We start from the raw sequence: 57,671 nt of genomic DNA, 5'->3' as shown, positions 1-57,671 counted from the left end.
TAGCACATTTAACAGAACGCTCTTTCTTTCTGGGCTTAATGTCTGTAAACTGTGCTTATATAGTGTATTTTTAAAAAGATTATTTTCTTTTTTCACAATCATTTTATATACTTAAGAATGTTGATTAATAATTTACTATAAAACATAAGCAATTGTTTTAAAAGGGGCTTGATGTAACGATAATGTAGGTATACCCTTTAAATTGTTAGATTTATGGTTTCGGAGGATATTATGCGGAAGAACGGAAAAGAAAGAAGAGCTCCAAGTAAAAATATGAAGTTTGAACAATTTCAAAAAGAAACAGGTTTTCGTTTTACTAATGAACGATTATTAAAGCAAGCATTTACACATTCATCTTATGTGAATGAGCATCGTCGTAAGCCATATGAAGATAATGAAAGGCTTGAATTTTTAGGAGATGCTGTTTTGGAGTTAACAGTTTCTCAATACTTATATAAAAAATATCCATTAATGAGTGAAGGAGAATTGACTAAATTACGTGCAGCAATTGTATGCGAGCCGTCACTAGTTAGATTTGCTCATTTCATGTCATTTGGTAAGCTTGTTCTTCTTGGAAAAGGAGAAGAATTAACAGGTGGTAGAGAACGTCCGGCATTGTTAGCTGATGTGTTTGAAGCATTTATCGGAGCTCTCTATTTAGATCAAGGTATGGATATGGTATATAAGTTTTTACAATTAACAGTATTTCCTAAAATTGACGAAGGTGCTTTTTCTCATGTGATGGATTTCAAGAGTCAACTTCAAGAACTTGTTCAGCGTGATGGAGCTGGAGTAATTGAGTACAAAATTCATCAAGAAAAAGGACCAGCCCATAATAAAGAATTCGTTTCAAAAGTTGCATTAAATGGTGAAACGATGGGGACTGGTATTGGTCGCTCTAAGAAAGAAGCGGAACAAAAAGCTGCCGAGCAGGCATTAACAAACTTAAAAAACATCGAGAAGAAATAAATGTAGAGTATTGAAAGGGGAAATATACTTGTTCCTCAAGCGTTTAGATGTCATTGGATTTAAATCGTTTGCCGAAAGAATATCAATTGATTTTGTAGAGGGAGTTACAGCGGTTGTAGGACCTAACGGTAGTGGCAAAAGTAATGTTACGGATGCCATCCGTTGGGTTTTAGGTGAACAGTCTGCAAAATCGTTACGCGGCACAAAAATGGAAGATATAATTTTTGTTGGAAGTGATTCGAGGAAATCACTTAACTTTGCTGAAGTTACACTAACATTAGATAATAGCGATCAGTTTTTAAGTTTTGATTTCCAAGAAGTGAGCGTTACAAGAAGGGTGTATCGCTCAGGTGAAAGTGAATTTTTCATTAACAAACAAGCATGTCGTTTAAAAGATATCGTAGATTTGTTTATGGATTCAGGACTTGGGCGTGAAGCCTTTTCTATCATAAGTCAAGGGAAAGTTGAAGAGATTCTTAGCAGTAAAGCGGAAGATCGTAGAACAATTTTCGAAGAAGCTGCGGGTGTGTTGAAATATAAAACACGCAAAAGGAAAGCTGAGCAAAAGCTTACTGAAACTCAGGACAATTTAAATCGTGTACAAGATATTGTTCATGAGTTAGAGGGGCAAGTCGAGCCTTTAAAGATTCAAGCTTCGATAGCAAAAGATTATTTAGAGAAAAAAGAAGAATTGCAGCAATATGAAGTAGCTCTTACAGTACATGATATTGAAGAATTGCATGACAATTGGCAAACACTGACGCAAAACTATAAAGAGCATAAAGATACTGAAGTGCAAATGAATACTGATGTACAGTCGAAAGAAGCAGAAATTGTTAAGCTGCGAGATCAAATTACAGCGTTAGATGAGTCGGTTAGCGACTTGCAAGAGGTTCTTTTATTAACTACTCAGGAATTAGAGAAGTTAGAAGGACGCAAAAATGTATTACAAGAAAGAAAGAAAAACGCTACACAAACGAGACAGCAAGTAGAAGATGCAATACGAGAAGCTACTAATCAAATTCAGCGATTAGTAGAAGAACAAGCAACACAACAAAGTATTTTAGAAAATGTAAAAAAAGATGTTGCTGTTATTAAATCTCAGCTTGCTGAAAAAGAAAATGTGTTAGGTGCGTATAGCGAAGATTTAGAAACAGAGATTGAAACATTAAAAAGTGATTATATTGAATTGCTCAATACACAAGCAGCGGCGAATAATGAATCGCGTATGTTAGAACAACAAATGCAACAAACTATGCAACGTAATAATCGCTTAGACCAAGAAAATCAAGGCTTGCTTGAAAAACGCTCAGAAATTATCGAAAAAAGAACAGAATTATTAGAGCGTTTACAGCAATTAGTAGAAAAAATAGATCAAACAGCAACAAAGTATTTTGAAAGTAAGACTCAGCTCGATAAACTTCAAAATAAATATCAGTCGCAAGAATCTAAACTATATCAAGCTTATCAATTCGTACAACAAAGCAAGTCTAGAATTGATATCCTGCAAGGTATGGAAGATGAATATGCTGGGTTCTTTCAAGGTGTTAAAGAAGTTCTAAAGGCGAAAAGTTTACAAGGTATTGAGGGAGCGGTCGCTGAATTAATGACTGTTCCAAAAGAATATAATACGGCTATTGAAATTGCATTAGGCTCTGCTATGCAACATATTGTCGTTCAAACAGAAGAAAATGCTAGACGTGCGATTCAGTTTTTAAAACAACATTCTTTTGGTCGAGCTACTTTTCTGCCACTATCAGTAATGAAAGAAAGAAATATTCCTTCTAATCAACTACAAACTATTGAGCATCATCCTTCTTATGTCGGCGTTGCATCTAAATTAATACAGTTTGATGCAAAATATACATCAATCATGACTAATCTTCTCGGTACGGTAATTATTACAAGAGATTTGAAAGGCGCCAATGAAATGGCGCGTCAACTTGGGTTTAAATATCGCATTGTTACCGTTGATGGAGATGTTGTGAATACTGGTGGAAGTATGACAGGTGGAGGCACGAAAGGGAAAAATTATTCTTTATTGTCTCGTAAAGGTGAGCTAGAAGATTTGAAGGCCAAATTGCCAGTTATGGAAGAAAAGACTGCAAAGCTAGAAAGTGAAGTGAAAAGTATTAAAGTTGCGATACAAGAGCATACAGAGGCTTGTGATACGATTCGAAAGCAGCAGGAAGAGCTTCGTTTCAAAGAGCAAAGTTTGAAAGGAGATTTACGTGAAGTAGAGATAGAAGAGCGTAATATGAATGATAGACTCTCGCTTTACGATCATGAAAAATCATCGTTTCAAGCAGAAAAACAACAAAAAGAAAAGCGTATGCTAGAATTGCAGCAGTTTTTAGCAAATTGCCGTAAAGAGATTGAAGAACAAAAGACAATTATTGAGGAGCTAACAGCGAAGAAACAAGATCAACAATTGTCTAAGGATGTTGTTCTTCAAGAAATGAATGAATTAAAAGTACAGTATGCATCTAAAAACCAACAATTACAAAATCTCGAAGATAAATATGAGCGAATTCTTCAAGATTTACAGCAGTGGCAAACGAAAGAAACTGAAGCAAAAGAAAATATGGCTTTATTGTTTGATGATTTGGAAAGCCATGATAGTGGTGAACAGCAACTTGATATTGCAGTTAAACAAAAGCAAAAAGAAAAGCAAGAAACTGTACAACTTATTTCAAAACGACGAGAAGAAAGAAGCAAGCTTCAACTTGTTCTTGATGATGGCGAAATAGAGTTAAAAGAATTAAAACGTGTATATAAAGGTCATTTCGAATCGTTAAAAGATGAGGAAGTAAAAATAAATCGTCTAGATGTTGAACTAGATAATCGCTTACAACAATTGCAAGAGGAATATGTTTTAACTTTTGAAGCGGCTAAAGAGCAGTATTCTTTAGTGTATTCTCCAGAAGAAACGAGAAAGAAAGTTAAGCTTATTAAGTTAGCAATCGAAGAGTTAGGAACGATTAATCTGGGTGCAATTGATGAATATGAAAGAGTGCATGAACGTTTTAGTTTTCTGACAGAGCAACGAGAAGACTTATTAGAAGCGAAGGAAACATTATTCCAAGTAATTGATGAGATGGATGTTGAGATGAAGCGGCGTTTTGAAGAGACGTTTAACGGTATCCGCGATCAATTTGAACGTGTGTTTCAACAATTATTTGGTGGTGGTAGAGCGGAGCTAAGATTAACCAATCCAGATGATTTATTAAATACTGGTGTTGAAATTATTGCTCAGCCACCCGGAAAGAAATTGCAAAACCTGAATTTGCTTTCCGGTGGAGAACGTGCGCTAACAGCAATTGCCTTGCTGTTTTCTATTCTAATCGTACGCCCTGTGCCGTTCTGTGTGTTGGATGAAGTTGAAGCAGCATTAGATGAAGCGAATGTCGTTCGTTTTAGCGAATATTTAAAGAAATTTAGTTCCGAGACACAATTCATTGTTATTACGCATCGTAAAGGTACAATGGAATCGGCAGATGTTTTGTATGGTATAACTATGCAAGAATCTGGCGTATCAAAACTAGTGTCAGTTAGATTAGATGATAAAGAAGTTACAGAACAACTGAAATAGGAAGTGAAAGTATGAGTTTCTTTAAAAAATTAAAAGATAAATTTACAGCGACAACGGACCAAGCAAGCGAAAAGTTTAAGCAAGGTCTTACAAAAACGCGTGATTCATTTGCTGGTAAGGTAAATGATCTTGTAGCAAGATACCGTAAAGTGGACGAGGATTTCTTTGAAGAGCTAGAAGAAATCTTAATTACGGCAGATGTGGGCTTTGACACGGTTATGGCGTTAATTGAAGAGTTAAAGATGGAAGTGAAGCGTCGTAACATCCAAGATACAAAAGAAGTACAAGCAGTTATTTCTGAAAAGCTAGTAGAGATTTACCGTAATAAAGAAGAAGTAGATGCGAATATTGCTATGCAAAATGATTTAACAGTTATTCTTTTTGTTGGTGTTAACGGTGTTGGTAAGACAACGACAATCGGAAAGCTAGCGCATAAGTTTAAGAGTGAAGGTAAAAAGGTTTTATTAGCAGCAGGTGATACATTCCGTGCTGGAGCTATTGAGCAGTTAGAAGTGTGGGGAGATCGTGTTGGTGTGGATGTCATTAAACAAGGTGCAGGCTCAGACCCAGCTGCTGTTATGTTTGATGCAGTGCAAGCAGCTCGTTCACGCGGTGCGGATGTCTTACTTTGTGATACTGCAGGTCGCCTTCAAAATAAGGTTAACTTAATGAAGGAGTTAGAAAAGGTAAAGAAGGTCATTGAACGTGAAATACCAGGTGCTCCTCATGAGGTACTTCTTGTATTAGATGCGACAACTGGACAAAATGCATTAATTCAAGCCAAGACGTTTAAAGAGGCTACAGACGTATCAGGAATCGTTTTAACGAAGCTAGACGGTACAGCTAAAGGTGGGATCGTCCTTGCGATTAAAAATGAATTAGACATTCCTGTGAAGTTTGTTGGGCTTGGTGAGAAAATGGATGATTTGCAGCCGTTTGATGCAGAGAAATATGTATATGGATTATTTGCTGATTTAGTGGATAATGAATAAAAATGAAAAACAACGAGTGTTCATTAGAATGCTCGTTGTTTTTTTGTATAAAAAGTGTGTTTGTGGTAATTGTAGTTGAGAGGTGTAATCGTTGAATTAGCTGCATTATCGTTTAGTAATTGGTATACAGATTCTTCAAGTAAACTAAGCTGTGTTGTTTTTTTCTAGATGTCAAGATATTCTCTTGACATCTAGGTGTGTACACGGTAAACTATGGTTTGTAAAGGTGTTTTACTTAACAAGAGGGGGGTAGTGACATGTCGCTTGAAAAAACAACGAGAATGAACTATCTATACGATTTTTATCAATCGTTGCTAACTGAGAAACAACAAAGCTACATGGCGCTATATTACTTAGATGATTTCTCCCTTGGTGAAATAGCCGAAGAATATCATGTGAGTCGTCAAGCAGTATACGACAATATCAAAAGAACAGAAGCGATGCTTGAGGAATATGAAGCAAAGCTGTTACTATTTGAAAAGTTTCAAAAGCGAAGTACTCTAATTGATGAGCTGAAAGAAGACGTAAATACATCTTCATTTGACACAATAAAAATGCTTGATATAATAGCAGAGCTTGAGAAATTAGATTAGGAGGCGGCATGTATGGCATTTGAAGGATTAGCCGACCGACTGCAAGGTACAATACAGAAAATTCGTGGCAAGGGAAAAGTTAATGAAGCAGATGTAAAAGAGATGATGCGTGAAGTAAAGCTTGCTCTTTTAGAAGCGGATGTTAACTTCAAAGTTGTTCGAGAATTCGTTAAGCGCGTAAGTGAGCGCGCAGTAGGTCAAGAAGTTCTCAAAAGCTTAACCCCTGGTCAACAGGTCATTAAGGTTGTTAAAGAAGAATTAACAGACTTAATGGGTGGTGAGCAAAGCAAAATTGCGGTTGCAAATCGTCCCCCAACTGTCATTTTAATGGTAGGTCTTCAAGGGGCTGGTAAAACAACCACAACAGGTAAGCTTGCAAACCTTTTAAGAAAAAAATATAACCGTAAGCCGTTACTTGTAGCTGCCGATATATATCGTCCAGCAGCCATTAAACAGTTAGAAACGCTAGGTAAACAGCTAGATATGCCTGTATTCTCACTAGGAGATCAGGTAAGTCCGGTTGAAATTGCTAAGCAAGCTATTGAAAAAGCGAAGGAAGAACATCTTGATTACGTTCTAATCGATACAGCAGGTCGTCTTCATATCGATGAAGAGTTAATGACTGAGCTGAAAGATGTGAAAGAAGTAGCAAAGCCTGATGAAATCTTCTTAGTTGTTGATAGTATGACTGGTCAAAGTGCTGTAGACGTTGCTGGTAGCTTTAATGAGCAACTAGGCCTTACTGGCGTTGTATTAACAAAGCTTGATGGTGATACAAGAGGTGGGGCAGCGTTATCCATTCGTTCTGTGACTAACACTCCAATTAAGTTTGTTGGTCTTGGCGAGAAATTAGATGCGCTTGAAGTTTTCCATCCTGAACGTATGGCGTCAAGAATTCTTGGTATGGGTGATGTACTAACTCTAATCGAAAAAGCACAAGCGAATGTCGATGAAGCAAAAGCAAAAGAGTTAGAACAAAAACTTCGTACTCAAACATTTACATTTGATGATTTTCTAGAGCAACTAGGGCAAGTTCGTAATATGGGACCGCTCGATGACCTTTTGAAAATGCTTCCTGGAGCTAACAAAATGAAAGGCTTAGACAATTTGTCTATTGATGAAAAACAAATTGGACATGTTGAAGCCATCATTCGCTCAATGACAGCTAAAGAAAAGTCGAATCCAGAGATCCTAAACGCTGGCCGTAGGAAACGTATTGCTAAAGGAAGCGGAACTTCAATTCAAGAAGTTAACCGTTTATTGAAGCAATTTGATGAAATGAAAAAAATGATGAAACAAATGACAAACATGCAAAAAGGGAAGAAAAAAGGCTTTAAACTCCCTTTTATGTAAGGTTTTTAACACTGTTAAGAAAAAAACCTTTACAAACTATAAATAACTTTGATAATATATTATCTTGTTGAAACTAATCGGAAGAGGTGCTTTATAAAATGGCAGTTAAAATTCGTTTAAAACGTATGGGAGCAAAAAAATCTCCTTTCTATCGTATTGTTGTAGCAGATTCTCGTTCACCACGTGATGGACGTTACATTGAAATCGTAGGAACTTACAATCCAGTTGCTCAACCAGCTAAGGTTGAAATCAACGAAGAGCTTGCTCTTAAATGGTTACAAGACGGTGCAAAACCATCTGATACAGTTCGTAACTTACTTTCTAAACAAGGCATTATGGAAAAATTCCACAATGCAAAAAACGCTAAGTAATTAGCAAACGATGATGAAAGAACTCATCGAAACAATTGTAACGTCTCTTGTTGATCATCCAGAAGCTGTTGTAATTAAATCAGAAGAAGATGATAACCGCATTACATTTTACTTATCTGTTCATAAAGAAGATATGGGTAAAGTAATCGGTAAGCAAGGGCGTGTAGCTAAGGCGATTCGAACTGTAATATATGCAGCAGGATCATCACAGCAAAAGAAAATCTATCTAGAGATTTCCGAATAGGAGGGCTAAAACCCCTCCTTTTTTGGTATGATAAAATAAGAACGGTATATATGAACATTTTGTAAAATGTGAAGAAATTTATACATAATCAAGAAATTAGTTGAAAAATAAACTGGGAGGGGTTGCAATGAAGATTCTGCAAACAATAACTGTGAATCAAGTTTTAACTGTTACCAGCAAGAATCAACTCCTTGAAAAATATAAAAAGCAATATAGTCAATTACAAAAGGAAATTGACCAATTGAAATTCGAAATGAAAAAGCTTGAGAAAACAAAAAAATTTCAGCCGACGACTTTAAAAAAGCATTTTGAAAAAGAAATATCAAATCGTTCGGAAAAAATCAAACTTCTTGACTTTCAAATGGAACAGCTTGATATACTACCAATTGGAAGTGAATTAAAGGAGCGAGACGTTCAAGCTATTATAGATGTTGAAATCGGAACTGATTGGGACGAGTTAATGAAAACAAAAACAATTGTCGTTACTGATGGAAAAGTAACTGAAATTCGTTAGAGGTGTAAAAAGTGGAAAAGTGGTTTAATGTTGGGAAAATCGTTAATACTCATGGTATTAGAGGTGAAGTTCGTGTCATTTCTCGTACGGATTTTGCAGATGAACGATATAAAGTAGGAAATTCATTATTTTTATTTCAAAATAATCAAGAGACGCCAATTGAATTAAAAATCACATCGCACAGAAAGCATAAAAATTTTGATTTGCTAACATTTGAAGGCTATCAGAATGTAAATGATGTAGTAGGCTTTAAGGAAGGCTTATTAAAGGTTCCAGAGTCGTATTTAGAAGCATTAGATGAAGACGAGTACTATTTCCATGAAATTATCGGCTGCAAGGTATTAACGACTGCTGATGAGGAGCTTGGAACGATTCGTGAAATATTAACACCTGGTGCAAATGATGTATGGGTTATTCAAGCGAAGAAAGGTAAGGATATATTAATTCCTTACATAGAAGAGATTGTAAAAGAAATTAATATCCCAAATAAGACAATCATTATTGAACCAATGGAAGGGTTATTATAATGAAAATTGATGTATTATCACTGTTTCCTGAAATGTTCACTGGGGTCTTTGGATCTTCTATCTTAAAAAAAGCAGAAGAAAAAGGTGCAGCATCTTATAATGTTGTTAACTTCCGAGACTTCTCAAACAATAAGCATAACACAGTAGATGATTATCCTTATGGTGGCGGCGCAGGAATGGTTTTGAAGGCACAGCCTATCTTTGATGCTGTTGAACATTTAAGAAATGAGAATAAATCAAAGAAACAACGAGTTATTTTGTTATGTCCTCAAGGTGAGAGGTATACACAAAAGAAAGCGGAAGAGCTTGCAAAGGAAGAGCATTTAATTTTTGTGTGTGGTCATTATGAAGGTTACGATGAAAGAATAAGAGAGCATGTTGTGACGGATGAAATTTCATTAGGAGACTATGTGTTAACAGGTGGAGAATTAGGCGCTATGGTTGTGATTGATAGCGTTGTAAGGCTATTACCAGGTGTATTAGGCAATGAAGACTCGCCTGTTAAGGATTCTTATTCTTCTGGTTTGCTTGAGCATCCTCATTATACTCGTCCTTACGATTATAAAGGGTATAAGGTACCGGATACATTAATGTCAGGTAATCATAAACTCATCGAAGAATGGCGTATGAAAGAAAGCTTAAGAAGAACATGGACTCGCAGACCAGACTTACTAGACCATATTGAATTAACAAAGCAAGAAGAAAAATGGCTGGAAGAAATTAAAAAAGAGAATGAGCTATTGCAATAGTAACGGTAATATGATAAGATAATTTTTGTGATTTGGGGAATAAATCTTCAAATTACAGATAACGATGTTCCGCTGTAGGCAAATAGACTTGCAAGAGCGTCCGTATAAGGAGAGAAAAAACATGCAACAATTAATTCATGACATTACTAAAGAACAATTACGTTCTGATCTTCCATCTTTCCGCCCTGGTGACACTGTACGTGTACACGTTAAGGTAGTAGAGGGAACTCGTGAACGTATTCAGATCTTTGAAGGCGTTGTAATCAAACGTCGTGGTGGTGGAATCAGCGAAACTTTCACAGTACGTAAGATTTCTTACGGTGTAGGCGTTGAGCGTACATTCCCTGTACACACACCAAAAATTGCAAACCTTGAAGTGATTCGTCGCGGTAAAGTACGTCGTGCGAAACTTTACTACCTACGTAGTCTTCGTGGTAAAGCGGCTCGTATTAAAGAGATTCGCTAATTTTCCTAAACTAGCAGCTTAGGCCGTCTAGATGGAAATTAACTTGTGTTAAGAAAAGAGCTTGTTTAACAAGCTCTTTTTTAACATTTATAGAGCTTTAATTAGGGTAAGTCTAATCGTTAAAATAGTTACATATACATGGTTTTATATTCAAGAATGCCGTTTATTTGTTATAATGAATGGTACAAGTATAGTCAAAATTGAGATTTAATACCTTTTTGGAGTTGGTGAGGAACAAATGACAAAGAAAAAGAATGAAGTTTGGGAATGGCTAAAAGCATTAATAATTGCCGTACTGCTTGCTGCTGTCATACGCTATTTCCTTTTAGCACCTATTGTGGTTGATGGTCAATCGATGATGCCAACTTTACATAATCAAGACCGTATGATTGTAAACAAAATTGGCTATACGATTGGAGAACCAGAACGATTTGATATTATTGTTTTCCATGCACCTGAGAAAAAAGATTATATTAAAAGAGTAATCGGTCTTCCAGGGGATAGAATAGAGTATAAAGATGACACTTTATATGTAAATGGAAAAGCTTATGAAGAGCCTTATTTAGATGAATATAAGAAACAAAGAGATGAAGAAATTGATGGGCCATTAACCGAATCATTCACATTAAGTGAACTACCTTGGGGAGAAGAAACCGTACCAGAAGGTCACTTATTTGTAATGGGTGATAACAGAAGATACTCGAAGGATTCTAGACAGATTGGATTCGTATCTCTGGATGATGTTATAGGAAAAACAAGTATGGTTTATTGGCCAATAAAAGATATAAGAATTGTAAAATAGAAAGGTGGATACCAGTGACAATTCAATGGTTTCCAGGCCATATGGCCAAAGCGAGACGAGAAGTAACAGAAAAGCTAAAGCTAATCGACATCATATATGAATTAGTGGATGCAAGACTACCACTATCTTCACGTAATCCGATGATTGATGAAATCATTCAACATAAACCAAGGTTGATATTATTAAATAAAGCAGATATGGCAGATCCACAAAAGACGAAACAATGGTTAGAGTATTTTTCGTCTAAAGGGTTAACGGCACTTGCAATTAACTCACAAGCTGGAAATGGTTTATCGCAAATTACAACAGTATCTAAAGAGTTATTAAAAGAGAAATTAGACCGTTTAAGAGCAAAGGGCGTTAAGCCAAGAGCTATTCGAGCTATGATAGTTGGAATCCCGAACGTTGGTAAATCGACATTTATCAATCGTCTAGCGAAGAAAAATATTGCTAAGACAGGTAATACACCAGGTGTAACAAAGGCGCAGCAATGGATTAAGGTGGGAAAAGAATTAGAATTATTAGATACACCAGGAATTCTATGGCCGAAGTTTGAAGACCAAGAAGTAGGGAAGCGTTTGGCTGTGACAGGTGCTATTAAGGATACATTATTAAATCAACAAGAACTAGCGATTTATGCTTTACGTTTTTTAGAAGCGGAATATCCAAGTATGCTAAAAGAACGCTATCAGCTTACTGAAATTCCGGAAGATGTGGTAGAGTTATTTGATGCAATTGGTACGAACCGTCGTGTACTGGCGAGTCGAGGTATGATTGATTACGATAAAACAGCCGAATTAGTCATTCGTGATCTTCGAGCTGAACGTTTGGGAAGATTAACATTTGAACTTCCGCCAAAAGAAGAAGATTTTGCTTAAGCTCCTATTCAGGGGCTTTATTTTTTTTTACAAAAGCCGATAAATGAATTGATGGAAAGTGTGGAAAAGATGACAAAACAAAAAAGTATTAAAGAAATTACAGAAGTATTGCAAACGATCGATAATCCTAATGATCCATTTCTACTATTATGTAGTCAAGATAATCGTAAAGGTGTAATAAATGCAGTAAATAAGTGGAAGAGAGCGTATGCTCAGCAGGAAAAGTTAGAAAGCAAATGGGACTTAATGACGGAATTTGAGCGAAATGTATACAATAAAGGCTATCAATTTGTAGCTGGAGTAGATGAAGTTGGTAGAGGCCCATTAGCTGGTCCAGTAGTGGCAGCAGCTGTCATTCTTCCGAAAGATTACAAACTCCTTGGATTAGATGATTCGAAGAAAATAAATGAAACAAAGCGTAATCTATTTTTTGACCAAATCATGCAAAATGCAATAGCTGTTGGGATTGGAATTATGGAACATGATGTAATAGATAAAATAAATATTTATGAAGCAACGAAGAAAGCAATGGAAGCAGCGATTGAGAGCTTAGAAGTAAGGGCTGATTATCTGTTAATAGATGCCATGAAATTGCCGGTTTCATTACCGCAGGAATCTATTATTAAGGGTGATGCAAGAAGTGTATCCATTTCTGCAGCCTCGATTATTGCGAAAGTGACTCGAGATCGCTTAATGAATGAATATGATGTATTATATCCACAGTTTGGCTTTAAGAATAATATGGGATATGGGACGAAGGAGCACCTAGAGGCTTTGCGTCAATGTGGGCCAACTCCTTTGCATCGTAGAAGCTTTGCACCAGTAAAAGAAGTTATTCATTCGAAGAATTAAACAATTTATTTCAAAGTAGTTGAAAGGATGTGTTGCTTATGCAATCAACAAGTATTGTTCAAAACTTAATACCACAGCAAACAGCTTCAGCTACGAATGCATTAAAAGATGGTCAAATGATTACGGGTAAAGTCGTAAAAATACATGGAAATAACACAGCTGAAATAAATATTGGACAAACCAAAATAACCGCAGTAATTGATGCGCCAATTACTGTGGGTGAAAGATATTTATTTCAAGTGCAAAATGGGGGAGAAGTTACTTCCTTAAAGGTAGTTCCTTCAAATGGAACAAATCAAAGTGTAAAGGAATTAGCCATGCAATTATTGCAGCATTTTTCTTTAACTCAAACGAAAGAAAGTATTACTTTAGCGCAATTTTTTTTGAAAAATGAATTACCATTAACGAAAGAGAACTTCACTCAAGCATTGCAATGGGTTCAATCAAATGGAGAAGTATCAAAAAGCTTACATATCATGAAAATTATGCGAGATCTTTCGCTTCCATTTTCTCATGATGTGTTTAAAGCGATTGCTGCTTTTGAAAATAAGGTCCCCTTAAGCACGTTGTTCTCGTCACTATCACAATCAGTAATGAATGGTGAAAGTAAAACAGAGGTGTCATTAAAGGCCGTGTTGTCACAGTTACTTTTATCAAATGTAGATAAAGCAGCCGAAAAAGTACTGCATAAGATGCTCTCCACTTGGCTTTCATCAGGGGGGAATGTTAAAGATAGTATGTTTAGACTTTTACAAGAAATAGGGTTGTTTTCAAAGCAAACTAGACCCTCCGATGTATTGAACCAAAGTTTACGTTTGTTAAATGAAAATAATACTATTGTGCAGGATCCATCGATAAGAAATGCTGTTGATTTATTGGTAAAGATGCAAACAACAACTGATGCTAATGTAGTAAAACCCATACAGGAATCCTTTCAACAATTAGTAAAAAATAAAATTTTAGAGTTATCTGACAATAATAAAGAAAGTGGCGTTTGGAAACAGATACAACAAGAACTAAAAGTAAGTATACCCAATCGTAGTACAATTAATGATTTACAAAATCAACCGAAAACGAATGCTGAGCAAAGAAAACCTGTTGTTGAGAACATAAGTACACTAGGACAAAATTCATATATGAAAATAGCAAAACATCTATTGTCATATATTATGAGAACTGATCAAAATATTGTACGTTCACATGAGTTATTACAATTGTTTGCAAAAGCGGGTAAAACGTTAAATTCAGCTACAAATAATCTAGACCAAGCAAGACAGTATATTGCGAATCAATTATTACAAGCGGTAGAGGGCAGGCAAGAATCTATTATTAAATATGATAGCTATGATAAACAACTTCTTCAAACACTCATTCAAGAAGAAGTAACAGCTTTGAGTGCCTCTAAATCATCCATTTTTGCTAGTGAGATGAAAAGTGCCCTTCGTATGCTTGGTGTTGGCTTTGAACATCATTTAGCAAATTTGGATCAATCGACGACTATTAAGGAGAGTGAATTGCTTTCTTTAAAACCATTACTTTTAAAAATCATAAATGAAACTCAGTCTATGAATGTAAAAGACCACGCCGAGCAGTTGTTGAATAAAATTTCAGCACAACAAATTTTATCACAGGCCTCAGGTCCGATTCAGCATATTATTACTCAGTTTCCTATTACATTTCATCAATTTCAAGCAGAAGTAACAATGCAATGGAGTGGCAGAAAGAAAAAAGATGGTGTAATCGATCCTGCTTTTTGTCGCGTTTTATTTTATTTGCAGCTAGAAAATATTGATGAAACGATTATTGATCTTGTAGTACAAAACAAAGTGATGAAAATTTCGGTTATAAATGAAAGAGCTAATATATTGCAAAATATTGCTAAGTCATTAATGCAACAAGTAAAAGAGCGATTGGAAGCGATTGGATTTAAAATTTCTTCTATATTATTTGAGCAGCCAAACTCAATGAATCATCCAGCTTTACAAATAAAAAGGGAGAGTGCTGTCTATGATACATCACCGTACAGTGGGGTGGATATAAAAATATGATAGAACGAAGAAAAGAGGCAATAGCTCTTAAATATGACCAAGAGAAGGATGCTGCTCCAAAAGTAATTGGAAAAGGAAAAGGCAAAATTGCAGAAAACATCCTTGAAGCTGCTAAAGCTAATGATATTCCCATTCAGGAAGATCCTTCTCTTACAGAGTTGTTAGGCAAGCTGAATATAAATGAATCAATACCAGCTGAGTTATATGAAGCGGTAGCTGAAGTATTTGCATTTATTTATCAAGTGGACCGAGAAGTAGGTAAAAAGTAAGTATTCATTTTTGATAAAAAAATTTAATTTCACAATGAAAAAGTGATATTGAGTTTTTTTAATATAAAAATGTAAGCGCAATCATTTTTTCTTTAATAGTATTCAAGCTTACTCAATACTCGTAATAATTTTTTGTAATAAAAAAATTATTAGATATAAAGTTTTTTTGATAAAACAATCACGATAATATTGCGAAGGAGAAAAAAATAGTATAAAGCAGAAAAAACACGTATTGAAGTTTATAAAATCTAGTTTTGCTAAATGGTTATTTCTTTAGGATTTTATGTAAAAATTTGGCTAGTTAATAAATAATGATATTATATTAGAATATCATTATTTATTGTGAAAAAAGTAGCGTAATATTATAGAAAAAAATTGTAGTGATTTAATGGACTTACTATTTTTTATAAAATGCAGGAAAATAAGTTTAGTTCTTAGCAGAATATTGTTGGATAATCCAGTTATTATAGTGCATGAAACAAGTAATATAATTTGATAGGAAGTTCAGGTTGTAATGATTGCTAGATGGGGTTAAATGATGAATTTATAGCTGTTGTAGCTGTGTTAATACACAATTTTGTGTATTAATTTTTATATTTTGATAATATTTTTTTGGAGTTTTTTAGAAGATTTGCTAGACAAGTTTTGACACTTTTTATACAATGAAAGCGCAATCTATTTTTTATTGATGATTGAATTTGAAACAATTTAGTTTTAAATGACGCAATATTTCAAAAATTGTGAGTGTTAATTAGGAGGATGGGACATGAATATCCACGAGTATCAAGGAAAAGAGGTCCTCAGAAAATATGGTGTTGCTGTACCAAATGGTAAAGTAGCATTTTCTGTGGAAGAAGCTGTTGAAGCGGCAAAAGAGCTAGGAACACAAATCTGTGTTGTTAAAGCTCAAATACACGCTGGAGGAAGAGGAAAAGCTGGCGGTGTTAAAGTGGCAAAAAATCTTGATGAAGTTCGTACATATGCCGATGAGATTTTAGGCAAAACACTCGTAACACATCAAACAGGTCCTGAAGGTAAAGAAGTTAAACGTTTGCTAATTGAAGAAGGTTGCGACATCAAGAAAGAATATTATGTAGGTTTAGTTTTAGATCGTGCAACTTCTCGAGTGGTTCTAATGGCTTCTGAGGAAGGCGGAACAGAAATTGAAGAAGTAGCAGCAAAAACGCCTGAGAAAATTTTCAAGGAAGTAATTGATCCAGTTGTAGGATTAACTGGCTACCAAGCAAGAAGAATTGCATTTAATATTAATATTCCGAATGAACTTATTGGTCAAGCTGTTAAGTTTATGACGGGTCTTTATACTGCATTTATTGAGAAAGACTGTTCTATTGCAGAAATTAATCCATTAGTAGTAACAGGTGATGGCAAAGTAATGGCACTTGATGCGAAGTTAAACTTTGATTCAAATGCTTTATATCGTAATAAAGACATTGTAGAATATCGTGATTTAGAAGAAGAAGATGCTAAAGAAATCGAAGCATCTAAATATGATTTGAGCTATATTGCGTTAGATGGCAATATCGGTTGCATGGTAAACGGTGCAGGATTAGCTATGGCAACTATGGATATTATTAAGCATTATAATGGCGACCCAGCAAACTTCCTAGATGTTGGGGGCGGTGCGACTGCTGAGAAAGTAACGGAAGCTTTCAAAATCATTTTGTCTGATTCTAAAGTAAAAGGTATTTTTGTAAATATTTTTGGTGGAATTATGAAGTGTGATGTAATCGCTGAAGGTGTAGTAGAAGCAGCAAAACAAGTAGGTCTTTCTGTGCCATTAGTTGTTCGTCTTGAAGGAACTAATGTTGAATTGGGTAAAGAAATATTGAAAAATTCTGGTATCGACATTACACCAGCTGAATCAATGGCTGACGGCGCACAAAAAATCGTTTCATTAGTAGGTTAATAGTTAGGGGGGTTCAAAATGAGTGTATTTATTAATAAAGATACAAAAGTAATTGTACAAGGTATTACAGGAGCTACAGCACTTTTCCATACAAAACAAATGCTTGAATATGGTACGAAAATTGTAGGGGGAACAAGCCCAGGCAAAGGTGGTCAGGTAGTAGAGGGAGTACCAGTATTTAATACAGTAAGTGAAGCAGTGGCAGCCACAGGTGCTAATGCATCCGTTATTTATGTACCAGCACCTTTTGCGGCAGATGCGATTTTAGAAGCAGTAGATGCTGAGCTAGATTTAGCCATCTGTATTACAGAACATATTCCAGTTCTTGATATGGTAAAAGTGAAACGTTATATGGAAGGTAAGAAAACACGTTTAGTAGGTCCTAACTGTCCTGGTGTAATTACTCCAGGTGAATGTAAAATTGGTATCATGCCAGGATACATTCATACAAAAGGCCATATTGGCGTCGTATCTCGTTCAGGTACATTAACATATGAAGCGGTTCATCAATTAACACAAGCTGGCTTAGGGCAAACAACAGCAGTTGGTATTGGTGGAGACCCTGTTAATGGCACGGACTTTATTGATTGCTTAAAGGCATTTAACGAAGATCCTGAAACATATGCTGTTATTATGATTGGTGAAATCGGTGGAACAGCAGAAGAGGAAGCTGCGGAATGGGTGAAAGCAAATATGACGAAGCCGGTTGTTGGTTTTATCGGTGGACGTACAGCACCTCCAGGTAAGCGTATGGGTCATGCTGGCGCTATCATTTCTGGCGGAAAAGGAACTGCTGATGAGAAAATCCGTGTTATGAATGAATGCGGTATTGCAGTAGCTGAAACACCTTCTGTAATGGGTGAAACATTGATCACTGTTCTGAAAGAAAAAGGTTTATTTGATAAATGTAAAACTCATGAAGCTTCTTCAGTTCTTTAATTTAATATATTGTCTTAAATGGGTTGAAAAAGTCACCTCCTACTAGAAAGGAGGTGTCTTTTCTATATTTTTTAGAGGAGGAGTATCGTTGCAAGAGTGTGAAAAAAGATTAATATTATTACATCATTGTCGAGGCATTGGTTGGAAATCTATTAAACAAATTTTACAAATTGATAGACAGCTACACACGATATTCACTAGAAGTATCCATGACTGGCAAGTTATTCTCCCAAAGCTCTCTTTCCATCAATTAACTCTTTTCTATGAAGATCTCCATACCATCTCCATTGACAAAAAAATCAAAGAATATCATTCGAATTCTATTATTATCTTAACAATTTTTAATGATGACTATCCAGAACGTTTAAAGCATATATATAATCCTCCATGGGTCTTATATATGAAGGGAAATAGAAACCTTTTATATCAAGAGAGAATACTAGCTATTGTAGGTGCGAGAAAGCCATCTCAGTATGGATTAGATGCGATGATTTCCATTATTCCTAGACTTATTAATGCGGGGTATGTTATTGTAAGTGGTCTAGCAAGTGGTATTGATACAGGTGCGCATCAATCAGCTATTCAATCAAAAGGGAATACTATTGCCGTATTAGGTGGAGGCTTATATCATATCTATCCAAGAGGAAATACTTCTTTAGCGATGAAAATGATGAAAGAACAATTAGTACTCACGGAAACACCTCCTATGCAGAAAAGCGAGCCATGGATGTTTCCACTTAGGAATAGAATTATTAGCGGATTAAGTGATGGTGTATTTATAATAGAAGCAAAAGAAAGAAGTGGCTCATTAATAACTGCATCACAAGCTTTAGAACAAGGAAGAGAAGTATTTGCATTACCAGGAAATATTAACAGCAAGTTGTCTATAGGTACGAATAAGCTCATTCAAGAGGGAGCAAAGCTTGTATTGACCGATGCAGATATCATTAATGAATTACCGTATAAGATGAAACATTGATTAGTGAGAGCATTTCTACTAAATGTAAAGGAATGTCATTCGTTTTCATGGGAACTATCACTGGAAATTTGAGGGGTAGATTGATAAAAATGAATTTTCTTAGAATTTTAATTATATAAGGGAATTTTGTATGGAATATATAAGGATAGTGAAGTAAAATAAAAAGTTGTGTGAAGTAAAGAAAAAAATGCAAATTTTTTAATGGAAATATGAAAAATGTAAGAAATATACAAGAAAAATTTCGAAATAGCTTGAAATATCTTTAGATATATTATAAATTGAGCTTCATACATGTTTTTCATTTGTCTATTTTATTATTCACTAAGTATATTTTATGTATCATAATGAATATGTTTTATAATACGTATGCGCTTTCATAATTTGTCGGGTATTTTATACGATAAAGAAGTTATGGAGAAAGCATTTAATTGTATATTGCTCTAGCAAGCATTAGAAGTTGAAAATATTAAGATTGACAAATCGAATTTTTATGATTAATAATAATGAAGATTTAAATAACCTCTTAAGGAGGATTTTGCATGTCAGATTATCTTGTCATTGTAGAGTCACCAGCTAAGGCTAAAACGATTGAAAAGTACCTTGGTAAAAAATATAAAGTAAAGGCGTCAATGGGCCATGTTAGAGATTTACCAAAAAGCCAAATGGGCGTTGATATAGAGCATAATTATGAACCAAAATACATTACAATTCGCGGAAAAGGTCCTGTTTTAAAAGAATTAAAAACAGCTGCGAAAAAAGCTAAAAAAATCTATCTCGCAGCTGACCCCGACAGAGAAGGGGAAGCAATTGCTTGGCATCTTGCTAATTCATTAGATTTAGATACAACTTCCGATTGTCGAGTAGTCTTTAATGAAATTACAAAAGATGCGATTAAAGAATCATTTAAACATCCAAGACCAGTCAACATGGATTTAGTAGACGCTCAGCAAGCTCGTCGCATATTAGATCGTCTTGTAGGCTACAATATTAGTCCGATTTTATGGAAAAAAGTAAAAAAAGGTTTAAGTGCAGGTCGTGTACAATCGGTTGCTGTAAGACTTGTAATTGAGCGAGAGAGAGAAATTCAGAAATTTATTCCGGAAGAGTATTGGACGATTAGTAGTGAGTTCGTAAAAGGTAATGACGTTTTTGAAGGTAGCTTTTTCAGTGTTAATGGAGAAAAAGTGTCTCTAAAAGCTGAAGAAGATGTACAAAATATTCTTTCTACTCTTCAAGGTAATGAATTTAAGGTTACCGGGGTAACGAAAAAAGAAAGAAAAAGAAATGCTGCTCTACCATTTACAACATCTTCTCTTCAACAAGAAGCGGCTCGTAAACTTAATTTCCGAGCGAAGAAAACGATGATGCTAGCACAACAATTATATGAAGGAATTGATTTAGGTAGTGAGGGAACGGTTGGATTAATTACATATATGCGTACTGATTCAACTAGAATATCTGATATTGCTGTAAGTGAATGCGCTGAGTATATACAATCTCATTACGGGAAAGAATTTATTCTTTCAGAGAAAAGAAAAGAAAAAAAACAAGGAAAAACACAGGATGCGCACGAAGCAGTTCGCCCAACGAGTACGTATAAAGATCCAGCTTCGGTGAAAGAGTTTTTATCGAGAGATCAATTCCGATTATATAAGTTGATTTGGGAACGATTCGTATCTAGCCAAATGGCCCCAGCGGTATTAGATACGATGAGTGTAAATCTAGAAAATAATCAAGTAATGTTCCGAGCAAATGGATCGAAAGTGAAATTCCCAGGATTTATGAAGGTGTATGTAGAAGGTACAGACGATCAAATAGAAGAGAAAGATAATATTCTTCCAGAGTTTGTTGAAGGAGATATTGTATTCTCGAAAGATCTAGAGCCTAGTCAGCATTTTACACAGCCACCACCACGTTATACGGAAGCTAGGCTTGTTAAGACGCTTGAAGAGTTGGGAATTGGTAGACCATCTACATTTGCGCCAACGTTAGATACCATTCAAAAACGTGGCTATGTAACACTAGATAATAAGCGATTTGTTCCGACAGAGCTCGGTGAAATTGTATTTGAATCCATGATGGAATTCTTTCCAGATATCATTGATGTGGAATTTACAGCAAAAATGGAAGAAGAATTCGACAATATTGAAGATGGGGAAACTCCATGGCGTAAGGTTATTGATGATTTCTACGAGGATTTCGAAGTTCATTTGCGAAAAGCAGAAGAGGAAATGGAGAAAGTAGAAATCAAAGATGAACCAGCAGGTGAAGATTGTGAAGAATGTGGAGCACCAATGGTTTATAAGATGGGTCGCTATGGGAAATTTATGGCTTGTAGTAATTTTCCAGAGTGTCGCAACACAAAAGCAATCGTCAAGGAAATCGGTGTACCTTGTCCGAAATGTGAAAAGGGTTCTATAATAGAAAGAAAAAGTAAGAAAAAAAGAATCTTTTATGGATGTAACTTATATCCAGAGTGTGATTTCATTTCTTGGGACAAACCACTAGCAAGAAAATGTCCTAAATGTAATAAACTACTTGTTGAGAAGAAACTCAAGAAAGGCATACAAGTACAATGTACTGAATGCGATTATAAGGAGAGTCAACAAAAGTAGGTGGAAAATCGCCTACTTTTTTCCTGTTTTAAAATACAAATTTTTGTGAAATGTCTATGGACAAATAGCGAACAAAAAAGATATAATTGCATCTGGTTAAGGCTTTTTCTTGATAGAAATAGATTTGTGAAAAAAACTTAGCGATGCTGAGTTTTTTTATTAATATTATTTGCGAAGAATATAATGATCATCAAATATATTTCTTCATTTGGAGGTTTTAATATGACAAACATAACTGTAAATGTAATTGGTGCAGGTCTAGCTGGAAGTGAAGCAGCCTGGCAGCTTGCCAATAGAGGTGTAAAAGTAAAGCTTTATGAAATGAGACCAGTAAAGATGACACCAGCTCATCACACTAATCAATTTGCTGAATTAGTCTGCAGTAATTCATTGAGAGCAAATACGCTTACTAACGCTGTTGGAGTATTGAAAGAAGAGATGAGACACTTAAACTCGCTTATCATGTCAGCAGCAGATGAAAGTTCGGTACCAGCGGGTGGAGCATTAGCTGTTGATCGTCATGAATTTGCTGGGAGAATTACAGAGGCTTTAAAAAACCATGAAAATGTTACAGTTGTGAACGAGGAAGTTACGAAAATTCCTGAAGGCCTAACAATTATTGCTACAGGTCCACTAACTTCACCTGAATTATCTGCTCAAATAAAAGAATTAACAGGAGAAGAGCATCTATACTTTTATGATGCGGCAGCTCCAATTATTGAGAAGGATAGCATTGATTTTGACAAAGTCTATGTCAAGTCAAGATATGATAAGGGTGAAGCGGCATATGTAAACTGTCCAATGAATGAAGAAGAATTTAACAAATTCTATGAGGCACTGATTTCAGCAGAAACGGTACCGTTAAAAGAATTTGAAAAAGAAATTTTCTTTGAAGGATGTATGCCGATTGAAGTTATGGCTTCAAGAGGAAAGAAAACAATGCTATTTGGTCCACTTAAGCCGGTTGGATTAGAAGATCCGAAAACAGGTAAGAGACCATATGCAGTAATTCAACTACGCCAAGATGATGCTGCAGGTACTTTGTATAATCTAGTTGGATTCCAAACGCATTTAAAATGGGGAGCTCAAAAGGAAGTGTTGCGATTAATTCCAGGTCTTGAGAACGCAGAAATTGTTCGTTATGGAGTAATGCATCGTAATACATTCATTAGTTCACCAAAGGTTTTAAAGGCTACGTATCAGTTAAAATCACGCCCTGATTTATTCTTTGCGGGACAAATGACAGGTGTAGAAGGATATGTGGAATCTGCTGCGTCAGGATTAATTGCAGGTATAAACGCTGCGAGACTCGTTAATGGACAAGAGCCTCTTGAATTCCCTGCTGAAACAGCAATTGGTAGTATGGCAAGATACATTACTACAACGAATGCGAAAAACTTTCAACCTATGAATGCAAACTTTGGGTTGTTCCCTGAACTTCCAGAGAAAATTAGAGGTAAGAAAGAACGTAATGAAATGCACGCTAAACGAGCACTAGAAACTATTCAGAACTTTGTGACAAATCAGCAATAATAATTGCAAGGGCTACTAAAGTGTGTTACGATTTAGTAGCTCTTGTGAGGTGTAAATATATGCAAAACAGAGATCAAATAGTATTAAATTTCTTACAGTACTTACAATTGGAAAAAAATTATTCGGATTATACCGTCGAATTCTATCATAAGGATATCGACGAGTTTTTCATGTTCATAAGTGAACAAAGTATAGAAGACTTACATACTGTATCATATTTTGATGCACGCCTTTATTTAACAAGATTATATGATAAGAATTTAGCAAAGAAGTCAATTGCCCGTAAAACATCTTGTTTACGAAGCTTTTATAAATGGTTAATGCGAGAACAATATGTTCAAGAAAATCCATTTGCGCTCGTATCTTTGCCGAAAAAAGAACAAAGACTTCCACAATTCTTATATGAAGAAGAATTAGAAACTTTGTTTAAATCGGTCAAAACAGATACATCTCTTGGAAAAAGAGACTTAGCTTTAGTAGAACTATTATATGCAACCGGAATTCGCGTAAGTGAATGCTGTGGTTTGCAATTAAAAGATGTTGATTTTTCCTTAGAAACCATTCTTGTTCATGGTAAAGGGAAAAAAGATCGCTATGTACCTTTTGGGAAATATGCTAGTCAGGCTTTGCATACATATATTAGTAGTGCGAGAAATGATTTAGTAAAAGGTGTTAAACATGATTGTGTATTTGTGAACTACCGTGGTGAACCATTAACTGTGAGAGGGGTAAGGTATATTTTAACTAGAATGTTTAATAATGCTTGTAGTGACGGAAGTTTGCACCCGCATATGCTACGTCATAGTTTTGCAACACATCTTTTAAACAATGGTGCTGATTTACGATCAGTCCAAGAATTATTAGGGCATTCAAATATATCTTCTACACAAATATATACCCACGTTACAAAAGAGCAACTTCGTAAAGTTTATCAATCTTCACATCCACGAGCGTAAGCTCATTACGAAAGGAGAAGTATTATGGGAAACTTCCATGCGACAACAATATTTGCTGTACAACATAAAGGAAAGTGTGCTATGTCAGGTGATGGGCAAGTAACATTAGGAAATTCAATTGTAATGAAACATACTGCAAGAAAAGTAAGAAGGCTATTTAGAGGGAAAGTGCTAGCTGGTTTTGCAGGGTCAGTAGCTGACGCTTTTACATTATACGAAATGTTTGAAGGGAAACTTGAGGAATACAACGGTAACCTTCAACGAGCAGCTGTAGAGCTCGCTAAACAATGGAGAGGCGATAAAATGCTAAGACAACTAGAGGCAATGTTAATTGTTATGGATCAAGACAATTTATTGCTTGTGTCTGGTACTGGAGAAGTTATTGAACCTGACGATGGGATTTTAGCAATTGGTTCAGGGGGAAGTTACGCTTTAAGTGCAGGTAGAGCCTTGAAAAGATATTCAGGTGATAACCTTTCAGCACGTGAAATTGCTGAAGCTGCACTTAATATTGCCGGTGAAATATGTGTATTTACAAACTCTAATATTATAATTGAAGAATTATAAGTCAAGGAGGATACAAGGATGAAAACAAATCGTGCAAATTTAACCCCTAGACAGATTGTTGAAAAGCTAGATCAATATATAGTTGGACAAAATGATGCAAAACGTGCAGTTGCCATAGCATTAAGGAATAGATATCGCAGAAGCTTATTAAAAGACCAACTGCGAGATGAAGTAGTTCCGAAAAATATATTAATGATTGGACCAACTGGTGTTGGGAAAACGGAGATTGCTCGACGAATTGCAAAGCTCGTTAATGCACCATTTGTAAAGGTAGAAGCTACTAAGTTTACAGAAGTAGGATATGTTGGTCGTGACGTGGAATCCATGGTTAGGGACTTAGCAGAGACGGCTATTCGAATTGTAAAAGAAGAAAAAATCCTAAGTGTAAAAGAATTAGCAGAATCGAATGCAAATAAACGACTTGTAGAGTTATTAGTGCCTTCAAAGAAAAAAACAACTCAAATGAAAAATCCATTTGAAATGTTTTTTGGAGGTAATGATTCAGATGAGCAATCTGAAACGAAGACTTCTGAAGAAACAAATATCAAAGAAAAACGAGCAGCTATTGAAACTAAATTAGCAGCTGGTGACTTAGAGAATGAGTTTGTAACTATAGAAGTAGAAGAGCAACCACCGTCCATGTTTGATATGCTGCAAGGCTCAGGCATGGAACAAATGGGCATGAATATGCAAGATGCATTAAGCAACTTAATGCCAAAGAAAAGAAAAAAACGTAAATTAACAGTAGCAGAAGCGAGAGTAGTATTAACAAACGAAGAAGCTTCAAAACTGATTGATATGGATGAAGTAACACAAGAAGCAGTTGAAAGAGCAGAACAAACTGGTATTATTTTCATCGATGAAATTGATAAAATTGCAAGCAAATCTTCAGGGGGCTCATCTGCGGATGTTTCAAGAGAAGGTGTACAACGAGATATTCTACCTGTTGTTGAAGGATCGACAGTTGTAACGAAGTACGGAGCTGTTAAAACAGATCACGTATTGTTCATTGCAGCAGGTGCGTTTCACATGGCAAAGCCATCTGATTTAATTCCGGAACTACAAGGCAGATTCCCGATTCGTGTGGAATTGAAGAAACTAACTGTAGAAGACTTCCAGCGAATTCTTCACGAGCCAGATAATGCCCTTTTGAAACAATATGTAGCTCTTTTAGAAACTGAAGGTATACAAATAGAATTTTCTGACGATGCTATTCGTAGGATTGCAGAAGTAGCGTATGATGTGAATCAAAATACAGATAATATTGGAGCCAGAAGATTGCATACTATATTAGAGAAGCTTCTTGAAGATTTATCATTTGAAGCTCCTGATATAACGATGGAAAAAATTCTTATTACACCACAATATGTTGAAGATAAACTGGGTACAATATCTAAAAATAAAGATTTAAGTCAATTCATTTTATAAAGTAAATGAATTAAGGTTCACAATACGTTATTTTCAAGTGATGAAGTAAACTTTCAACAAATCGACATAAAACTAAATATAGCACCTATTAGGAGGAACACAAATAATGAATTTACTTGAAAAAACTAGAAAAATTAATGCAATGCTTCAAAGAGCGGCTGGGAAGCCAGTTAACTTTAAAGAGATGGCAGAAAGCTTAAGTGAAGTAATCGATTCAAATGTATATGTAGTAAGTAGAAGAGGTAAGTTACTAGGTTTTTCGATTAGCCAACAAATTGAAAACGAGCGTATGAAGAAAATGTTTGAAGAGCGTCGCTTCCCTGAAGATTACACAAACAGCTTATTTAACCTTCAAGAAACATCATCTAACTTAGATGTAAACAGTGAATATACAGCATTCCCTGTTGAAAACAAAGACTTATTCATGAATGGTTTAACAACAGTTGTACCTATTATCGGTGGAGGAGAAAGATTAGGTACATTAATTCTTGCACGCTTACAAGAACAATTCAATGACGATGATTTAATTCTTGCTGAATATGGTGCAACAGTAGTAGGAATGGAAATCTTACGTGAAAAAGCAGAAGAAATTGAAGGTGAAGCTCGTAGTAAAGCCGTAGTACAAATGGCTATCAGCTCATTATCATATAGCGAATTAGAAGCTATTGAGCATATCTTTGAAGAATTAAACGGTAATGAAGGTTTGCTAGTAGCATCTAAGATTGCTGATCGTGTTGGAATTACACGTTCTGTAATCGTAAATGCATTACGTAAATTAGAAAGTGCTGGCGTAATTGAATCTCGTTCATTAGGAATGAAAGGAACTTATATTAAAGTATTAAACGATAAGTTCTTAGTGGAATTAGAAAAATTAAAAATCATTAATTATTAATAAACAAAACCCTACCGTTATTTGGTAGGGTTTTGTTTATTTTGAAAAAAACATAGGCTAATATTCTTATTCCGTAATATTAATAAAATGCGAATTATGAAAAAAGAGTGAAGTGAATGAAAATATAGTTTTGAAAAAGTTCAAAAAATTTACCGAAATTCGTGACTTTAAACCTATTGTATTTGTATACAAAAAATAATTGGTTTTTGTATTTTTTGCAATAATTGCGAAAAATGTCAAAAAACCAGTTGATTATAGTAGGAATGAGACTTAAGTAAGGTGTTTACAACATAAACATAGTGTTTTTGTAAAAAAGAACACATTTGTAAAAATATATAAAATAGGTATATAGTAGGCGTTGTTTTTTCGAAAAATTCATTATTATGTATATAGCGACAAAATGATACAATTTTTTCGTGGCAAAATTAGTAAATATATAGTTGTTATAAAATTACTAGTTGTAAAAATACATAATTACTTTTTCCTGCTTTATGTATAACTTTTTTTTGGATTATAGGCAATCCTGCATAGATATAGATTTTATTTATAATTGATGAATGTGGTTAGAACGGATTACGTATATTTTACATATTTATATGAATGTAATTGAGGTGGAGAGAAAGTGGCGTTAATATCGGGAACTATAAATTTGTTAGAGCAGGCAATGAATTATTCAGCAACTAAGCAAAAAGTCATTTCAGACAATATTGCGAACAGTGATACACCAAATTATAAAGCGAAAAGTGTTAGTTTTAGCAAAATGCTAGAGACTGAAAAGCAAAACTCGTTTGTTGCAAATCGTACAGATCGTAGACATTTTAATCTCACATTGAGCAATCAATCATCTTCGGGTGTATATGTAAATCAAAATGTCGCGTATAACCATAACGGTAATAGTGTTGACGTTGATAAAGAAATGAGTGATTTGGCAACGAATACGATTTACTATAATGCCCTAACAGACAGGATAATTGGTAAGTTTCAGTCGTTGGAAAATGTAATTAAGGGAGGTAAATAAGAATGACGATGTTCCATAGTATGAACACTACAGCATCGGCTCTGACGGCTCAAAGATTGAGAATGGATGTTATTTCTTCCAACATGGCTAATGTTGATACAACTAGAGGAAAGTATGTAAATGGTGAATGGGTGCCATATCAACGGAAGATGGTTGTTTTACAACCGAAAAATTCTGGGTTTTCTAATTTTTTGAATAAAGCAATGGGGAAAAGTAATCAAACGGGTCAAGGAGTTCAAGTATCAAAAATTATTAATGATGAAACACCAGCTAAAATGGTATATGACCCAGATCATCCTGATGCCAATAATGATGGGTATGTAGCAATGCCAAATGTTGATCCATTGAGAGAAACAGTAGATTATATGAGTGCTACACGTTCTTACGAAGCAAATGTTACTGTGTTCAATGCTGCTAAGAGCATGATGATGAAGGCACTTGAAATAGGAAAATAGATTGGAGAATGAATTATGAACGTGTTTGGCATAAATTCTAGTAATATTTCATCTATAGATCAGTCATCTAGAAGTAAAGTTACTCCAGGGGAAGCCCAGGAACAGTTTTCAACACTATTAAAAGAATCTATCAACAAAGTGAATGATTCTCAAATAGAATCAGATGTTTTAACAGAGAAGATGGCAAGAGGAGAACAGGTAGACTTACATAATGTTTTAATCACTTCGAAAAAAGCTAGCATAATGCTTTCAACAACTTTAGAGATAAGAAACAAAGCAATTGAAGCATATCAAGAAATTATGAGAATGCAAGTATAACATTCATCCCTTCCTTAATTAGGATTATGTTTGACAGGTTCTAAATTGCATAGAGAGAAAACAAAGTAGTTGGGGGATCAAGATGAATGAAAAATTAATGAACTATAAAAATAAAATTGTCGCTATCTGGGGAGGACGAACAAGAAAGCAAAAAATTATATTTATAGGGACAATTTTAGCGGTAATTGCATTTGTAGCGGGCACATCTTGGTATTTAAGTAGACCGACAATGGTGCCATTATATTCGGACTTATCTCCTGCTGAAACAGGGAAAATTAAAGAAAACCTCGATTCTAGAGGTGTACCATATGAAATTGGTGATGCTGGCAAAACAATTTTAGTTCCTCAAGAACAAGTAGATACATTAAAAGTAGATTTAGCAGCGGAAGGAATCCCTGAATCAGGAAGCATTGATTATAGTTTCTTCGGTCAAAATGCTGGGCTAGGTATGACTGACAATGAATTTGGTGTTTTGCAATTAGAAGCAACGCAAACCGAACTGGCAAATCTTTTAAAAGGAATTGATGGTGTTAATAAGGCTAAAGTAATGATATCACTTCCTGAAAAAGGTGTTTTTGTAAGTGATACTGATGAGCAAGCGTCTGCATCGATTGTATTAGATACAAAACCAGGATATAAGTTTCAAGATGACCAAATAAAAGCATTATATCACTTAGTTTCTAAGAGTGTTCCTAATCTGCCTACAGAAAATATTGTTATTATGAATCAGGCATTTGAATACTTTGATTTAGAAGAAAATAATAATTCGACAAATGCTGGTCAGATTTCTAATCAATTAGGAATTAAGAAAGAAATTGAACGCGACATTCAACGCCAAGTTCAAAATATGCTTGGTACGATTATGGGTAGAGATAAAGTAGTTGTTTCTGTGACAGCAGATATAGATTTTAACCAAGTAAAGTCAGAGCAAAATTTAGTAGAGCCGGTTGATCCTGATAATATGGAAGGAATTGCGATAAGCGCTCAACGACTGAATGAAACTTTTACTGGTAATGGTGCAGCTGGTGGAGTTCCGCAAGCCGGAGAACCTGCTGATACATTAGCACCGGGATATCAAGAAGGTGCTAATGGTAATGGAGACTATGAGAAAACGGATGAAACCATCAATTATGAGGTAAATCGAGTTCGCAAAGAAATTGTTGAAAGCCCTTATAAAGTAAGAGATTTAGGTATTCAGGTAATGGTAGAACCACCAACTGCGGATGACCCCAATTCACTACCTCAAGAGCGTGTGGATGATATTACAAAAATACTAAGCACAATTATTAGAACAACTGTGGATAAAGGGGCAAATCCAGAAGGTTTAACAGATGATGATTTAAATAACAAAATTGCTGTTTCTGTTCAGGAGTTTAACGGAAAAGTAAAATTTGATACGGATGAGAAGGGTGTTATACCAATTTGGGTATACATTGTTGGCGGAGTTCTAATTGTGGCTTTAATAGCTGCCATTATACTATATCTTCGTGCTCGTAAACGTAAACAAGAAGAGGAAGAAGAACAACTTCTATTCGAAGAAGTAGAAGATGAGATACCAGATGTCAATGAAGAAGTCTTGACAGAAGGAGCTCAAAAAAGAAAGCAGCTTGAGAAATTGGCGAAAGAGAAACCGGAAGAGTTTGCGAAATTACTGCGAACTTGGTTAACACAAGACTAGGGGGAAATGCAGTTGTCAAAGAAAGATAAAAAAGGGGGATTAACGGGTAAACAAAAAGCTGCCATTCTACTTATTTCCTTAGGTCCTGATGTGTCAGCTTCCGTTTATAAACATCTTTCAGAAGAAGAAATTGAAAGATTAACTTTAGAAATTTCCAGCGTTAGAAAAGTTGATTCTAGTGAAAAGGAAAATGTATTAGACGAATTTCATAATATTGCTTTAGCTCAAGATTATATTACTCAAGGTGGAATTGGTTACGCAAAACAAGTATTAGAGAAAGCACTTGGATCTGAGCAAGCGGCTGCCATAATCAATAGATTAACATCATCATTACAAGTTAGACCATTTGATTTTGCGCGAAAGGCAGAGCCAGCACAAATTTTGAATTTTATTCAAAATGAGCACCCGCAAACGATTGCTTTAATACTATCTTATTTAGATCCGTCACAGGCGGGACAAATATTATCGGAACTGCCGCATGAAGTACAAGCGGATATAGCTCGACGTATAGCGATAATGGATAGTACATCTCCAGAAATTATTAATGAAGTTGAACAAATTCTTGAAAGAAAACTATCGGCAACAGTTACACAAGATTACACGCAAACAGGTGGCGTAGAAGCAGTCGTTGATGTGTTGAATGGTGTCGATCGTACGACAGAGAGAACGATTCTAGATGCTTTAGAAATTCAAGATCCAGAGTTGGCAGAAGAAATTAAGAAAAGAATGTTTGTCTTCGAAGATATTGTTACGTTGGATGGCAGAGCAATTCAACGTGTTATCCGTGACTCTGAAAATGAAGATCTTAAGTTGGCATTGAAAGTTGCGAGCGAAGAAGTGAAGAGTGTCCTATTTAAAAACATGTCCAAACGGATGGTTGAAACATTCGAAGAAGAGATGGAATATATGGGGCCAGTGCGTCTTAGAGATGTAGAGGAAGCTCAATCCCGCATAGTTGCAGTCATCAGAAGATTGGAAGAGTCTGGTGAAATCGTAGTGGCTCGTGGCGGAGGAGATGATATTATTGTCTAGAATTATTAAATCTCCTTGGACAAAAAATGAGTCGACTGAAGGAAAAGTAATAGAAATTAAAACTTTGCATAATTTTGAACTCACTTCAAATGAACAAGAAGAGGAAAAGCTAGTAGTTAATCAAATTGCGATTGATGAAATATTACAAAAAGCTAATGGTGAAGCAGAAAAGATAATTCAAGTAGCTAGTGAGCAAGCAGATACTATTAAAGCTGAAATTGAAGCGGAAAAACAACATTGGCATGAAGTTGAACGTCGTCTTTTAGAAGAAGATGCGAGAAAAGTTGGTTACGATGATGGTTATACTATGGGAAAGCAGCAAGGCTACGAAGAGATGCATGGAGAAATAGAACATGCAAAAGGTATTGTTGAGCTTTCTAAGCAGGATTATCAAAATTACCTTCAATCATCTGAGGAAACAATTTTAGAATTGGCTGTTCATATTGCAGAGAAAATCATAAATACAGAAATCGTTACTAGTGAAGATGCATTTCTTTCCATCGTCAAAAAAGTGATCAAAGAAGCAAGGGAATATCGTGAAGTTAGATTAATTGTACATCCAAACAAATATGAGTATCTGTTACTACAAAAAGAAGAATTACTAGGAATTTTTCCTAAAGAAACAGATTTTTATATTTTTCCTGATGATGAGATTAAAGAAACAAGCTGTATTATCGAATCAGCAAACGGACGTATTGATGCGAGTATCGACAGCCAGCTTAATGAGTTAAAACAAAAGCTAATAGAAATTATGGAAGGGGAATAATATTTTGAAGGCAAAAGAATTATTACCTTTCATTTCTGAGTTAGATACATATAAGAAATATGGTCGAGTTAAAAGAGTAGTTGGTTTAATGATTGAATCACAAGGGCCTGAAAGTTCAATTGGCGATGTTTGTCATATTCATGTTGGGGTAAAGAGTAAAAAAAAAATAATCCGAGCTGAGGTTGTTGGATTTAAAGAAGAGAATATTATATTAATGCCTTATACAGAATTGAATGAAATTGCTCCCGGATGTCTCGTTGAAGCTACGATGAGGCCATTAGAGTTTAAAATCGGTTCAGCTATGATAGGTAGTGTCATAGATCCTTTAGGATTGCCGTTAGACGGATCAGGATTACCTAAAGGCTTAGCAACTGTTGGTACAGAACGAGTTCCTCCTAATCCTATGGAAAGACCACCTATCAATGAAAGTATTGAAGTTGGAGTACGATTAATAGATAGTTTACTTACTGTAGGTAAAGGTCAACGTGTTGGAATATTTGCTGGTAGTGGTGTAGGAAAAAGTACACTTCTTGGTATGATTGCTCGTAATACGACGGCTGATATAAATGTAATCGGATTAATTGGTGAGCGTGGACGTGAAGTTCGTGAGTTTATAGAACGTGATTTAGGACCTGAAGGATTATCACGATCAATTGTTGTAGTTGCTACATCAGATTCTCCTGCTTTGATGAGGATTAAAGGAGCTTATACTGCAACAGCTATAGCAGAGTATTTTCGTGATAAAGGTTTAAATGTAATGTTGATGATGGATTCTGTTACTCGTGTAGCAATGGCGCAAAGGGAAATTGGTTTGGCTGTTGGAGAACCACCAACGACGAAAGGATATACACCTTCTGTTTTTGCTACGCTGCCAAAATTGCTCGAAAGAACGGGTACTAATCAATTAGGGACAATTACGGCCTTTTACACGGTTTTAGTAGATGGTGATGACATGAATGAGCCTATAGCTGATACAGTTCGAGGAATATTAGATGGTCATTTTGTATTAGATCGATCATTAGCGAATAAAGGGCAATACCCAGCAGTTAATGTTTTAAAAAGTATTTCAAGGCTAATGAATCAAATTGTTGACGAAGAGCATGTGAAATGTGCTGAAAAATTTAGAGAAATGCTCGCTAAATATATAGAAAATGAAGATTTAATCAATATTGGTGCGTACAAAAGAGGTTCATCAAAAGAAATTGATGAAGCAATACGCAAATATCCAGAAATTATCTCGTTTCTAAAACAAGCTGTCGATGAACCAGTTAGTAAGCAAGATAGTGTAAATCGTCTAATTAGTTTGATTGGAAGTGTTTAATTGATCATGAATTATCAATATAAATTCGACAAAATTTTGACCATACGTGAAAAAGAAAAAGATGATGCTTTTTCAAAATATAGTGATGCAAAGAAGAAGTTCGAAGAGGTTGCGGAGAAGTTATATAAAGTTTTGAAGAAAAAAGAAGAGATGCAAGATTTCCAACAAAGTAAATTACAAGAAGGCTTGTCTATTTTAGAAATGCGTCATAATCAAGTATTTATGGATAATTTAGAAAAAATCATTAACCAATATCAGCAAGAAGTAATAGTAGCTCGTAAACGAATGAATGCTCAGCAAGAGGTTTTAATAGAAAAAAACATCGAAGTGAAGAAATACGAAAAAATAAAAGAAAAAGATTATGAGAAGTTTTTAGAGATTAATAGAATCCAAGAAAACAATCAAATGGATGATGTTTCTATTCAAACGTTTTTGAGCAAAGAAAATTAGGTGATTGCATGGCGAAAAAAAAAGTAGAAACGAATGAATCTAAAAAAGCAGAAAAACCATACAATAAATTTCAATGGTTTTTATTCGCTATCGTTATTCCTGTCTTTTTTGCAATTTTTATATTATTGATTGTGTTATCTGTAGCTGGTGTAAATGTATTTAAATGGTCTAAAGATGTTGGAAGTAATATTCCTTTGGTTTCTAGTTTAGTTAATGATGACAAAACATCATCAGACAAAGATGTACAAGAACGAATTGTTAGCCTTCAAGGAGATATAAAAGATCGTGATGCACAAATTGCAAAATTAGAAAGCATAATTGATAGTAAAGACTCTCAAATGCAAAAAGCAGATATAGAAAAACAAAAACTTGAGCAACAAATAAAAGAATTGCAAACGAAGAAAGCAACTGAAAGCAACGATAACCGGGCGTTTAAAGATATTATTCGCACCTATGAAACAATGTCAGCCAAGAAAGCAGCTCCAATTATTACTGCATTATCAATGGAGGAAGCAATAAAAATACTTTCCAATATGAAAGCTGAAACTTTGGCGAAAGTATTAGAGCAAATGACTCCTGCAGATGCAGCTAAATTTACAAAGCAATTAACAATCGAAAGTGAAAAGAATAATCAAGCACAATAAATAGTTGATTCGAAAGGAGGTGAAATGCATTGGATGTAATGATGTTGGCAACAAGTCAAAGTACAGCTTTAAATAAAGCTACGCCTTTGAAGGAAGGGAATATTAAGTCAACAGGCAAATTTGGTGACGTTTTATCTCAAACGCTAGCAACTACTACATCATCATCAAAAGACACGAGCAGTTTATCGGCTGAGCAAATAGAAAAACTCTCTTCTTTACTAGATTTCTTGAAGCTAGACGATCTCTCTAAAATTGAAAATGGTGAAGAACTGGCTAATGATGTATTAGTTAATGGTGAAGAACTTCTACAAAATCCATTTTTACAGGATATTTTAGGAGAAAGTGTATTAGAAGATCTTATCGCTTCCTTATTAGCTTTGAATGGAGAAAATATTTCGAAAGAGTTGGTAACTGGTTCGAATGAAGAGATAAAAGCTTTATTAGCTAATCAAGAAGAGAATGAGCAAAGTGCAGTTGTTACTCAACAGTTGCAAGATGTGGTAGAAAAGCTAGTGCAAGAACTAAATAATTTTACTTCATTGAAAGAGCAAATACCAAGCGCGGAAAGTATTCTGAAATTCAGTAAAATTTACACATTGCTAAAAAATAATTTAGATTTAACCGATAGGCAAGTGGAACAAATAGATGCTTTAAAGCAATCTCTTGACAAACTGGTATCCAAGATTGATTTACTTTTCAATACAGAAATGAAAAATAAAAGTAGTTTTTCAACCTTGCTTAATCGTCAGTCTATCCAAGAAGCACAGTTACAATTACAAAATATGAATGGTCGTTTGTTAAATGGAGGAAGTTTAAAACAAAATGTTGTAGCCACTAATGAAAGTGAAAATACAACGACACATAATCCCTTTATTACTATGTCAAAAGTAGAACAATATGTTTTATCTGTTCCAACTAATAAAGCGCCTGTTAATCAAGAAGAATTTATTAAGGCATTTGAAAACCTTTTAAGTAAGGCAAAATTTACGAATAGTAATGGGATTCAAAAATTATTTATTAAGCTAAATCCAGAAAGTTTAGGGTCACTACGCATTGAACTTATTCAAAAAGATGGAATGATGATGGCGAAAATAATTGCCTCTACAAAGGGAGCAAAAGAATTACTAGACTCACAATTACAAGGTTTGAAACAGTCGTTTGTAAATCAAAATATTTCGGTTGATAAAATCGAAGTTTCTCAGAATTTTACTAATTTTTCTCAAGAAAGAAACTTACAGCGAGAACAAAATCAACAACAGCAGCGGAATGAGCAACATCAATTAGCGGAAGAAGAGGAATTGAAAGATGATTTTCTAAACCAATTTCAAGAAGCTTTATTAGAAGCAGAAATGTAGGTGAAAATATGGCGGGTATTGATCCATCCTATATGCTATCAAACTATCAAAATCAACAACGTAAAAATAATGGTAGTGCATTAGGTAAAGATGAGTTTTTGAAAATATTAATGGTACAACTTCAAAATCAGGATCCAATGAGTCCGATGGAAGATAAAGATTTTATTGCTCAGATGGCCCAATTTTCTACTCTAGAACAAATTACAAATATGGCGAGTAGCTTTGAAAAATTAGCAGATGCTCAAATGCAGAGTCAACTAATTGCCTATAATGAGTTTGTTGGAAAAGAAGTAAAATGGCATAAAATTTCCTATGGTGAAAAAACGGAAGAATACCCTGACGGTACTCCTTCTATTCAAGAGGGAACTGGTAAGATATCAAAAGTTCAATATAAAGATGGTTCTGTTGTATTTGAACTCGAAGATGGTACAAAGCTAGAACCGGCAAATATTTCAGAAATACTAAGCCCAGGTTCCGTAAGCTCGGGCGGAGCCAGTAATAACTTGATGCAAGCAAGCGAGCTAATTGGAAAAATAGTGAGTTGGCAAAAGGATGAGCATGAGCAAGCGGGTACCGTTAAGTCAGTTTCTTATAAAGATGGAAAAGTAATGTATGAATTAACTGACGGAACACAACTGACAGCTAATCAAATTACAAAGATTGCAGCTGATTAAGGAGTGATGTGGGATGAAAGCAAAATTTCATCAGTTTCAAGCTACTCCTCTTATCTCAAACTTAAAAACGTATCAAGCACAACAGAATAAAAAAGCAAATAAAGAGAAATTTGCTACTGAATTACAACAAAGTATTCAACAATCAACTTCTTCTTTAACCATTAGTAAACATGCGCAAATGAGGATGCAACAAAGAAATATTGAAATTCATCCTAAAACATGGGCACTCATTGAACAGAAAGTGCAAGAAGCAAAGAACATGGGTGTGAAAGATTCCCTTGTTTTGTTAAATAATGCTGCATTAATAGTTAGTGCAAAAAACAATGTAATTGTAACCGCCATGGGGAGAGAAGAAGCGAATGCGCAAATTTTCACCAATATTAATGGAACAATTCTATTAGATTAAAGGCTGGACCATATTAGGAGGCCTATGATCGCGGAATGACTGAAGCGATCAGTATGAAAGGAGAAGTAACATGCTACGTTCGATGTACTCAGGAATTAGTGGTTTGAAGAACTTTCAAACAAAGCTAGATGTAATAGGAAATAATATTGCAAACGTTAATACGTTTGGTTTTAAGAAAAGTCGTGTTGTATTCAAGGATATGATGAGTCAAAATATGACAGGGGCAAGTGGTCCAACAGGTGTTGACCCTGATGCTCCTACTCGCGGAGGAACAAATGCTAGACAAGTTGGTTTAGGGGCTCAATTAGCAGCCATCGACACTATTCACACTGGAGGTAATCTTCAATCAACTGGAAGACCGTTAGATTTAGCTATCTCAGGTGATGGGTACTTTGTAGTTGGTCAATATAATCAAGATGGTGAATTGGTTGATTATAGTTATACTCGTGCGGGTAATTTTTATTTAGACCAACAAGGTAACTTGGTAAATGGTGATGGTTACTTTGTTGTAGGGGCAGGTGGTGAGCCAGCTCCAGAAGCTGATTTTAAAGATGGTGTTGAGGAACAACCTGGTGAAGCGGGTGAACCAATAACTGATCCTAGAAAAATCACAATTCCAGTTAATGCAAAAGAAATGACAATTGGTCCAGATGGTACTGTAAATTATATTGCTGGTCCTGATGATCCTAATGGTGGAGAAGAAGGACAGTTGATGACAGCTGGTAAAATAATCTTTGCTAAATTTTCTAACGCTGAAGGTTTACAAAAATCAGGGAATAACTTGTTTTCACCGACTGCAAATTCAGGTCTTCCGTTATTTAACTATGCCGTAACGTCCGGTATTGGTGCTGTGGCAACAAGCACTTTAGAAATGTCCAACGTCGACCTTTCAGAAGAATTCACTGAAATGATCGTAGCACAACGTGGTTTCCAAGCGAACACACGTATTATCACGACATCAGATGAAATTTTACAAGAACTTGTTAACCTGAAACGATAATGTAAGGGAGGGGTGAAGCTGAGGATTCACGTTCTCAGCTTCACATTACATGATAAAAGTAACAAGACTGAATGGAAAAAGCTATAATATTAACGCTTTATACATAGAAATGGTTGAAAGTAATCCTGATACAACAATTACACTAACTAATGGTAAGAAACTAGTAGTGAAGGAAACAGAAGAAGATATATTGGAATCTATACATAGCTATTATAAATCTATTTCAATGTTTGGTCGTCAGGAAACAATGGGGGGGTACGATGAAGAAGAATAAGCTTTTAATGATTATGCTTGGAGTATTAATTGCGATTACGCTAGTTGGTGTGATTGCGCTTGTAATCATTATCAAATCAGATGAAAGTGGGGCTGAAGGTAAGGAGCCTTCGGCAGATGAACTCGTAAAGGTTTCGATGGAAGTACCGGAGATAACAACGAACTTGGCGGATAATGGATTTATTAAAATAAAATTTATGATTCAAGCGAATGACAAGGATGCGAAAATAGAATTAGAGAAACGTAATTTCCAGGTGCAGAATATTATAATAGCAGAGTTATCTGAATTGAAAGCTAGTGACTTTAAAGGTAAAAAAGGACAAGAGAATTTGCAAGAAAAATTAAAAACGAGAATAAACAGCATAATGCAAACAGGAAGTGTAGAAAAGGTATATATTACCTCCTCGATTATCCAATAAAGTATTGCTGCTCGGGCTTTAATTTTTTGCGATATTGGGGGTGAGGATCTTTGGCTGAGGTGTTATCACAGAAAGAAATTGATGCATTGCTTTCTGCTATCTCTACTGGTGAAATGGATGCAGATGAATTAAAAAAAGAAGAAACTGAGAAAAAAGTAAAAGTATATGATTTTAAGAGAGCTTTACGTTTTTCAAAAGATCAAATTCGTAGTTTAACTCGTATACATGAGAATTTTGCTAGATTATTAACTACATTTTTTTCTGCACAATTAAGAACATATGTGCAAATAACGGTTGCTTCGGTGGATCAAATACCGTATGAGGAATTTATTCGGTCTGTACCTAAAATGACGATATTGAATGTATTTGAAGTGCCTCCTTTAGATGGAAGAATCGTGATGGAAATTAATCCACATATTGCTTACGCTATGATGGATCGCGTATTGGGTGGAAGAGGTGCTAGTGTTAATAAAGTTGATAGTTTAACAGAAATTGAAACAAAAATAATGTCTAATTTGTTTGAACGTGGAGCAGAAAACTTACAAGAAGCTTGGGCGAATATAGTAGATATAGATCCTATACTATCTGAATTTGAAGTAAATCCGCAGTTTTTACAAATGGTGTCACCAAACGAAACGGTTATTGTTATTTCTTTAAATACACAGATTGGTGAAGTGACAGGAATGATTAATATATGTATTCCACACGTTGTTTTAGAGCCAATTATTCCTAATTTATCTGTACATTATTGGATGCAATCAATTAAAAAAGAAAGACAACCTGGTGAAATTGAAATTTTAGAGAAACGTATTAAAGGGGCTGAACTACCTGTTGTGGCCGAAATTGGAACAACAGAAATTTCAATAAGAGATTTTTTGTTGCTGGATTTGGGAGATATTATAGATTTGAATGCACATTTGGAAAGCCCATATTTAATAAAAGTAGGAGATACGCCTAAATTTATTGGTCAACCTGGACTGGTTGGTAAAAAAATGGCCATCCAAATTTTAGATACCTTTAGGGGGGGAGACGACGAAGATGATAAGTGAAGATATGTTATCTCAAGATGAAATTAACGCTTTGTTAAATGGCTTAAACGATGATGATGACCTTGGGGTAGAAACTCCTCCTATTAGTGAATATTTAAGTCCTGTTGAACAAGATGCACTAGGTGAAATTGGAAATATATCTTTCGGGAGTTCAGCTACTGCACTGTCTACATTATTAAGACAAAAGGTGGATATTACTACTCCAACTGTTACATTAATAGAACGGAAATATTTGAAAGAAGAGTTTCCACAACCATACGTTGCTATTCAAGTCAACTATACAGCTGGTTTTGATGGTTTGAATTTATTGGTTATTAAACAAAGTGATGCTGCCATTATTGCAGATTTAATGCTTGGTGGAGATGGAAAAAGTCCATCAGATTTATTAGATGAAATACAATTAAGTGCGGTACAAGAAGCGATGAATCAAATGATGGGTTCGGCTGCTACTTCTATGTCTACTATATTTAATAAAAAGGTTGACATTTCACCACCTAGTATTGATTTATTAAATATTCTTACTGGTCAAGGAGAGGATGCCATTCCACCTGACAATCTATTGGTAAAAGTTTCTTTTAGGTTAAGAATAGGAGATTTAATAGATTCTAATATTATGCAATTATTACCTGTTAAATTTGCGAAGGATCTAGTAAGTGAATTAATGCAAACAACATCTGATGTAGAAGAAATTCAACAAAGTGAACCGAGTGCATCTTATTCAGAGCCAACTTCGCAAATGATGAATACGTATGTTGAACAACCAATTAGTCAGGAACAGTATATGGCACCGCCACCAGTAATGCCGCAACAGGGTGCACCACAGCAAAGTGGACCTCAGCATTACGGCTCTCAATATGCGCAGCCGTCACAACCGGTAAATGTTCAACCAGCAAGTTTTTCAAGTTTTCAACCATATCAATTGCAAGCTTCTGAGGCGAAAAACCTTGATATGCTTTTAGATATACCGTTACAAGTTACTGTTGAATTAGGTAGAACAAAGAAAACAGTAAAAGAAATACTAGAACTTTCCAGTGGGTCCATTGTAGAATTAGATAAATTAGCTGGGGAACCAGTTGATATTCTTGTGAATAATCGATTGATTGCAACGGGAGAAGTTGTGGTTATTGATGAAAACTTTGGAGTTCGTGTAACAGATATTATAAGTCAATCAGATCGAATTAAAAAATTACGATAATGCATGGGGGTAACTGTAGATGGGACAAAGAATTTTAATCGTAGATGATGCAGCATTTATGAGAATGATGATTAAAGACATCCTTACGAAGAATGGTTTTGAAGTAGTAGCTGAAGCTGCGGATGGTGCGCAAGCAGTTGAGAAATATAAAGAAACACAACCTGATTTAGTAACAATGGATATTACAATGCCTGAAATGGATGGCATTACTGCGTTAAAGCAAATTAAACAAATTAATCCATCAGCTAGAGTTATCATGTGTTCAGCGATGGGACAGCAAGCAATGGTAATCGATGCAATTCAAGCTGGCGCACGTGACTTTATTGTAAAGCCATTCCAAGCTGATCGTGTTATTGAAGCAATCAATAAAACATTAAGCTAAATTTTCATTTGCCCCCTATTTGAGATTCTATTTATTTAGTAGAACAGATAATAGGGGACATATTTCAATGAAATGGTTGTTTGTTATTTTAAATATTCGATGACTTTGAAGGGTATTTCTTTATATTCAACAGTAAGAGGGAGTAAGTAATTTTGACTTTCATAACAAAAATGATTAAAGCGTTTTGTATAGTAATCTTTCTATCATTTTCATATTTAGGTGTTGCTAATGCTGAGCAAATAGATAAATCTGTTAAAGAAGCTTATGCTGATCCAGAACAATCAAAAGAGAAAAAAACTGAAGATAAAACTCCTTCAGAGAATGTTTATAACACTAAGACTTCTTCAACAAACTTCACATTTTCAGATTTTTTCCGCATGATTGCTGCAACTATCTTTGTAGTTGCTCTTCTTTATTTTATGCTTCGCTTTATGAATAATAAAACTAAAGGTTATCAAAAAGGAAATTTAATTACAAATTTAGGTGGTACAAGTTTAGGGAGTAATAAATCAATTCAAATTGTTAAAATTGGTGAAAAAGTCTATGTTGTTGGGGTCGGAGAAGATGTACAACTCCTCACAGAAATCAAAAATGAAGATGAAATCGAACAGATTTTAGCTACTTATAATCAAAAGGTAGATCAGAAATTAGTTCCTTCAGATATCATAACAAAATGGTATAAAAAAATTAAAAATGAACCGGTTAAAAATGATCCGTTCACTGAACAATTAAAGGAACAATTAAATGAAATGAAAAATAATCGTAAGCAATTACGTGAAGTAATAGAAAAGAAGGTGAACACTGATAATGAATGAGTTTATGGAATTCTTTAATAACAGTGATCCTTCTAATGTATCTGTTTCTATTAAAATGATGCTAGTTCTTACTGTTTTATCGTTAGCTCCTAGTATATTAATTCTCATGACTTGTTTTACTAGAATTATTATCGTACTTGGTTTTGTTAGAACTTCACTAGCAACTCAGCAAATGCCACCTACACAGGTGTTAGTAGGTATCGCTTTATTTATGACATTTTTTATCATGGCACCTACTTTTCATGAGGTAAATAAACAAGCATTAACTCCTTTATTTAAGGAAGAGATTAATTTAGAACAAGCCTATGAGAAGGCATCGGTTCCTTTTAAAGAGTTTATGAGTGCTAATACAAGACAGAAGGATTTAGAATTATTTCTTTCATATGCAAAAATAGAAAGGCCAGAAAGTATAAAAGATATTCCATTAACGGCGATGGTTCCTGCTTTTGCTATTAGTGAAATAAAAACAGCATTTCAAATTGGATTTATGATATTTATTCCGTTTCTAGTAATAGACATGATTGTCGCCAGTGTTTTGATGTCGATGGGTATGATGATGTTACCTCCGGTGATGATTTCATTGCCTTTTAAAATATTGTTATTTGTTTTAGTTGATGGTTGGTATTTAGTAGTGAAATCTTTATTACAAAGTTTTTAGTTGGTGAAAAAATGAGTCCAGAATTTGTAATTAATGTAGCAGAAAGAGGTATATACACAGTATTAATCATTAGTGGACCACTTCTTATACTTGCTCTTGTAATTGGTTTAATAGTTAGTATTTTTCAGGCGACTACACAGATTCAAGAACAAACATTAGCGTTCGTTCCGAAAATAGTTGCTGTATTATTAGGATTAATTATCTTTGGTCCGTGGATGTTAACGCATATGATTTCTTATGCAAGTGAGATTTTTTCAAATTTAAATAGGTTTATAGGGTAATACAATGGAGGCGATTATTCCTTCATTATCTGGATTTTTATTAGTTTTTGTGCGAATAACGTCGTTTTTTGTAACGATGCCTATATTCTCATATAGAACTATTCCAGCTACTCATCGTATTGGATTAAGTTTTTTTCTAGCTTGGATTATGTATTATACAATCGATATTCCAAATATTGCTTTTGATGAAACATATATATTGCTTGTTTTGAAAGAAGCTTTGGTTGGAGTAATGATTGGTTTTGTGGCGTATATGATTTTAACAGCTATTCAAATAGCTGGTGGCTTTATCGATTTTCAAATGGGATTCGCGATAGCAAATGTCATAGATCCTCAAACGGGTGTACAAAATCCGTTGATGGGTCAATATTTATATACAGTATCACTTTTATTTTTATTAGCTACTAATGGTCACCATCTTTTATTAGATGGAATATTTTACAGTTATGATTTTATTCCGATTAATCAAGTCTTTATACATTTTGGAAGTCAAGATTTACTAGATTTTGTAGTTAGAAGCTTTAACCAATCGTTTATCATTGCTTTTCAAATGGCTATTCCAGTTGTAGGTAGCTTGTTTATCGTCGATGTAGCACTTGGTATTGTTGCTCGAACAGTGCCTCAATTAAATATATTTGTTGTTGGTATACCTATTAAAATAGCTGTAAGTTTTCTTGTTTTGCTAATTGTAATTGGTGTAATGATGACGGTTGTAGGACATCTGTTTGAATATACACTTGTGACGATGAGAGGGTTAATGGAATTGATTGGAGGTACATAGATGGAACGGCTTTCACTTGACTTACAGTTTTTTTCTGGTGAGAAGACTGAAAAAGCTACGCCTAAGAAACGACAAGATTCTAGGAAAAAAGGACAAGTCGCTAAAAGTCAGGATGTTAATACAGCGATTGTATTGCTAGTTGGGTTTTCATTATTATCCTTCTTAGGTGGTTATTTAAAAGATATTGTAACAGAGATATTTAGAGTCTCTTTTGAAGAATTTATGTTAATGCCATTAACAGAAGCGAATTTGCACATTATATTCTTGCAAATGGTGGAAAAAGCCGCTTATTTTATGGCTCCCATAATGGGAGCAGTGCTACTAGGTGGAGTTATAGCGAATTATATTCAAGTTGGTTTTATGTTTTCACCTGAAGCAATTCAGTTTAAATTAAGTAAGTTAGATCCAATTCAAGGCTTTAAAAGAATATTTGCATTAAGAGCAATTGTTGAATTACTAAAATCGATTTTAAAAATCTCATTAGTAGGTTTAGTAGTGTTTTGGGTGATTTGGGGAAGGATGGATGAAATACTAATTCTTTCTCAAAAATCTATAGGAGCAGCACTAGCGACAATTGCGGATATAACAGTAAAAGTAGGTCTTTATGCATCAGTAGTTTTGTTAGTTTTAGCACTTTTTGATTATTTTTATCAAAAATATGATTTTGAGAAAAATATTCGGATGTCAAAACAAGATATTAAAGATGAACATAAAAATATAGAAGGTGATCCATTAATAAAATCTAGAATTAAGCAACGACAACGTGAAATGGCTATGCAAAGAATGATGCAAGAAGTTCCTCATGCGGATGTTGTAATTACTAATCCAACACACTTTGCGGTAGCGATTAAGTATGATGAAGAAAAAATGGATGCTCCTTATGTAGTTGCAAAAGGTGTGGACTTTATCGCACAGAAAATAAAGTTAATTGCTAAAGAAAATGATGTCATTACTGTAGAGAATCGTCCTTTAGCACGAGCACTTTATGATCAAACGGACATTGGTCAAGTCATACCTGAAGAATTTTTTAAAGCTATGGCTGAACTTCTTGCTTTCGTTTATAAGACGAAAGGTAAAATTTAATATTTATGCGAAGTTTATGAAAGTGACCATATTATAGAATCTTAAAGTTGAATGTTCCGATTTTCCATTTAATATGGACGTTTAATCTTATAAATGTTTGTTAGGAGAGAAAAAGATGAAAGCAAGAGATTTATCAGTTTTAATTTCTGTCATTTTAATCATAGCCATGCTCGTTATTCCTTTACCTACATGGCTTTTAAGTTTCCTTATACTTTGTAATATTTCTCTTGCTCTTATTGTTCTGCTAACTACTATGAATATGAAAGAGCCTTTAGAGTTTTCGATTTTTCCTTCTTTACTATTATTAATGACTTTGTTTCGTCTAGGCTTGAATGTCTCTACCACTCGTGCCATTTTATCGACTGGAGATGCAGGTGAAGTTGTAAAAACATTTGGTTCATTTGTTATTGGTGGTAATGTCCTTGTTGGTATGGTAGTTTTCTTAATTTTAATTATCATTCAATTCATCGTTATTACAAAAGGTTCTGAGCGTGTTTCGGAAGTTGCAGCGCGTTTTACATTAGATGCGATGCCGGGTAAGCAAATGAGTATAGATGCAGATTTAAATGCGGGTTTAATATCAGATAAAGAAGCTCGTGAACGTCGTGAAAAAATTAGTAGTGAAGCAGATTTTTATGGTTCAATGGATGGTGCTAGTAAATTTGTTAAAGGGGATGCCATTGCGGGAATCATTATCGTAATTGTTAATTTAACAGTCGGTATGATTATTGGAGTAACACAATTGGATTTAAGCTTTGGGGAATCAGCTACGCATTTTGCACTTTTAACAGTAGGTGACGGAATTGTAACGCAAGTGCCGGCATTATTAATTTCTACTGCTACAGGTATTATTGTTACAAGAGCCGCTTCTAATGGTAATTTAGGAGAAGATATTACTTCACAATTATCTGCTTATCCTAAGATGATGTATATTACCGGGGGAACCATCCTATTATTAGGATTATTGACCCCGATTAGTAGTATGTACACAATCCCTATTGCATTACTTTTAATTGTTGGAGGATATTTAGTTAATCGTAAACCTGTTCAAGATCAGGAAGAATTAGAGGAAATAGAGGAAGAATTGCATACAGATGAGATGAAAAGTCCTGAAAGTGTTGTTAATTTGCTAAGTGTTGACCCAATTGAATTTGAATTTGGTTATGGATTGATTCCTCTAGCTGATACGAATCAAGGTGGGGATTTATTAGATCGAGTTGTTATGATAAGACGTCAGCTAGCAATAGAAATGGGCCTAGTTATACCTGTCGTAAGAATAAGAGATAATATTCAATTGAATCCAAATGAATACCGATTGAAAATAAAAGGAAGTGAAATGGCTCGAGGTGAGCTCCTACTAGACCATTATTTAGCAATGAGTCCAGGTACGGATGATGATATAATTGAAGGTATAGATACCATTGAACCGTCGTTTGGATTACCAGCTAAATGGATTAGTGAAGATATGAAGGAACAAGCGGAAATGTTAGGATACACCGTTGTTGATCCGCCGAGTGTTGTTTCTACTCACATTACAGAAGTAATTAAGAGTAATGCTCATATGTTAATTGGTAGACAGGAAACAAAACAATTAGTCGACCATTTAAATGAGTCTTCACCAATTTTAGTAGAAGAAGTAACACCAAATCCTTTATCAGTCGGGGAAGTACAAAAGGTCCTTTCAAAATTGTTAAAAGAAAAGATTTCAATTCGCAACTTGCCAATTATTTTTGAAACATTAGCGGATTATGGGAAAATGACGAATGACACGGATTTATTGACTGAATATGTAAGGCAGAATTTAGCTCGTCAAATTACTCACCAATATTTAAATGATGAAAATTCATTAAAAGTTATTACGATATCAGGAAAGGTAGAAAAGATGGTAGCTGATTCTGTACAACAAACAGAACATGGTAATTTTCTATCAATGGATCCAAATGATACGCAAGAAATATTAACATCATTAGCTTCAAGACTGGAGGACTTAACATTAATGGATCAAGTACCTATCGTAATTTGTTCTCCTGCAGTAAGAATGTATATTAGGCAATTAACGGAAAGGTATTTCCCGAATGTTCCGATTATCTCTTACAATGAATTAGAAGCTGAAGTAGAAATACAGAGTGTAGGTGTGGTGAATGTAAGCTAATGAAAATAAAAAAATATCATGCTCCATCGATGAATCAAGCTATGGAGCAGATTAGATTAGAACTTGGCAAAGATGCTGTCATTTTAAATTCGAGAGTATTGTATTCGGGGGGATTTCTAGGTTTCTTTAAGAAAAGAAGTATTGAAGTAGTTGCTGCAATCGATCCACAATCAAATATTGAGCAATTGCCTTCTTTAAAAGAAAAGCAGAAAAAAAGTCATATTTCAAATGTCACACCGTTCAAAGAAATCTCACCTATAAAGATTAATGATTTTGGGAATAAAGAAATATTGCATCATCCCACTCAAGAGACAGTATTGAAGGAAATTACAGATTTAAAGAAAATTGTAAAAAACATAAATGTAATCAACAATAGTGCTTTACTAAGTGGTAATATCAAGAAAATGATTGATCGTTTAAAATCTCAGGACTTAGACCATGATGCTGTTACAGATATTGTTATTTTGTTAGAGGAGTCTGCTATAGATAATGAAATTTCTTATGAAGAATGTATCGCACTCACGAAAAATTATTTATTATCTAAGCTACCCATACAGTCCGATATTTTGTTTCAAAAAAAATATATAAATGTTGTGGGACCTACAGGAGTAGGAAAAACAACTACACTTGCTAAACTAGCAGCCGAAAGTGTGTTAAAGCATAAAAAAAAGGTTGCTTTTATTACAACTGATACATACCGAATTGCAGCAATTGACCAGTTAAAGACTTATGCAAAAATATTAAATGTTCCAATTGAAATTGCATATAATTTGGAAGACTTTAAAAAAGCCACAGAACGTTTTTCACATTATGACCTTGTTTTTATTGATACAGCAGGTAGAAATTTTCGCAATCCTGATTATGTCACAGATTTAAAAGATATCATTTCATTTGATGATGAGATGGAAACGTTTCTTGTCTTATCTTTAGCTAGTAAGCAAAGTGACATGGAGGTAATTTTAGAACAGTTTTCATTAATTAATATATCTCACTTTATTTTTACGAAGGTTGATGAAACTGCTTCATATGGTGCGATGTATAACATGATGACAAAGTATAAAATTAATGCTGCATATTTAACGAATGGTCAAAATGTACCAGATGATATTGAAAAAGCTCAATCTAGCATTATTGTGGAAACTATCCTTGGAGTAAGAGTAAATGAAAGATCAAGCTGAGAATCTACGTATTCGAGTATTGCAAAGTAGTGCACAGAAGCATGCTAAAACGTTAGCGGTTGTAAGTGGTAAAGGTGGCGTAGGAAAATCGAATTTTTCGTTAAATTTCTCCATTTTATTATCAAAAAAAGGTAAGCGAGTGTTACTATTTGATATGGATATAGGTATGGGGAATATTAATATTTTACTAGGAAATATTACACAAAGAACAATCGTAGATTTTTTTCAAAAGGAAGTGTCAATTCAAGAGGTTATTACAAAAGTCTCAGATAACATGTCGATTATTTGTGGGGGAACAGGATTATCTACATTTTTTACTATGAGTGAAACTGATTTTGAGAGATTTGTTAATGAGTTTTCAAAAATTCAGAATGAATATGATTATATAATTTTTGATCTCGGAGCTGGTATATCAAAAGAGTCATCAGATTTTTTGAAATGTGTAGATGAAATTGTGACAATTACTACACCAGAGCCTACCTCTATTATGGATGCTTATTCTATGATTAAATATCTACACTTTCTGAATGAACAACTTCCAGTTTATATTGTTTGTAATAGAGTTCAGCGAAATAATCAAGGGAGAGATACCATTATTAGGCTACAAAATACAGTTAATCGATTTTTGGAAAAAGAAATAATATCTCTAGGTTCTCTACCAGATAGCAGGGTGGTATTGAAAGCTGTTACGGCACAAACACCCTTTACAATATTAAATCCGAAAGCTGATATTAGTGCTGCATTAGATCAATTAACTACAAGTTATTTATCAAATTCTTTTAATGAAGAAAAACCAGTGACAAAAAAATCCTTTCTAGATAAGTTGCAAAATTTTTTCATTGGAAGGTAGGTATGTCCTATGGAGAAAATAAAAGTTCTCATTGTCGAAGATTCAGCATTTATGAGAAAACTCATAACGGATTTTTTATCAGAAGCTGATCGTATTGAAGTAATTGGTACTGCTCGTAATGGCAAGGATGCCATTGGAAAAATAAAAAAGTGGCGTCCTGATGTCGTAACAATGGACATTGAAATGCCAATAATGAATGGCATAGAAGCTTTGAAAGTAATTATGAATGAATGTCCTGTTCCCGTAATTTTTCTCTCAAGTTCTACGGATTTAGGTGCTGATAAAACTTGTTTAGCTATGCAATATGGAGCTTTTGATTTTATTGCTAAACCATCCGGCTCAATATCGCTAGATTTGCATAAAATTAAAGATGAATTAATAGCTAAAATAACAGCTGCTGGTACAACTAATGTAGCTTTATTACAGAAAAGTACAGTCGTAGAGAAACAGCCGAAATTACATAATCAAATGGTAAACAAGGTGAATCAAGTTCAAAATCATTCGACAATAGGGTTATCCTGGAAAGACACAAAAAAGATTATAGCGATAGGGACTTCTACTGGAGGTCCACGAGCATTGCAATATGTTCTTACAAATCTTCCGAGAGACATAAATGCACCTATTGTAGTCGTACAACATATGCCAGCAGGATTTACAAAATCATTGGCTAATCGATTGAATAATCTTTCGGAAATTTCCGTAAAAGAAGCGGAAGATGGAGAGACTCTGGAAAAAGGAACAGCTTATATTGCACCTGGTGGTTATCATTTGAAAGTTAATAAGCGAGGAACAGAACTCTTTGCAAAGCTGGACCAAACTCAAACAAGAAACGGTCATCGCCCATCCGTTGATGTATTATTTGAATCTTTAAGTGAAATAACGGAATACTCTATAATCGCAGTTATTATGACTGGTATGGGGAATGATGGTTCAAAAGGATTAGTAGCTCTTAATAGAAATCAACAGACAAAATGCATTGCAGAATCTGAAGAAAGCTCTATAGTATTTGGAATGCCAAAAGCAGCGATTGCTACTAATCTAGTGGATGTTATAGAGAACGTCGAAAATATTGCTCAAGCAATAAGTAAATATTGCTAAACTTTGAGGGGTGCTGCTATATGGATATGAATCAATATTTAGAGGTGTTTATTGATGAAAGCAAAGAACACCTACAAACCTGTAATGAACAGTTATTAGAGTTAGAAAAAAACCCTGAAAACTTATCAATTATTAATGAAATTTTCCGATCTGCTCACACGCTAAAGGGTATGTCAGCAACAATGGGATATGAAGATTTAGCTAATCTTACACATAAAATGGAAAATGTTTTAGACGCTATGCGTAATAATAAAATTACTGTAACTGCTGAAATATTGGATGTTGTTTTTGCTGCAGTAGATCACCTTGAGGAAATGGTATTAAGTATAGCATCTGGTGGCGATGGCAAGAGGGATGTTACAGAAACTGTTAATCAGCTTTTAGCGATAGAAAAAGGAGAATCTCCGAGTACGAGTGTAACTGCTAAACAAGAAGTTTCTGCAACTACAACTGAGAAAATAAATCATACATTAAAAAGCACCTATGATGAATTTGAATATACAGTCCTTGAACAATCTAAGGAACAAGGCTTTTCAAGTTATGAAATTACAGTTTATTTACGAGAAGACTGTTTATTGAAGGTAGCTCGAGTGTTTATGGTTTTTGAGGTACTGGAGAAATTAGGGGAAGTAATAAAGTCAACTCCATCATCTGAGCAGTTAGAAGAAGAACAATTCGATTTAGAATTCACAGTCACTTTTATTACGAAAGAAAGTGCAGATGAGCTTCAAGCTAGAATAATGAAGGTTTCTGAAGTTGATAAAGTTGAAGTTCAACCACTAAACTTGGATGCGATTAAAAATAAAGAGAGTCAGGTAAGTATTGAAGAACCTCAAGTTGTAAAAGCAGCTGAAATTGTTGCTGAAGGACCTGTAAAATCAGCATCTGAGAATTCGAATGAAAAGAAGCAAGCCCATACTAAAGCAGCAAATGTTAATAAAACGATTCGTGTAAATATAGAACGTTTAGATATATTAATGAACCTTTTTGAAGAGTTAGTAATTGATAGAGGAAGATTAGAGCAAATTTCGCGAGAATTAAATAATCAAGATTTACATGAAACAGTAGAACGAATGACACGTATTTCAGGTGACTTACAAGCAATTATCTTAAATATGCGAATGGTACCTGTTGAAACAGTATTTAACCGATTCCCAAGAATGGTTAGACAATTAGCTCGAGATTTGAATAAAAAGATACACCTAGAAATTATCGGGGCGGAAACAGAACTTGACCGAACGGTAATTGATGAAATTGGTGATCCGCTTGTTCACTTATTACGAAATGCTCTAGATCATGGAATTGAAACGCCAGAAGTTCGAATTGCAAATGGTAAAGAAGAAGAAGGTACGGTTGTACTAAAAGCATATCATAGTGGTAATCATGTCTTCATAGAAATTGAAGATGATGGAGCTGGAATAAGTAGAGAACGTGTATTGAAAAAAGCAATTTCTAAAGGGGTAATAAGCGAGCAAGTTGGAGCGACCTTATCTGACCGACAAGTATATGAATTGATTTTTGCTTCAGGATTCTCGACAGCTGAACAAATTTCAGATGTATCAGGACGTGGTGTTGGACTGGATGTAGTGAAAAACACAATTGAATCATTAGGTGGTTCAGTTTCAATTGATTCAAAAGAAGGAGAAGGAAGTGTCTTTTCGATTCAATTGCCGTTAACACTTTCTATTATTGCTGTTATGCTCGTTGAAATTCAAAAAGAGAAGTTCGCAATTCCACTTTCATCTATTATTGAAACAGCAATTGTTAAAAAAGATGAGATTATGAATGCGCATAATCAAAGAGTAATAGATTTCCGTGGTAAAGTCGTACCTTTATTAGACTTAAGTGAAATATTTGATGTACCTGTTTATGAAGAAGTAGATGAGTATATGTCGGTTGTTATTGTTCGAAAAGGAGATAAAATGGCTGGTTTAGTAGTAGACTCATTTATTGGACAGCAAGAAATTGTTCTTAAGTCTTTAGGTAATTATTTAACATCTGTTTTTGCAATCTCTGGAGCAACAATTTTGGGAGATGGTCAAGTAGCTTTAATTATTGATTGTAATGCACTTATTAAATAAAACGTAGGTGTGAAATGAATATACGTTTTGTATAAGGGGAGATTAGCGATGTCTCAAGCGATTGGTTTGTCCGATATGAAAGTTATTGTGTTTCAACTAAAGGAAAAAGAGTATGCGATACCGGTAAGTCAAGTGCGTGCCATTGAAAAAGTATTGCATATTACAAGAGTTCCCAATGCAGTACACTATGTGAAAGGAGTTATTAACCTTCGTGGGGTGGTAACTCCAATTATCGATTTACGAGCTAGATTCAATCTTGACGAAGAATATTCTGATGGCACAAGGATCATTATTGTTTCGTTAGATGATTTAGAGGTTGGTTTAGTCGTAGATGCAGCTAATGACGTAATTGATATTCCAAGTGAGAATATCGAACCACAACCAGGAGTTGTTGGAACGGATGAAGCGGACTTTATAACAGGAGTTGCAAAGCTAGAAAAACGATTATTAATTTTGATTGATTTAGAAAAAATATTAATTCCAGATAAAGTAGTCGATCGACATGGAGATGATAATTAACTATGTTTTCGATAGAGAATATATCATCTGTGCATCTTGATATATTGAAAGAAATTGGCAATATAGGAGCGGGTCACTCAGCGACAGCGCTGTCCACTTTGTTAGGAAGAAAGATTGAAATGAAAGTTCCAAGCGTAAGGGTAGTTACTTTTGATGAAATGATGGAGTTAGCGGGGGGACCTGATAATGTTGTAGCATGTGTTTTTTCTCGCATTAAAGGAAATGCACCCGGTAGCATGTTCTTTATTTTATCCATGGAGCAGGCAAATCTTTTTATTCGTAATATAACGGGTGATTCCGCCTTCCAATTTATTAAACCGCCTTATCCAGATATTGCTTTATCCGCATTAGAAGAAATTGGAAATATCTTGTCGAGTTCTTACCTTACATCGTTGTCTAATTTTACAAATTTAAAGCTTCTGCCATCTGTACCAGCACTTTCTATTGAAATGGCAGGAGCTGTTATAAGCTATGGATTAATTGAATTATCAAAAGTAAGTGATTACGCAATAGTTATTGATACGGCGCTAATTGAGGAAACTGCTTCCAATATTAATAGCGTCAATGGCCATGTCTTTTTACTACCTGATCCTGATTCTTTTGAAACGATTTTTTCTGCATTAGGAGTTCCTGTTAATGATTGAGAACTTAAAAATTATTAAAGTAGGAATAGCAGATATGAACATTGTATACCCTCCTTGTATAATTCGCACTGCTGGTCTTGGTTCTTGTGTAGGGGTAGTGCTTTATGATCAATGGAAGGAATTGGCTGGCATGGTTCATGTAATGTTGCCTGATTCCTCACTGGCAAAAGAGGGTCAATTGAACGTTGCTAAATATGCGGATACAGGTGTAAAGGAATTAGTAAAAAGATTACAAAATGAAGGAGCAAAAACTTCAATGTTGAAGGCCAAAATTGCAGGAGGAGCTCAAATGTTTCAGTTTTCTAGTGGTAATGATTTGATGAGAATTGGGCCACGAAATGTTGAAGCTGTTAAAAAAGTGTTGAATCAATTGAAAATTGAATTAATTGCTGAAGATTGTGGAGGGAACAACGGTAGAACTATTGAATTTAATCCGAAAACAAGATTATTAACAATAAGAACTGTTAATAAAGGAGTCAAAGAATTGTAATGATAGGGTCATTTAAAATTAATTTGGTATTTGGACTAGTTGGTTGTTTGCTTTTTGCCCTATTTTCATTTAGCTTACGCTTTCCTTTAGTAACATTATTGCATGCCGGAATAACGTTTATTATTTTCTATTTGTTTGCCTATTTAGTGAGATGGTTGTTAGGGATTGCTTTACAAGAAAATATTAACAATGATATTAACGAAATGGTTGAATCTAATCCGAATAAATCTATCATATCCGAACAAAAGTCTAATGAAGAAGATCTTCTTAATGAAGAGCATATTGCATCTGTTTCTAATTATGTGAAAGAGTTGATACGGGAAGATTAATTCGTCAGCGGAGTGCAAAGCTTTGCTTGCTATTTTTTAAATAGTATTTTTCGAAAAGTACAAAAAAACACTTTATCATGAGTGGTTAGGAGGGGAATAATGTCTCTAGTAGCTAATGAAGAAGAAATACATCAATGGTATAAGTGGATTCAAACCAAAGATTCGCAAGCAGGAGATTTTTTGGCTAAAAAATACATGCCTCTCGTTTCCTATCATGTACAACGCATTTCAGTTGGTTTACCGAAAAATGTATGTAGAGATGACTTAAGAAGTTTAGGAATGATGGGATTATTTAACGCATTAGAAAGATTTGATCCAGATAGAGATTTAAAATTCGATACATATGCATCATTTAGAATTAGGGGAACAATCTTAGACGGTTTACGGAAGGAAGATTGGTTACCTCGTAGTTCAAGAGAAAAAACCAAAAAGATTGAAAGTGTCATAGGAAAATTGGAGCAATCAAACATGAGGACAGTGACACCTGAAGAAATCGCGAATGAATTAAATATTACTCCTGATGAAGTCGTTTCGATTCTTAATGAGAATTTTTTTGCAAATGTTATCTCAGTTGATGAAAATCCATTAGATCAAGAGGATAAAGAAGGGAAAGGTTTCTTTTTAAAAGATGAAAAAGCTGTTCTTCCTGAAGAAAATGTATTACGTAGAGAATTATATGAAGAATTAGAAAAAGTAATCTTAACTCTTAATAGAAATGAGCAGCTTGTACTTCAATTATTTTATAAAGAAGAATTAACTTTAACGGAAATTGGAGAGGTAATGGATTTATCAACATCTAGAATCTCGCAAATTCACTCGAAATCAATTTTTAAACTGAGAAATATTCTTTCAAAAATAGTGTAGGAGTTATTGAGAGGAAGGAGAGCGAATTGTCATGAACAGCCTTTTCGATATTCATGTGTCGAAGGATCGTTTAACGGCTGAGATTTCTTTGAAAAACGACATCGTTGAAGATGCTGAAATCACAGTTGATCAACTTAAAGAGATGCTTAAAGAGAGAAAAGTTGTATTTGGGATTAAACAAGATGTATTAGAAAAAATATGTAAAGATAAGTATGAAGTTGATTATCCTATTATAGTAGCGGAAGGTATAAAGCCTGAAAAAGGTAGGGATGGTTACCTTATCAACAAAACCGAAGTAGAAGAAAATCAAAAAACAGATGAAGATGATGGGAAAGTTTTTAATTTACGAAATGTCATGAAGATTAAATCGGTTAAGAATGGTCAACTTTTAGCTCAAATTGTTGAATCAACTATGGGGATTCCAGGTAGAGATGTATATGGTAATACTATACAGGCCAAAAATGGTAGACCTCTAAAGTTAAGAGCAGGAAAGAATGTTCTATATCATTTGGATAGTGTGTTTGCTACAATCGATGGTCAAATATCTATCACCCCTAATACAGTTAATGTATTACCAGTATTTGAAGTCAACGGAGATTTGGATTTAAAAACAGGTAATATTGATTTTATTGGAAATGTAGTTATTCGAGGGAATGTGCCAACGGGTTATATAATAAAAGCGGGCGGTGATATTAAAGTTACAGGGCTAGTTGAGGGAGCTACGTTAATAGCTGGTGGTTCAGTTTCAATTTCTGGTGGTGTAGCAGGAGCGTACAAAGGATCGATAGAAGCTGGTGTAGATATATTAGCTAACTATTTAAATCAGGCAACATGTAAAGCTGGACGTGATATTTCAGTTGAATCATATATTCTTCATAGTACGATTAGTAGTGGAGGAAAAGTAGTTTCCCGTAAAGGACATATTATTGGTGGAGAAACTTCTGCGTTAGAAAGTATCGAAGCAAACGATTTTGGTAATCAACATTATATGCAGACTATATTGTATGTGGGAAGCTCACCAAAAAATCTAGAAAGAGAAGCAGAGGTTTATAAAGAACTAAAACAAACACGAGAAGCATTAAAAAAATTAGGTTATCTTTTTGAACGAATTAAGAAGCGAGAGCGGACTCAAGGCTATATCACAGAACAAGATAAACTGTTGTTGAAAAAACAACAAGTAACGGTAGCTACTCAAAAACAATATTTTGAAGAATTAGAGCAAGAGCTTTTGCGTTTGAAAGGTGAAGGGCATATGGATGAAAGGGTTTTCTTAAAAGCTAAAGGTATCATTTATCCAAATGCTCAAATTCATTTTGGAAAGTATTCTAAACCTGTTCAAAGTAAAATACAAGCAGTGAAAATATATTTGGAGTATGGAGAAATTGTTTCTAGCCCGCTTTAAGGAGGGAGTTTATGAGTTTAAAGGCCATTGAAATGCAAATTGCTCTTCCGCGAACGCAGGATGTTGGTAAAATCCAAGAACAATTGCAACAAAGAAGTCAACTCACTCATGATTTAGCCGCCAGAGAGATGCAAAAGGAAACAGAGAAGAAAGAACATACTATTACTAAATATAAACAAAAAGAAGAAGTTCATTTAAAGCAAGATCATTCATCCCAACAATATGAGCAAAGTCATTCACAACATGATAATAAAAAAGAGAGCGCTGAAAAAGCGGAGAAAGTTATAAAACAAACACATCCTTATAAAGGGAATTCCATAGATTTTTCTGGATAGAGGGGCATAATGTTAACATTAATAACAACTTTAAGTATTATAGTACATTGCATAAGTATTTTTGCCATTATCATTTTATATTTAAGACAGAATCAATATAAAGATACAGAGAGAAAGATGGAAAAGCTCCGACGTGATATCGATGATATTTTTCAGGCTTATATGGTTGAAATGAAAGAAGAGAATAAAGAGATTGCAGATGCTTTAGAATCTTTGAAAAACGGTAAACCAATAACTAAAGAACCTGTAGTCTCTAAGGAAATCGACACAATACATATAAAAGAAACTAATGAAAAGGTTTTACCAGAGATTCAAACGAATATTTTGGTCAAGCCTTCTAAGCATGCAGTCGCTAATGCGTATAAGACAAATAAACAACTGAAAGCTAAAGATGTGGTGTATAAACCTCCGTATGAAGCAGTTAAGGATAAACTATCGATTGCAGAGGTAGACATAGCTCACGAAATAAGTGAACAGCAGAATCCAGGCTCTACGTTTCAACAGGCATTATTGGCTCAAGTTGATAAACATAAACCGAATAAAGAGAAAAAAACAACAGAAGAATTGATATTAGAGATGAATAGTGAAGGTTGTGGAATTGAAGAGATAGCTAAGAAACTC

61 protein-coding genes (1 of these 61 only partly in view) are annotated in these 57,671 nt (G+C 34.6%); all 61 read left to right on the top strand.

Annotation, left to right across the window (positions count from 1 at the left end; translation table 11 throughout):
• Positions 1-231: 231 nt before the first annotated feature.
• The gene (gene rnc, locus TX86_RS11650) at positions 232-969 is read left to right on the top strand and encodes a ribonuclease III (protein ID WP_042348956.1); all 738 of its coding nucleotides are present in this window, start codon (positions 232-234) and stop codon (positions 967-969) included.
• Between the two features lie 28 nt (positions 970-997).
• Entirely contained in the window at positions 998-4,561 is a 3,564-nt protein-coding gene (gene smc / locus TX86_RS11645) for a chromosome segregation protein SMC (protein WP_042348955.1), read from the top strand.
• Between the two features lie 11 nt (positions 4,562-4,572).
• On the top strand, positions 4,573-5,553 hold the full coding sequence (gene ftsY, locus TX86_RS11640) for a signal recognition particle-docking protein FtsY (protein WP_042348954.1): 981 nt from the start codon (positions 4,573-4,575) through the stop codon (positions 5,551-5,553).
• Positions 5,554-5,810: 257 nt separating this feature from the next.
• Entirely contained in the window at positions 5,811-6,146 is a 336-nt protein-coding gene (locus tag TX86_RS11635) for a putative DNA-binding protein (protein WP_042348953.1), read from the top strand.
• 12 nt (positions 6,147-6,158) lie between these two features.
• Positions 6,159-7,499 carry a signal recognition particle protein gene (gene ffh, locus TX86_RS11630; RefSeq protein WP_042348951.1) on the top strand — a complete coding sequence of 447 codons (1,341 nt, stop codon included), beginning with the start codon at positions 6,159-6,161 and terminating at the stop codon, positions 7,497-7,499.
• 98 nt (positions 7,500-7,597) lie between these two features.
• Complete coding sequence (gene rpsP / locus TX86_RS11625; RefSeq protein ID WP_042348949.1) at positions 7,598-7,870, top strand: 30S ribosomal protein S16; 273 nt, start codon at positions 7,598-7,600, stop codon at positions 7,868-7,870.
• 13 nt (positions 7,871-7,883) lie between these two features.
• Complete coding sequence (locus TX86_RS11620) at positions 7,884-8,114, top strand: KH domain-containing protein (RefSeq protein ID WP_042350432.1); 231 nt, start codon at positions 7,884-7,886, stop codon at positions 8,112-8,114.
• 127 nt (positions 8,115-8,241) lie between these two features.
• Complete coding sequence (locus TX86_RS11615) at positions 8,242-8,628, top strand: YlqD family protein (RefSeq protein WP_042348948.1); 387 nt, start codon at positions 8,242-8,244, stop codon at positions 8,626-8,628.
• Between the two features lie 11 nt (positions 8,629-8,639).
• Positions 8,640-9,155: a ribosome maturation factor RimM gene (gene rimM, locus TX86_RS11610; protein WP_042348946.1), complete on the top strand. Its 516-nt coding sequence runs from the start codon at positions 8,640-8,642 to the stop codon at positions 9,153-9,155.
• Complete coding sequence (gene trmD / locus TX86_RS11605; protein ID WP_042348945.1) at positions 9,155-9,904, top strand: tRNA (guanosine(37)-N1)-methyltransferase TrmD; 750 nt, start codon at positions 9,155-9,157, stop codon at positions 9,902-9,904. Before rimM ends, trmD begins: the two co-directional genes overlap by 1 nt.
• 121 nt (positions 9,905-10,025) lie before the next feature.
• Positions 10,026-10,370: a 50S ribosomal protein L19 gene (rplS, locus tag TX86_RS11600; protein WP_042348944.1), complete on the top strand. Its 345-nt coding sequence runs from the start codon at positions 10,026-10,028 to the stop codon at positions 10,368-10,370.
• Between the two features lie 238 nt (positions 10,371-10,608).
• The gene (gene lepB / locus TX86_RS11595) at positions 10,609-11,172 is read left to right on the top strand and encodes a signal peptidase I (RefSeq protein ID WP_042348943.1); all 564 of its coding nucleotides are present in this window, start codon (positions 10,609-10,611) and stop codon (positions 11,170-11,172) included.
• Positions 11,173-11,186: 14 nt separating this feature from the next.
• Complete coding sequence (ylqF, locus tag TX86_RS11590) at positions 11,187-12,050, top strand: ribosome biogenesis GTPase YlqF (protein ID WP_042348942.1); 864 nt, start codon at positions 11,187-11,189, stop codon at positions 12,048-12,050.
• 69 nt (positions 12,051-12,119) lie between these two features.
• Entirely contained in the window at positions 12,120-12,902 is a 783-nt protein-coding gene (gene rnhB, locus TX86_RS11585; RefSeq protein ID WP_042350430.1) for a ribonuclease HII, read from the top strand.
• A 38-nt stretch (positions 12,903-12,940) separates the two neighbouring features.
• Complete coding sequence (locus TX86_RS11580; protein ID WP_042348940.1) at positions 12,941-14,950, top strand: TP0910 N-terminal domain-containing protein; 2,010 nt, start codon at positions 12,941-12,943, stop codon at positions 14,948-14,950.
• Positions 14,947-15,219 carry an EscU/YscU/HrcU family type III secretion system export apparatus switch protein gene (locus TX86_RS11575; RefSeq protein ID WP_042348939.1) on the top strand — a complete coding sequence of 91 codons (273 nt, stop codon included), beginning with the start codon at positions 14,947-14,949 and terminating at the stop codon, positions 15,217-15,219. The genes TX86_RS11580 and TX86_RS11575 overlap by 4 nt, the downstream gene beginning before the upstream one ends.
• A gap of 766 nt (positions 15,220-15,985) precedes the next feature.
• Positions 15,986-17,146 (top strand): ADP-forming succinate--CoA ligase subunit beta, encoded by a 1,161-nt coding sequence (gene sucC / locus TX86_RS11570; RefSeq protein ID WP_042348938.1) that lies wholly within the window; start codon positions 15,986-15,988, stop codon positions 17,144-17,146.
• A gap of 18 nt (positions 17,147-17,164) precedes the next feature.
• Complete coding sequence (gene sucD, locus TX86_RS11565; protein WP_042348937.1) at positions 17,165-18,085, top strand: succinate--CoA ligase subunit alpha; 921 nt, start codon at positions 17,165-17,167, stop codon at positions 18,083-18,085.
• A gap of 88 nt (positions 18,086-18,173) precedes the next feature.
• Positions 18,174-19,064 carry a DNA-processing protein DprA gene (dprA, locus tag TX86_RS11560; RefSeq protein ID WP_042348936.1) on the top strand — a complete coding sequence of 297 codons (891 nt, stop codon included), beginning with the start codon at positions 18,174-18,176 and terminating at the stop codon, positions 19,062-19,064.
• A gap of 539 nt (positions 19,065-19,603) precedes the next feature.
• Positions 19,604-21,679, top strand: coding sequence for a type I DNA topoisomerase (gene topA / locus TX86_RS11555; protein WP_042348935.1), 2,076 nt, complete (start codon positions 19,604-19,606; stop codon positions 21,677-21,679).
• A 222-nt stretch (positions 21,680-21,901) separates the two neighbouring features.
• Entirely contained in the window at positions 21,902-23,212 is a 1,311-nt protein-coding gene (gene trmFO, locus TX86_RS11550) for an FADH(2)-oxidizing methylenetetrahydrofolate--tRNA-(uracil(54)-C(5))-methyltransferase TrmFO (RefSeq protein WP_042348934.1), read from the top strand.
• 59 nt (positions 23,213-23,271) lie between these two features.
• The gene (gene xerC, locus TX86_RS11545) at positions 23,272-24,168 is read left to right on the top strand and encodes a tyrosine recombinase XerC (protein ID WP_042348933.1); all 897 of its coding nucleotides are present in this window, start codon (positions 23,272-23,274) and stop codon (positions 24,166-24,168) included.
• Between the two features lie 24 nt (positions 24,169-24,192).
• On the top strand, positions 24,193-24,735 hold the full coding sequence (hslV, locus tag TX86_RS11540; protein WP_042348932.1) for an ATP-dependent protease subunit HslV: 543 nt from the start codon (positions 24,193-24,195) through the stop codon (positions 24,733-24,735).
• 18 nt (positions 24,736-24,753) lie between these two features.
• Positions 24,754-26,163, top strand: coding sequence for an ATP-dependent protease ATPase subunit HslU (gene hslU / locus TX86_RS11535; protein WP_042348931.1), 1,410 nt, complete (start codon positions 24,754-24,756; stop codon positions 26,161-26,163).
• 106 nt (positions 26,164-26,269) lie between these two features.
• Complete coding sequence (gene codY / locus TX86_RS11530) at positions 26,270-27,055, top strand: GTP-sensing pleiotropic transcriptional regulator CodY (RefSeq protein ID WP_042348929.1); 786 nt, start codon at positions 26,270-26,272, stop codon at positions 27,053-27,055.
• A 622-nt stretch (positions 27,056-27,677) separates the two neighbouring features.
• Entirely contained in the window at positions 27,678-28,073 is a 396-nt protein-coding gene (gene flgB, locus TX86_RS11525) for a flagellar basal body rod protein FlgB (protein ID WP_042348927.1), read from the top strand.
• 2 nt (positions 28,074-28,075) lie between these two features.
• Positions 28,076-28,528 carry a flagellar basal body rod protein FlgC gene (flgC, locus tag TX86_RS11520; RefSeq protein WP_042348926.1) on the top strand — a complete coding sequence of 151 codons (453 nt, stop codon included), beginning with the start codon at positions 28,076-28,078 and terminating at the stop codon, positions 28,526-28,528.
• A 15-nt stretch (positions 28,529-28,543) separates the two neighbouring features.
• A complete protein-coding gene (fliE, locus tag TX86_RS11515) occupies positions 28,544-28,846 on the top strand; it encodes a flagellar hook-basal body complex protein FliE (RefSeq protein ID WP_052343646.1) in 303 nt (100 codons plus the stop codon).
• A gap of 82 nt (positions 28,847-28,928) precedes the next feature.
• Entirely contained in the window at positions 28,929-30,524 is a 1,596-nt protein-coding gene (fliF, locus tag TX86_RS11510; protein WP_042348924.1) for a flagellar basal-body MS-ring/collar protein FliF, read from the top strand.
• Positions 30,525-30,536: 12 nt separating this feature from the next.
• Positions 30,537-31,556, top strand: coding sequence for a flagellar motor switch protein FliG (gene fliG / locus TX86_RS11505; protein WP_042348923.1), 1,020 nt, complete (start codon positions 30,537-30,539; stop codon positions 31,554-31,556).
• A complete protein-coding gene (gene fliH / locus TX86_RS11500; RefSeq protein WP_042348921.1) occupies positions 31,549-32,322 on the top strand; it encodes a flagellar assembly protein FliH in 774 nt (257 codons plus the stop codon). The genes fliG and fliH overlap by 8 nt, the downstream gene beginning before the upstream one ends.
• 4 nt (positions 32,323-32,326) lie before the next feature.
• Positions 32,327-33,643 (top strand): flagellar protein export ATPase FliI, encoded by a 1,317-nt coding sequence (gene fliI, locus TX86_RS11495; RefSeq protein WP_042348920.1) that lies wholly within the window; start codon positions 32,327-32,329, stop codon positions 33,641-33,643.
• A 6-nt stretch (positions 33,644-33,649) separates the two neighbouring features.
• The gene (gene fliJ, locus TX86_RS11490) at positions 33,650-34,093 is read left to right on the top strand and encodes a flagellar export protein FliJ (protein WP_042350428.1); all 444 of its coding nucleotides are present in this window, start codon (positions 33,650-33,652) and stop codon (positions 34,091-34,093) included.
• 8 nt (positions 34,094-34,101) lie between these two features.
• On the top strand, positions 34,102-34,737 hold the full coding sequence (locus TX86_RS11485; protein ID WP_042348919.1) for a MotE family protein: 636 nt from the start codon (positions 34,102-34,104) through the stop codon (positions 34,735-34,737).
• 38 nt (positions 34,738-34,775) lie between these two features.
• Entirely contained in the window at positions 34,776-36,092 is a 1,317-nt protein-coding gene (locus TX86_RS11480) for a flagellar hook-length control protein FliK (protein ID WP_230203659.1), read from the top strand.
• Between the two features lie 8 nt (positions 36,093-36,100).
• Complete coding sequence (gene flgD / locus TX86_RS11475) at positions 36,101-36,766, top strand: flagellar hook assembly protein FlgD (RefSeq protein WP_042348917.1); 666 nt, start codon at positions 36,101-36,103, stop codon at positions 36,764-36,766.
• Positions 36,767-36,779: 13 nt separating this feature from the next.
• Positions 36,780-37,172, top strand: a complete 393-nt coding sequence (locus TX86_RS11470; protein ID WP_042348915.1) for a TIGR02530 family flagellar biosynthesis protein — start codon at positions 36,780-36,782, stop codon at positions 37,170-37,172.
• A gap of 70 nt (positions 37,173-37,242) precedes the next feature.
• Entirely contained in the window at positions 37,243-38,172 is a 930-nt protein-coding gene (flgG, locus tag TX86_RS11465; protein WP_042348914.1) for a flagellar basal body rod protein FlgG, read from the top strand.
• Between the two features lie 49 nt (positions 38,173-38,221).
• Positions 38,222-38,446 carry a flagellar FlbD family protein gene (locus TX86_RS11460; RefSeq protein ID WP_042348910.1) on the top strand — a complete coding sequence of 75 codons (225 nt, stop codon included), beginning with the start codon at positions 38,222-38,224 and terminating at the stop codon, positions 38,444-38,446.
• On the top strand, positions 38,433-38,864 hold the full coding sequence (fliL, locus tag TX86_RS11455) for a flagellar basal body-associated protein FliL (RefSeq protein WP_042348908.1): 432 nt from the start codon (positions 38,433-38,435) through the stop codon (positions 38,862-38,864). The genes TX86_RS11460 and fliL overlap by 14 nt, the downstream gene beginning before the upstream one ends.
• 50 nt (positions 38,865-38,914) lie before the next feature.
• A complete protein-coding gene (gene fliM, locus TX86_RS11450) occupies positions 38,915-39,913 on the top strand; it encodes a flagellar motor switch protein FliM (protein WP_042348907.1) in 999 nt (332 codons plus the stop codon).
• The gene (fliY, locus tag TX86_RS11445; RefSeq protein ID WP_042348906.1) at positions 39,903-41,108 is read left to right on the top strand and encodes a flagellar motor switch phosphatase FliY; all 1,206 of its coding nucleotides are present in this window, start codon (positions 39,903-39,905) and stop codon (positions 41,106-41,108) included. Before fliM ends, fliY begins: the two co-directional genes overlap by 11 nt.
• A 19-nt stretch (positions 41,109-41,127) precedes the next feature.
• On the top strand, positions 41,128-41,490 hold the full coding sequence (cheY, locus tag TX86_RS11440) for a chemotaxis protein CheY (protein ID WP_042348904.1): 363 nt from the start codon (positions 41,128-41,130) through the stop codon (positions 41,488-41,490).
• A 152-nt stretch (positions 41,491-41,642) separates the two neighbouring features.
• Positions 41,643-42,305: a flagellar biosynthetic protein FliO gene (locus tag TX86_RS11435; protein ID WP_052343645.1), complete on the top strand. Its 663-nt coding sequence runs from the start codon at positions 41,643-41,645 to the stop codon at positions 42,303-42,305.
• Positions 42,298-42,963, top strand: a complete 666-nt coding sequence (gene fliP, locus TX86_RS11430) for a flagellar type III secretion system pore protein FliP (protein ID WP_042348903.1) — start codon at positions 42,298-42,300, stop codon at positions 42,961-42,963. The genes TX86_RS11435 and fliP overlap by 8 nt, the downstream gene beginning before the upstream one ends.
• 11 nt (positions 42,964-42,974) lie before the next feature.
• Entirely contained in the window at positions 42,975-43,244 is a 270-nt protein-coding gene (gene fliQ / locus TX86_RS11425; RefSeq protein WP_042350424.1) for a flagellar biosynthesis protein FliQ, read from the top strand.
• 4 nt (positions 43,245-43,248) lie between these two features.
• A complete protein-coding gene (gene fliR / locus TX86_RS26735) occupies positions 43,249-44,025 on the top strand; it encodes a flagellar biosynthetic protein FliR (protein ID WP_042348902.1) in 777 nt (258 codons plus the stop codon).
• Positions 44,026-45,108, top strand: a complete 1,083-nt coding sequence (gene flhB / locus TX86_RS26730; protein WP_042348901.1) for a flagellar biosynthesis protein FlhB — start codon at positions 44,026-44,028, stop codon at positions 45,106-45,108.
• A 115-nt stretch (positions 45,109-45,223) separates the two neighbouring features.
• Positions 45,224-47,260, top strand: a complete 2,037-nt coding sequence (flhA, locus tag TX86_RS11410; RefSeq protein WP_042348900.1) for a flagellar biosynthesis protein FlhA — start codon at positions 45,224-45,226, stop codon at positions 47,258-47,260.
• Positions 47,260-48,438 (top strand): flagellar biosynthesis GTPase FlhF, encoded by a 1,179-nt coding sequence (gene flhF / locus TX86_RS11405; protein ID WP_042348899.1) that lies wholly within the window; start codon positions 47,260-47,262, stop codon positions 48,436-48,438. Before flhA ends, flhF begins: the two co-directional genes overlap by 1 nt.
• A complete protein-coding gene (locus TX86_RS11400) occupies positions 48,422-49,288 on the top strand; it encodes a MinD/ParA family protein (RefSeq protein WP_042348898.1) in 867 nt (288 codons plus the stop codon). The genes flhF and TX86_RS11400 overlap by 17 nt, the downstream gene beginning before the upstream one ends.
• A gap of 9 nt (positions 49,289-49,297) precedes the next feature.
• On the top strand, positions 49,298-50,386 hold the full coding sequence (locus TX86_RS11395) for a protein-glutamate methylesterase/protein-glutamine glutaminase (protein WP_042348897.1): 1,089 nt from the start codon (positions 49,298-49,300) through the stop codon (positions 50,384-50,386).
• Between the two features lie 20 nt (positions 50,387-50,406).
• The gene (locus TX86_RS11390) at positions 50,407-52,467 is read left to right on the top strand and encodes a chemotaxis protein CheA (RefSeq protein WP_042348896.1); all 2,061 of its coding nucleotides are present in this window, start codon (positions 50,407-50,409) and stop codon (positions 52,465-52,467) included.
• 48 nt (positions 52,468-52,515) lie between these two features.
• A complete protein-coding gene (locus TX86_RS11385) occupies positions 52,516-52,986 on the top strand; it encodes a chemotaxis protein CheW (RefSeq protein WP_042348893.1) in 471 nt (156 codons plus the stop codon).
• Between the two features lie 2 nt (positions 52,987-52,988).
• Complete coding sequence (locus TX86_RS11380) at positions 52,989-53,630, top strand: chemotaxis protein CheC (protein WP_042348891.1); 642 nt, start codon at positions 52,989-52,991, stop codon at positions 53,628-53,630.
• Positions 53,623-54,120, top strand: coding sequence for a chemotaxis protein CheD (locus TX86_RS11375; RefSeq protein WP_042348890.1), 498 nt, complete (start codon positions 53,623-53,625; stop codon positions 54,118-54,120). Before TX86_RS11380 ends, TX86_RS11375 begins: the two co-directional genes overlap by 8 nt.
• A complete protein-coding gene (locus TX86_RS11370) occupies positions 54,120-54,449 on the top strand; it encodes a hypothetical protein (RefSeq protein ID WP_042348888.1) in 330 nt (109 codons plus the stop codon). The genes TX86_RS11375 and TX86_RS11370 overlap by 1 nt, the downstream gene beginning before the upstream one ends.
• A 99-nt stretch (positions 54,450-54,548) precedes the next feature.
• Positions 54,549-55,313 (top strand): FliA/WhiG family RNA polymerase sigma factor, encoded by a 765-nt coding sequence (locus TX86_RS11365; protein ID WP_042348886.1) that lies wholly within the window; start codon positions 54,549-54,551, stop codon positions 55,311-55,313.
• A 31-nt stretch (positions 55,314-55,344) separates the two neighbouring features.
• A complete protein-coding gene (locus TX86_RS11360) occupies positions 55,345-56,715 on the top strand; it encodes a flagellar assembly protein A (RefSeq protein WP_042348885.1) in 1,371 nt (456 codons plus the stop codon).
• A gap of 11 nt (positions 56,716-56,726) precedes the next feature.
• On the top strand, positions 56,727-57,050 hold the full coding sequence (locus TX86_RS11355; protein WP_042348883.1) for a hypothetical protein: 324 nt from the start codon (positions 56,727-56,729) through the stop codon (positions 57,048-57,050).
• A 9-nt stretch (positions 57,051-57,059) separates the two neighbouring features.
• Positions 57,060-57,671, top strand: partial view of a hypothetical protein gene (locus TX86_RS25780; RefSeq protein WP_052343644.1) — the 5' portion only. It continues 60 nt past the right edge of the window; the window shows 612 of its 672 coding nt (coding positions 1-612); it begins with the start codon at positions 57,060-57,062; the stop codon falls past the right edge of the window.

The sequence above is a fragment of the Bacillus massiliigorillae genome, assembly GCF_000380245.2.
GTDB lineage: Bacteria > Bacillota > Bacilli > Bacillales > DSM-1321 > Bacillus_AD > Bacillus_AD massiliigorillae.
This window is presented reverse-complemented; position numbering and strand designations above follow the sequence as displayed.

Bases quoted from the DNA above. Each gene is read 5' to 3' on its own strand.
- rnc (WP_042348956.1), top strand. From the start codon at position 232: ATGCGGAAGAACGGAAAAGAAAGAAGAGCTCCAAGTAAAAATATGAAG.
- ftsY (WP_042348954.1), top strand. From the start codon at position 4,573: ATGAGTTTCTTTAAAAAATTAAAAGATAAATTTACAGCGACAACGGAC.
- TX86_RS11635 (WP_042348953.1), top strand. From the start codon at position 5,811: ATGTCGCTTGAAAAAACAACGAGAATGAACTATCTATACGATTTTTAT.
- ffh (WP_042348951.1), top strand. From the start codon at position 6,159: ATGGCATTTGAAGGATTAGCCGACCGACTGCAAGGTACAATACAGAAA.
- rpsP (WP_042348949.1), top strand. From the start codon at position 7,598: ATGGCAGTTAAAATTCGTTTAAAACGTATGGGAGCAAAAAAATCTCCT.
- TX86_RS11620 (WP_042350432.1), top strand. From the start codon at position 7,884: ATGAAAGAACTCATCGAAACAATTGTAACGTCTCTTGTTGATCATCCA.
- TX86_RS11615 (WP_042348948.1), top strand. From the start codon at position 8,242: ATGAAGATTCTGCAAACAATAACTGTGAATCAAGTTTTAACTGTTACC.
- trmD (WP_042348945.1), top strand. From the start codon at position 9,155: ATGAAAATTGATGTATTATCACTGTTTCCTGAAATGTTCACTGGGGTC.
- rplS (WP_042348944.1), top strand. From the start codon at position 10,026: ATGCAACAATTAATTCATGACATTACTAAAGAACAATTACGTTCTGAT.
- lepB (WP_042348943.1), top strand. From the start codon at position 10,609: ATGACAAAGAAAAAGAATGAAGTTTGGGAATGGCTAAAAGCATTAATA.
- rnhB (WP_042350430.1), top strand. From the start codon at position 12,120: ATGACAAAACAAAAAAGTATTAAAGAAATTACAGAAGTATTGCAAACG.
- TX86_RS11580 (WP_042348940.1), top strand. From the start codon at position 12,941: ATGCAATCAACAAGTATTGTTCAAAACTTAATACCACAGCAAACAGCT.
- TX86_RS11575 (WP_042348939.1), top strand. From the start codon at position 14,947: ATGATAGAACGAAGAAAAGAGGCAATAGCTCTTAAATATGACCAAGAG.
- sucC (WP_042348938.1), top strand. From the start codon at position 15,986: ATGAATATCCACGAGTATCAAGGAAAAGAGGTCCTCAGAAAATATGGT.
- sucD (WP_042348937.1), top strand. From the start codon at position 17,165: ATGAGTGTATTTATTAATAAAGATACAAAAGTAATTGTACAAGGTATT.
- topA (WP_042348935.1), top strand. From the start codon at position 19,604: ATGTCAGATTATCTTGTCATTGTAGAGTCACCAGCTAAGGCTAAAACG.
- trmFO (WP_042348934.1), top strand. From the start codon at position 21,902: ATGACAAACATAACTGTAAATGTAATTGGTGCAGGTCTAGCTGGAAGT.
- xerC (WP_042348933.1), top strand. From the start codon at position 23,272: ATGCAAAACAGAGATCAAATAGTATTAAATTTCTTACAGTACTTACAA.
- hslV (WP_042348932.1), top strand. From the start codon at position 24,193: ATGGGAAACTTCCATGCGACAACAATATTTGCTGTACAACATAAAGGA.
- hslU (WP_042348931.1), top strand. From the start codon at position 24,754: ATGAAAACAAATCGTGCAAATTTAACCCCTAGACAGATTGTTGAAAAG.
- codY (WP_042348929.1), top strand. From the start codon at position 26,270: ATGAATTTACTTGAAAAAACTAGAAAAATTAATGCAATGCTTCAAAGA.
- flgC (WP_042348926.1), top strand. From the start codon at position 28,076: ATGACGATGTTCCATAGTATGAACACTACAGCATCGGCTCTGACGGCT.
- fliE (WP_052343646.1), top strand. From the start codon at position 28,544: ATGAACGTGTTTGGCATAAATTCTAGTAATATTTCATCTATAGATCAG.
- fliF (WP_042348924.1), top strand. From the start codon at position 28,929: ATGAATGAAAAATTAATGAACTATAAAAATAAAATTGTCGCTATCTGG.
- fliJ (WP_042350428.1), top strand. From the start codon at position 33,650: ATGAATTATCAATATAAATTCGACAAAATTTTGACCATACGTGAAAAA.
- TX86_RS11485 (WP_042348919.1), top strand. From the start codon at position 34,102: ATGGCGAAAAAAAAAGTAGAAACGAATGAATCTAAAAAAGCAGAAAAA.
- TX86_RS11480 (WP_230203659.1), top strand. From the start codon at position 34,776: ATGATGTTGGCAACAAGTCAAAGTACAGCTTTAAATAAAGCTACGCCT.
- flgD (WP_042348917.1), top strand. From the start codon at position 36,101: ATGGCGGGTATTGATCCATCCTATATGCTATCAAACTATCAAAATCAA.
- TX86_RS11470 (WP_042348915.1), top strand. From the start codon at position 36,780: ATGAAAGCAAAATTTCATCAGTTTCAAGCTACTCCTCTTATCTCAAAC.
- flgG (WP_042348914.1), top strand. From the start codon at position 37,243: ATGCTACGTTCGATGTACTCAGGAATTAGTGGTTTGAAGAACTTTCAA.
- TX86_RS11460 (WP_042348910.1), top strand. From the start codon at position 38,222: ATGATAAAAGTAACAAGACTGAATGGAAAAAGCTATAATATTAACGCT.
- fliL (WP_042348908.1), top strand. From the start codon at position 38,433: ATGAAGAAGAATAAGCTTTTAATGATTATGCTTGGAGTATTAATTGCG.
- fliY (WP_042348906.1), top strand. From the start codon at position 39,903: ATGATAAGTGAAGATATGTTATCTCAAGATGAAATTAACGCTTTGTTA.
- cheY (WP_042348904.1), top strand. From the start codon at position 41,128: ATGGGACAAAGAATTTTAATCGTAGATGATGCAGCATTTATGAGAATG.
- fliP (WP_042348903.1), top strand. From the start codon at position 42,298: ATGAATGAGTTTATGGAATTCTTTAATAACAGTGATCCTTCTAATGTA.
- fliQ (WP_042350424.1), top strand. From the start codon at position 42,975: ATGAGTCCAGAATTTGTAATTAATGTAGCAGAAAGAGGTATATACACA.
- fliR (WP_042348902.1), top strand. From the start codon at position 43,249: ATGGAGGCGATTATTCCTTCATTATCTGGATTTTTATTAGTTTTTGTG.
- flhB (WP_042348901.1), top strand. From the start codon at position 44,026: ATGGAACGGCTTTCACTTGACTTACAGTTTTTTTCTGGTGAGAAGACT.
- flhA (WP_042348900.1), top strand. From the start codon at position 45,224: ATGAAAGCAAGAGATTTATCAGTTTTAATTTCTGTCATTTTAATCATA.
- flhF (WP_042348899.1), top strand. From the start codon at position 47,260: ATGAAAATAAAAAAATATCATGCTCCATCGATGAATCAAGCTATGGAG.
- TX86_RS11400 (WP_042348898.1), top strand. From the start codon at position 48,422: ATGAAAGATCAAGCTGAGAATCTACGTATTCGAGTATTGCAAAGTAGT.
- TX86_RS11395 (WP_042348897.1), top strand. From the start codon at position 49,298: ATGGAGAAAATAAAAGTTCTCATTGTCGAAGATTCAGCATTTATGAGA.
- TX86_RS11390 (WP_042348896.1), top strand. From the start codon at position 50,407: ATGGATATGAATCAATATTTAGAGGTGTTTATTGATGAAAGCAAAGAA.
- TX86_RS11385 (WP_042348893.1), top strand. From the start codon at position 52,516: ATGTCTCAAGCGATTGGTTTGTCCGATATGAAAGTTATTGTGTTTCAA.
- TX86_RS11380 (WP_042348891.1), top strand. From the start codon at position 52,989: ATGTTTTCGATAGAGAATATATCATCTGTGCATCTTGATATATTGAAA.
- TX86_RS11375 (WP_042348890.1), top strand. From the start codon at position 53,623: ATGATTGAGAACTTAAAAATTATTAAAGTAGGAATAGCAGATATGAAC.
- TX86_RS11370 (WP_042348888.1), top strand. From the start codon at position 54,120: ATGATAGGGTCATTTAAAATTAATTTGGTATTTGGACTAGTTGGTTGT.
- TX86_RS11365 (WP_042348886.1), top strand. From the start codon at position 54,549: ATGTCTCTAGTAGCTAATGAAGAAGAAATACATCAATGGTATAAGTGG.
- TX86_RS11360 (WP_042348885.1), top strand. From the start codon at position 55,345: ATGAACAGCCTTTTCGATATTCATGTGTCGAAGGATCGTTTAACGGCT.
- TX86_RS11355 (WP_042348883.1), top strand. From the start codon at position 56,727: ATGAGTTTAAAGGCCATTGAAATGCAAATTGCTCTTCCGCGAACGCAG.